The 40,429-nt window shown below is 62.3% G+C and carries 33 protein-coding genes and 2 pseudogenes; 16 read left to right on the top strand and 19 right to left on the bottom strand.

Features of this window, described 5'->3' with window-relative positions; genetic code table 11:
- A partial coding sequence (locus tag ACZYZ3_RS18130) for a hypothetical protein (protein WP_463965191.1) occupies nt 1-335 on the top strand: 335 nt, incomplete at its 5' end.
- A gap of 264 nt (nt 336-599) precedes the next feature.
- On the opposite strand, the gene ACZYZ3_RS18125 is transcribed toward ACZYZ3_RS18130, so the two are convergent.
- From ACZYZ3_RS18125 to ACZYZ3_RS18100, 6 genes are all read right to left on the bottom strand, one after another.
- On the bottom strand, nt 600-2,216 hold the full coding sequence (locus ACZYZ3_RS18125) for a 4-hydroxyphenylacetate 3-hydroxylase family protein (RefSeq protein ID WP_463965190.1): 1,617 nt from the start codon (nt 2,214-2,216) through the stop codon (nt 600-602).
- 69 nt (nt 2,217-2,285) lie between these two features.
- Complete coding sequence (locus ACZYZ3_RS18120; RefSeq protein ID WP_463965189.1) at nt 2,286-2,870, bottom strand: flavin reductase family protein; 585 nt, start codon at nt 2,868-2,870, stop codon at nt 2,286-2,288.
- Between the two features lie 135 nt (nt 2,871-3,005).
- Nucleotides 3,006-3,854: a catechol 1,2-dioxygenase gene (gene catA / locus ACZYZ3_RS18115; RefSeq protein WP_463965188.1), complete on the bottom strand. Its 849-nt coding sequence runs from the start codon at nt 3,852-3,854 to the stop codon at nt 3,006-3,008.
- Between the two features lie 191 nt (nt 3,855-4,045).
- Nucleotides 4,046-4,324, bottom strand: coding sequence for a muconolactone Delta-isomerase (gene catC, locus ACZYZ3_RS18110; protein WP_463965187.1), 279 nt, complete (start codon nt 4,322-4,324; stop codon nt 4,046-4,048).
- 60 nt (nt 4,325-4,384) lie between these two features.
- The gene (locus ACZYZ3_RS18105) at nt 4,385-5,485 is read right to left on the bottom strand and encodes a mandelate racemase/muconate lactonizing enzyme family protein (protein ID WP_463965186.1); all 1,101 of its coding nucleotides are present in this window, start codon (nt 5,483-5,485) and stop codon (nt 4,385-4,387) included.
- Nucleotides 5,482-6,405: a LysR substrate-binding domain-containing protein gene (locus ACZYZ3_RS18100; RefSeq protein WP_463965185.1), complete on the bottom strand. Its 924-nt coding sequence runs from the start codon at nt 6,403-6,405 to the stop codon at nt 5,482-5,484. The genes ACZYZ3_RS18105 and ACZYZ3_RS18100 overlap by 4 nt, the downstream gene beginning before the upstream one ends.
- 1,270 nt (nt 6,406-7,675) lie before the next feature.
- Between ACZYZ3_RS18100 and ACZYZ3_RS18095 the strand changes: the two genes are divergently transcribed.
- Nucleotides 7,676-8,215, top strand: a complete 540-nt coding sequence (locus tag ACZYZ3_RS18095) for a DUF6448 family protein (RefSeq protein WP_463965184.1) — start codon at nt 7,676-7,678, stop codon at nt 8,213-8,215.
- Between the two features lie 1,015 nt (nt 8,216-9,230).
- On the opposite strand, the gene ACZYZ3_RS18090 is transcribed toward ACZYZ3_RS18095, so the two are convergent.
- Nucleotides 9,231-11,378, bottom strand: a complete 2,148-nt coding sequence (locus ACZYZ3_RS18090) for an MMPL family transporter (protein WP_463965183.1) — start codon at nt 11,376-11,378, stop codon at nt 9,231-9,233.
- A 138-nt stretch (nt 11,379-11,516) separates the two neighbouring features.
- Nucleotides 11,517-12,119, bottom strand: a complete 603-nt coding sequence (locus ACZYZ3_RS18085; RefSeq protein WP_463965182.1) for a TetR/AcrR family transcriptional regulator — start codon at nt 12,117-12,119, stop codon at nt 11,517-11,519.
- 152 nt (nt 12,120-12,271) lie between these two features.
- On the opposite strand from ACZYZ3_RS18085, the pseudogene ACZYZ3_RS18080 reads away from it, so the two are divergent.
- Both ACZYZ3_RS18080 and ACZYZ3_RS18075 read left to right on the top strand, forming a co-directional pair.
- Nucleotides 12,272-12,553, top strand: a pseudogene (locus tag ACZYZ3_RS18080) (FAD-dependent oxidoreductase); the annotation flags it as partial.
- A gap of 25 nt (nt 12,554-12,578) precedes the next feature.
- Nucleotides 12,579-13,859, top strand: a pseudogene (locus tag ACZYZ3_RS18075) (FAD-dependent monooxygenase); the annotation flags it as partial.
- 807 nt (nt 13,860-14,666) lie between these two features.
- On the opposite strand, the gene ACZYZ3_RS18070 reads toward ACZYZ3_RS18075, so the two are convergent.
- Together ACZYZ3_RS18070 and ACZYZ3_RS18065 are read right to left on the bottom strand one after the other, a co-directional pair.
- Entirely contained in the window at nt 14,667-16,193 is a 1,527-nt protein-coding gene (locus ACZYZ3_RS18070; RefSeq protein WP_463965181.1) for an APC family permease, read from the bottom strand.
- A gap of 67 nt (nt 16,194-16,260) precedes the next feature.
- Nucleotides 16,261-17,181: an alcohol dehydrogenase catalytic domain-containing protein gene (locus ACZYZ3_RS18065; protein ID WP_463965192.1), complete on the bottom strand. Its 921-nt coding sequence runs from the start codon at nt 17,179-17,181 to the stop codon at nt 16,261-16,263.
- 144 nt (nt 17,182-17,325) lie between these two features.
- On the opposite strand from ACZYZ3_RS18065, the gene ACZYZ3_RS18060 reads away from it, so the two are divergent.
- From ACZYZ3_RS18060 to ACZYZ3_RS18040, 5 genes are all read left to right on the top strand, one after another.
- Complete coding sequence (locus ACZYZ3_RS18060; protein WP_463965180.1) at nt 17,326-18,669, top strand: glutamine synthetase family protein; 1,344 nt, start codon at nt 17,326-17,328, stop codon at nt 18,667-18,669.
- 8 nt (nt 18,670-18,677) lie between these two features.
- Nucleotides 18,678-19,382 (top strand): type 1 glutamine amidotransferase, encoded by a 705-nt coding sequence (locus ACZYZ3_RS18055; RefSeq protein WP_463965179.1) that lies wholly within the window; start codon nt 18,678-18,680, stop codon nt 19,380-19,382.
- Between the two features lie 99 nt (nt 19,383-19,481).
- Nucleotides 19,482-20,207: a gamma-glutamyl-gamma-aminobutyrate hydrolase family protein gene (locus ACZYZ3_RS18050; protein ID WP_463965178.1), complete on the top strand. Its 726-nt coding sequence runs from the start codon at nt 19,482-19,484 to the stop codon at nt 20,205-20,207.
- A 114-nt stretch (nt 20,208-20,321) separates the two neighbouring features.
- Nucleotides 20,322-21,578 carry a cytochrome P450 gene (locus ACZYZ3_RS18045; protein WP_463965177.1) on the top strand — a complete coding sequence of 419 codons (1,257 nt, stop codon included), beginning with the start codon at nt 20,322-20,324 and terminating at the stop codon, nt 21,576-21,578.
- 35 nt (nt 21,579-21,613) lie between these two features.
- Nucleotides 21,614-23,119, top strand: a complete 1,506-nt coding sequence (locus tag ACZYZ3_RS18040; protein WP_463965176.1) for an aldehyde dehydrogenase family protein — start codon at nt 21,614-21,616, stop codon at nt 23,117-23,119.
- Between the two features lie 33 nt (nt 23,120-23,152).
- Here the strand turns inward: ACZYZ3_RS18040 and ACZYZ3_RS18035 are convergent, their stop codons facing one another.
- On the bottom strand, nt 23,153-23,803 hold the full coding sequence (locus ACZYZ3_RS18035; protein ID WP_463965175.1) for a GntR family transcriptional regulator: 651 nt from the start codon (nt 23,801-23,803) through the stop codon (nt 23,153-23,155).
- A 172-nt stretch (nt 23,804-23,975) separates the two neighbouring features.
- Here ACZYZ3_RS18035 and gabT point away from each other — a divergent pair, with 172 nt between their 5' ends.
- Nucleotides 23,976-25,322 carry a 4-aminobutyrate--2-oxoglutarate transaminase gene (gene gabT / locus ACZYZ3_RS18030; RefSeq protein WP_463965174.1) on the top strand — a complete coding sequence of 449 codons (1,347 nt, stop codon included), beginning with the start codon at nt 23,976-23,978 and terminating at the stop codon, nt 25,320-25,322.
- A gap of 64 nt (nt 25,323-25,386) precedes the next feature.
- A complete protein-coding gene (locus ACZYZ3_RS18025) occupies nt 25,387-26,910 on the top strand; it encodes an aldehyde dehydrogenase (protein WP_463965173.1) in 1,524 nt (507 codons plus the stop codon).
- A gap of 314 nt (nt 26,911-27,224) precedes the next feature.
- Here the strand turns inward: ACZYZ3_RS18025 and ACZYZ3_RS18020 are convergent, their stop codons facing one another.
- The 4 genes from ACZYZ3_RS18020 to ACZYZ3_RS18005 all read right to left on the bottom strand — a co-directional run bounded on the left by ACZYZ3_RS18020 (nt 27,225) and on the right by ACZYZ3_RS18005 (nt 30,570).
- Nucleotides 27,225-28,001, bottom strand: coding sequence for a transposase (locus tag ACZYZ3_RS18020; RefSeq protein WP_463965172.1), 777 nt, complete (start codon nt 27,999-28,001; stop codon nt 27,225-27,227).
- 275 nt (nt 28,002-28,276) lie between these two features.
- Entirely contained in the window at nt 28,277-28,738 is a 462-nt protein-coding gene (locus ACZYZ3_RS18015; RefSeq protein WP_463965171.1) for a flavodoxin domain-containing protein, read from the bottom strand.
- A gap of 24 nt (nt 28,739-28,762) precedes the next feature.
- Complete coding sequence (locus ACZYZ3_RS18010; protein ID WP_463965170.1) at nt 28,763-30,064, bottom strand: FAD-dependent oxidoreductase; 1,302 nt, start codon at nt 30,062-30,064, stop codon at nt 28,763-28,765.
- Nucleotides 30,064-30,570 (bottom strand): HtaA domain-containing protein, encoded by a 507-nt coding sequence (locus ACZYZ3_RS18005; RefSeq protein ID WP_463965169.1) that lies wholly within the window; start codon nt 30,568-30,570, stop codon nt 30,064-30,066. The genes ACZYZ3_RS18010 and ACZYZ3_RS18005 overlap by 1 nt, the downstream gene beginning before the upstream one ends.
- A 257-nt stretch (nt 30,571-30,827) precedes the next feature.
- On the opposite strand from ACZYZ3_RS18005, the gene ACZYZ3_RS18000 reads away from it, so the two are divergent.
- Nucleotides 30,828-31,589 (top strand): IS5 family transposase, encoded by a 762-nt coding sequence (locus tag ACZYZ3_RS18000; RefSeq protein ID WP_463965168.1) that lies wholly within the window; start codon nt 30,828-30,830, stop codon nt 31,587-31,589.
- A 512-nt stretch (nt 31,590-32,101) separates the two neighbouring features.
- Here the strand turns inward: ACZYZ3_RS18000 and ACZYZ3_RS17995 are convergent.
- The 4 genes from ACZYZ3_RS17995 to ACZYZ3_RS17980 form a co-directional block, all read right to left on the bottom strand.
- The gene (locus ACZYZ3_RS17995; protein ID WP_463965167.1) at nt 32,102-32,848 is read right to left on the bottom strand and encodes a GntR family transcriptional regulator; all 747 of its coding nucleotides are present in this window, start codon (nt 32,846-32,848) and stop codon (nt 32,102-32,104) included.
- A gap of 105 nt (nt 32,849-32,953) precedes the next feature.
- On the bottom strand, nt 32,954-34,126 hold the full coding sequence (locus ACZYZ3_RS17990) for a CaiB/BaiF CoA transferase family protein (RefSeq protein ID WP_463965166.1): 1,173 nt from the start codon (nt 34,124-34,126) through the stop codon (nt 32,954-32,956).
- Nucleotides 34,127-34,957 (bottom strand): HpcH/HpaI aldolase/citrate lyase family protein, encoded by an 831-nt coding sequence (locus ACZYZ3_RS17985; RefSeq protein ID WP_463965165.1) that lies wholly within the window; start codon nt 34,955-34,957, stop codon nt 34,127-34,129.
- Nucleotides 34,958-35,004: 47 nt separating this feature from the next.
- Nucleotides 35,005-35,571, bottom strand: a complete 567-nt coding sequence (locus ACZYZ3_RS17980) for a MaoC family dehydratase (RefSeq protein ID WP_463965164.1) — start codon at nt 35,569-35,571, stop codon at nt 35,005-35,007.
- A gap of 230 nt (nt 35,572-35,801) precedes the next feature.
- Between ACZYZ3_RS17980 and ACZYZ3_RS17975 the strand changes: the two genes are divergently transcribed.
- From ACZYZ3_RS17975 to ACZYZ3_RS17960, 4 genes are all read left to right on the top strand, one after another.
- Nucleotides 35,802-36,977: an acyl-CoA dehydrogenase family protein gene (locus ACZYZ3_RS17975; protein WP_463965163.1), complete on the top strand. Its 1,176-nt coding sequence runs from the start codon at nt 35,802-35,804 to the stop codon at nt 36,975-36,977.
- A 105-nt stretch (nt 36,978-37,082) separates the two neighbouring features.
- A complete protein-coding gene (locus ACZYZ3_RS17970) occupies nt 37,083-37,394 on the top strand; it encodes a 5-oxoprolinase subunit B family protein (protein WP_463965162.1) in 312 nt (103 codons plus the stop codon).
- A 198-nt stretch (nt 37,395-37,592) separates the two neighbouring features.
- Complete coding sequence (locus tag ACZYZ3_RS17965; protein WP_463965161.1) at nt 37,593-38,213, top strand: carboxyltransferase domain-containing protein; 621 nt, start codon at nt 37,593-37,595, stop codon at nt 38,211-38,213.
- Between the two features lie 623 nt (nt 38,214-38,836).
- A complete protein-coding gene (locus ACZYZ3_RS17960; protein ID WP_463965160.1) occupies nt 38,837-39,787 on the top strand; it encodes an IS1595 family transposase in 951 nt (316 codons plus the stop codon).
- Nucleotides 39,788-40,429: the final 642 nt, after the last annotated feature.

The raw sequence follows: 40,429 nt of genomic DNA, 5'->3' as shown, positions 1-40,429 counted from the left end.
GGTTCTCACTGACCATCGCACGATGGCTCACTACGTCACCGGAGCAACGCGCAACTGCGGAGATCTACACCACTCCACGGGACGTAACCGCAACGGGAGGAGACGACGCGGGTGACTGGCTGTTTAGAGCGGTTCCCTTTTTGATCGCCTTCGGGGTCATATCCGCCGTCTTCGGCATAGGGCGAGTCAAAGACAGAGCAAGGGCCTTCAAAGTCGCCTTGATCTCCTTCGCCTTGGCCAGCGTGACCTTCTTGTTGTCCGTGATCATCTGGTCCGCCGGCGCCATACCCGTAGTCAGCCACGCGAGTGCTCAGATCTGGGAGACGGCCCCGTAGAGGGCCCTACCGGATCGTCCGGCAAGCGGTCTGCGCGCCAGCCGACGTGCTTGTCCGGACGGACCAGTCCGCCTCAGTCTCGTCGTACCGGCCAGCCCACGCTGCGCGTATTTGAACTCCGCCCGAGGGGCTCAGCGCGGGCAGATCGAAGTCGGGATGCCGTGTGGATTGTCGGGTCTTTGTCGTCTCCGGCCAGCGATGCCTCTTTACCGGGTGAACGGCGCTCCCTACGTGGACTGGTGGCGCCGCTCATCCGGTAATAAGTCAGCTGCGCTTGAGGAAAAGGCTGACGTCGTCGTTGCTGATCAGGTCCGGGACGGTCCAGCCGTCCAGGTCGTATTCGGCCAGGCACTGGTCCGCGAAGCCCTTCATGTAGTCCGTGGTGCCCTGGGCCTGCGCGGCGAAGAGGATCTCGGCCTTCACGTTCTCGTGGTTGCCGGAGTAGTTCCGCTCGTAGAGTTCATGCCGGCCGCCAAACTCGGTGCCGATCGAGTCCCAGAGCAGCTTCATCAGCTTCACCCGGTCCACGGCCTCTACGCCGTCCGAGCCGCGGACGTACTTGTCCAGGTATGGCCGGATTTCCGGGGTCTTGAAGTCCAGGGCCGAGGAGTTCAGGTAGATCAGGCCCGACGCGACGTCCTGTTCGATGATTTCCTTGATCCGCGGGTACCCGATGGACATGAACATCCGGTAGGACAGGCCATAGTCCAGCTTGGGCAGAACGGTGCCGTTCGGGCCTGCATCCGGGTTCAGGGTCATCCCGTCGATGAGCGCGTAGAACATGTTCCGCCAGCCCAGGACCTCCCCCACCCGGGTCTGGACGCCGCGGAAGTCCTGCGTCCCGGCGACCTCCAGGGCCTTCATCAGCAGCCCGGCGATGAAGTCCAGCTTGGTGGCGAGACGGATCACGCCCTGGAAGGTGAAGCGGTTAATGAATCCGGTCTGCGGGAAGAAGTTGTTGATCTTCTCCACGTCTCCGTAGGCAAAGACGTTCTCCCACGGGATCAGGACCTTGTCGAAGACGAACACGGAGTCGTTCTCGTCCATCCGGCTCGAGAGCGGGTAGTCGAACGGGGTTCCCATCACCGCGGCCTGATGGGCGTAGGAGGCACGGCTGATCAACTTAACCCCGGGCGCGTCCATCGGCACCGTGCAGATCAGCGCGAATTCCTTGCGCTTGATCGGCAGCCCGTAGTGCGCGATGAAGTTGTAGTTGGTGATCGCCGACCCGGTCGCGACGACCTTGGCGCCCGAGACGATCAGCCCGGAGCCCGTTTCCTTCTCGACCTTCATGAACACATCCCCGACCTGGTCCGGGGGCAGGTGGCGGTCTACCGGCGGGTTGATGATCGCGTGGTTCCAGTACAGGACCTTCTCCTGGGACTCCTTGTACCAGCGCTTGGCATTCTCCTGGAACGGCTCGTAGAAGTCCGGCATGCCGCCCAGGGTGCCCAGGAACGCCGCCTTGTAATCGGGCGAGCGTCCCAGCCAGCCGTAGCTCATCCGCGCCCAGGTCTCGATCGCGACACGGTCCTGCTTCAGGTCCTCGACGCTGTGCGGGGTGCGGAAGAACGACATCGTCTTGCCGCCGGACCCGGTGTCGGTGGGCACCATCAGCTTGTCTTGCAGCTCGGGCTTGTGCATCGCGTCGTACAGCCGGGCGGCCATCCGGATCGAGTTCCGGAACGCCGGGTGGGTCGTGACGTCCTTGACACGCTCACCATAAATCCAGACCTCGCGGTCATCCTGCAGAGACTTGATGTACTCATCCCCGGTCATCGGCATCTTCGGATTCGCCGGCGTCGTTCTGTCACTCATCGACGGCGTGGAGGACGCCGAGGAATCGGCGGCGGGAACTGGCTGGTCAACAATTTCGGTCATGATCGTCCCTTTCAGGGGAGGGGTATCTGAGCGGTGAGGAAATTCCAGGCGTGCTTGGTGTGATGCGGGTTAGTGCGGCGTCGAGCCGTGAAGCGGCTTGAAGGAGCTGGAGCCGGCGAACCAGCCCGATTCGGGCGCGTCACCGGAGTGGTCCCAAGGGGCCCCCTCAACGAGCCGGCCGATCTGGCGGAATTTGCCGCCGAAGAACAGGAGTGGTTCCCGCTTGGTGATTTCCATGCCGATGACCTCGCCGACGACGATGATGTGGTCGCCGCCGTCGTAGATGTTCCACGGCCGGCATTCGAGCGTGGCGGCGTTCCGGGTCAGCACCGGGACATTGCCGTCCAGGGTCCATTCCGGCTCCTCGTCGAGGACCTTGCCGGCGAAATGCAGAGCCACATCCATCTGTTCGAGGGAGAGGATGTTGATGGCGAAGGCGGCGCCTTCGAGGTAGCGGGCCGCACGCGAGGTCCGGGTCAGGGTGACCTGGGCGAGCGGCGGGTCGAGGGATACTGCGGTGAAGGCGTTGACCGTGGCGCCGTGGGGGACGCCGTCGTCGGACCGGCAGGTCACCACCGTGACGCCGGTGGCAAACGCGCCGAAGGCGTGGCGCAGTTCGCGGGTGTCAATGGCGCCCATGACTTCTTGAGTCATCGACTTCTCCTTTCTGCAGGTGTTCATTACCGGGGCGGCCTAATTTTGGGCGAGCGGCCTGACGGCGGGTGGGGGTGGTGTTTGGGTTGGGCCCGGGGTCGAAAGTGTTCCGGCCCCGGGCCCGGGACTGGAGCTTTAGTCCTGGGGGTCGAGAACGAAGTTGTAGGTGACTTCGCGGCCCTTGCCGTCGGCGCGCTCTGCGGGGGCGAGGACGAGTTCGGGCTTCACGGCCGAGGCGATGTCGTCGGCGACGTGCTCGTCGCCTTCGAAGTAAAGCTGGGTGGTGATGAGCTGGTGCTCCGGCGCTGAAACCTTCAGGTGAAGGTGGGCGGGCCGCCATGCGTGCCAGCCGGCCGCGGCGATAAGGGCACCGCAGGCACCGTCGGTGGGGATCTGGTAAGGCGCCGGCTGCATGGTGTTGATCTGGAAGTTGCCGTGGGCATCGGCAATGATGGAGCCGCGGAGGTTCCATTCCGGCAGCCCGGGGGCGAACTGGGAGTAGAAGCCAAGGTCATCGGCATGCCAGAGTTCGATCAGCGCTCCGGCGAGCGGCTCGCCGGCGACGTTGGCGACCTGGCCTTGGAACAGCAGCGGGGTGCCGGGTTCGTCGTCGCGCATTGGCAGGGTGGCCGGGGTGTTGAGCGTGGGGGCGTCCGGGATGTAGTAGGGTCCCTCGATGGTGCCCTTGGAGCCGTGCCGGTTGGCGTTGGCGACCTCCTCAACTGAGTGTTCCACCCAGACGTCCAGGAACAGCGGCCATTCGCCGTCCTCGCCGACCTGGATGAGCCAGGCCTTGAAGGCGTTGTACTCGTCGTAGGTGACTTTCTCATCCAGGACGGTGTCGTTGATCGCCTTGATGATGCGGCCGGCGAGGGTGCTGACGCGTTCCTGGCTGGTGCCGGCGCCGATGTGCTTGTTCTCCCGGAAGCGGGCGGTGGCCCCCGCGCCCGAGGATGCCGCGGTGGCTTGGGTTTCCGTTGTCATGGTGACTCCCTTGTCAAAGAACGGTTGGTCCGGAACCATGGTCAGAAACGGGGTTCCGGTATATCGTGCCTGATGCCGCTTAGTGCTGCGCATCACATCCGGTGCTGTTTCCACGGTAGGCCCCTCATTGCGCGAGGGGAAATACCTATTTCTGGATCATTGAAAGCTTTTCGATATGAATGCGGTGCGTGCTATTCGACGGCGGACGGGTGCTTGGCCAGCGGTGTGACTTTGATGTCCATGTATGGGAAGAGCGGCAGTCCGGACAGCAGCGTGTGCAACTCGTCGTTGTCCGCGACGTCGAACACCGAGTAGTTGGAGTACTCGCCCACGACCCGCCACAAATGCGGCCAGCGGCCGTCGCGCTGGAGCTCCTGGGAGTACTCCCGTTCCTCCGCCTTGATGGCGTCGGCGCGTTCTTTGGGCATGTCCAACGGAATATCGACGTCCATGCGGACCAGGTAGAGCATGAGGTTCTCCTTAACGTAGGGGCAGGGCAGGACTAACGTCGGGGGCAGGGCAGGACTGGCCTAGTCCTGCCGGTACTTTTGCAGCTTGCCGGCGTCGATGGCCGCGCCGACGCCGGGGACCTCGCGGACCCGGATGGCGCCGTCGTTGATCGTGAGCGGCTCGGCGAGCAGATCATCCGTCATGTCCAGGTAGTTGGAGAGCTCCCCGGCCCGACGGGAGCTCGCCGCGAAGGCCGCGCCAAAGGTGACCGTGGCGAGGCTGCCGACCTGGGTGTCGATCTGGTTGCCCATGGTGACGTCCACGCCGAGGCCCTCGCAGAGCCCGAGGATCTGCTGGGCTTCGGTAAAACCGCTGCGCGCGGTCTTGATGCAGATCGCGGTGCTGCCGCCGGAGAGCAATTCACGGGAGACATCGCCGAGCGTGGGGACGCTTTCGTCACCCACGATCGGGATGCTCGAGCTCTGCACCAGCCGACGCCGGCCCATCGCCTCCCCGGCATCGCACGGCTCCTCCAGCATGGACAGGCCCAGGCCTTCGGTCCGGCGCAGGACCTCCATGGCCTCGTTCGCCGTCCACCCGCGGTTGGCGTCCAGGTAGATCTCGGTATCCGCACCGAGGCCTTCCCGCAGCACATGGCAGGCCTCGACGTCCAGGGAGAGCGGCCGTCGGCCAACCTTGAGCTTGAAGGTGTCGATGCCGTACGTTTCGCGGAACCGCAGCGCCTCCTCGAGGAGCTCGGCGGCGGGCTTGAAGCCCAGCATGTGCGAGACCCGCATGCTGTCGGTGAAACCGCCCAGCAGTTTGTGCACCGGGGTGTCCAGCGAGATCCCGATGACATCCCAGAGTGCGATGTCCAGGGCCCCCTTTGCCGTGGGGTTGTTGACCGTGCGCCGGAGCAGCTGCTGGACTTTGGAGCGGTCCAGCGGGTCCAGCCCGATGAGCTGCGGGGCGAAGACCTTGGTCACCACCGAGACGATCGAATCCTGGGTTTCGCCGTATGTGTAGGGCCGCGGAGGAGTGTCTGCCACCCCCCAGATACCGGTGTCCGTATGGATCCGGACGAGCACATGTTCCGCGGCGCGCACCTCTCCGCTGGCGAACTTCAGCGGCCGCGCATACGGGATGGCGTAGGGGATGGCCTCGATACGTTCGATCTTCACGGTGTCTGTCCTTTGGTGGCTGCCGACTTACCTGTGGGGGGCTGCTTGGCGGGGAGGGAATCGAAGAGAGCGAGGAAGGCGCGCAACAGCGGCGTTTCCTTGTCGCTGTTCCAGGCCACTGCCAGGTCCACCGGCGGGGGGTTCCGGAGCGGCCGGAAGGCAACGCCCTGGAAGGAAAACATCCGCGATGTCATGGGAACGAGTGCTATGCCCATACCGGAGGCCACGAGCGAGAGCAGCGTGGAGGTCTCCTTTGCTTCCTGGACGACCCGGGGCTGGAATCCGGCCTTGCGGCAGGCGTCAATAAAGATGCTGCTGACCGCGGAATAGCTGGGATATCCGATGAAGCCCTCCTCGGAGAGGGCGGCCAGCTCCAGCATTCCCTTCTCTGCCAGCGGCGAGTCCGCGGGCAAGGCCGCCACCAGCTGGTCCTGTTCCAGCAGCTTCAGGGCGATGGCCCCCGAATGGACAGGTGGGCGGAGGACGGCAGCATCGAGCCTGCCCTCCTCCAACGCAGCTTCCATCTGCGGCGTCAGCATTTCGCCCTGGACCGTGATGCGGAGCCCGGGCAGGGTGCGCCGTGCGGCCTGGATGATGATGGGCATTAGCCGGTATGTGGCCGTGCCGGTGAACCCTACCCGGAGCACTCCGGTGGCGCCTTCGCCAACCTGCCGCACGTCGGATTCCAGGACTTGCAGCTCCTGGAGCATCACTCGCCCCCGGTCCAGCAGGACCTGACCTGCCGGCGTCAGCTCCACTTTTCTGGTAGTCCGGACCAGCAGCGGGGTGCCCAACTGTTCCTCCAGCTGCCGGATCTGTTGGGACAGGGGCGGTTGCGCCATATGGAGTCTGGCGGCGGCCCTGCCAAAATGCCGTTCTTCAGCAACGGCTATGAAGTACTTGAGATGTCGCGTCTCCATTGATGCCCCTCAGTAGGTCTGCTGGCGCAATGCCATGCAGAAACAAGCCTAAGAGCGCATATTAGTAAAAAGAAATACCCATTTATCCACGATTAGGATCGCTTAGGTCCTAATAAGCCCCGGTAATCACCGGTACCACGTTGTCACCGTCTGCCCTTGGTCCGGCTGTCGGCGGTCGCCGCTTTGAGCCCCAGTTCGGCGGCGCCGCGGTAGCGGCTGCAATTCCTGAGTCGATCAGGGGCCTGTTCGCGCTCCTCGGACGTCCACCGGACATCGACGTTATCGTGTGTCAGAGGCACCTGCAGCAGTACCTGCCCAACTTTGGCAAACGCAACGGGCAGAAGGTCCCTCGCGGACTTCCTCAGACAGTCAGACCCGAATGGAGGCCGGCAGGCGCGGGGCCATACAGTTAGCGTTCGGTAAACGGAACGGCAAACCGCCATTCAAGCTGTGATCTAACCGCCATTTCGGCCAGGACAACCATAAGAATGCGGTTGGGCTTCCTCTGCAGTACGGCATCAAAAAGGTTGGACAGCGCAAGGGATCCGGAATAGGTATTGATGACCTGATTGAGGGCAACGTGGCCAGCTCCCACGCCAAAACAGCGAGAACAGCGACGCCGGATACGCAGAATCCGGATGCGGCAATGACAGCGAAAATGATGGCTGCGGCGGCGGGTTATCTGGTGGCCGACTCCGTATACCACACTGCCAGGCTCAGCAAGCTCGTGGTCTGCTCCGGATCAATGGCCATGTCATGCCGTTCCCCCGCATTCCTGCATGAACTGGTATCAGAGCGGAAAACCCGGACCGGCCGCAACCCAAGGAGAATAATCAGCAAGTCATGTTGTACGCGGCTCTGGCCGCAATGAATTGGTGAAAACGAAAACCCGACGGAAGGACGAACGAGGATGAACACCCAGAAGAGACCCCACAGGGCGGTACCCGGTCCCCCGTAGGCAGCCGCTCCCCTACACAACCGAATAGGCCGTTTCCGGGACCCCACACACCCGGAACATCAGATCAGGGCCGAGAGTGTGGACACTGTCCACACGAAAAAAGCACCAAAAAGCCCCTGACCTGCGGAAACACTGTGCCCGAGGTGGGACTCGAACCGGGTTCCAGCCCTTGCAAACACGGGACTCCCGCCCAGTGGATGAGTCGGGACCTTGGACCCTACTGACGGATCGTTACACCGGATCAGAGTGAGAACCGTAAGCGGACGACCACCCCACGTAACTGCAAATGGCGCTCAATAGATCGGACGAGCCATGCCCCCGCACTGCGACTCCTTAGATGGCCCCGTAGTCGCCGCTGCGCGACAGGCACTCGAGGCTGCCGACGTCGACCTCGTCCTGCCCTTCGTCCCCCCGGAGGGGGAAGCCGAGGTCCGCGCCGTGTTCGACACGGTAGTGCCTGTTCGGCGCCTGTCCCAGGCGGCTGGGGAGGTGGCGGACCGCCTCTTTTTCGAAACTATTGTACGTATTCATCGCGCCGGAGAAGGCGCTCCGTACACGGGTCTGAAACCTGCCGGGCTTTCAGTCGGACGGGTCATCCCGCTTGCCGAACGTGCCGTCGAGACCGGTTCACCAGATGAAGTCGGGACCTTCCTGAGCGCAATGTTGCGCAGCGAGCTCCAGCAGCGGCTCGAGCTTGTCAACACCCTGAAAGCCACCAAGGACCGCTCCACTGAAGATGCCCGGCAGTATGTTGAGGCAATGCTCGGCTTCGAGGTCTACAGTGACCACGTATTCCGGGCACTAAACGCTGTCGTGCACAGTAAGCCACCCGAGCTCGAGCATCACGGATAGTATGTCCGGTCGCTGGCCCGGAGCCCCGCTCCGAAGGACTTGAACGCGCTCCCCCGCATCCACCCATCGGGCGGTCGTTCGCAAACCCTATACAGGAACGCGCGCTGTACGCCGTATCGTGACGCCACCTATGGCTGCCCTTCACCAGAGAAGCTGGCCGAATCAGCATCGCCTGAACCTGGGTGCTCCGTCACCGCACCGGGACGCCATGTGCAAGGACCGCTCGTGGTTACTGCGCATCGCTGGCAGCAGTTAACTTCGTGATGGTGCCGCTGATGACGGCGATGTCGTTTGTGATGACGTCGCGCTTGGGGGTTCGGCAGTCGATACGTTGCCTGACCCGGTCACGCTGCTCGTCAAGGACGGCCAGCAGTTCGGTGGTGGCGTCCTCGGGTTGATGGTGGCGGTTTTGTCGACCTAGGCAGGATCTGCTTGATGAACTTCGTCGCGTCAACACAGAGTCTTCATGACAATCTCCCCGACCAGCGCTGACACCTATTGGGAGAACGCTGCCCGAGCGGTAACGGGAGCAGTCAAGAGTGACCCCATGGGTGAGACTCAGCAGTCGGCCCAGAGTTCCAGACCTCGATACCAGCGCATATCTGAGCATCCGCGGCGTTGAGTTCCAGCCTTCCTGCGTACGGCCGCCTCTCCTGCTGCGGGTATGCCTGTTCCCTGCTGGCCATGCTTCGGGCCTTAGCAGGCTTTCCGGGCATAACTCTTGGCAGGTCGGCAGCGTGAAGGGTCTTAGTCCGCATGCTCCCGATGGGAGGCCGCGAGAATGGCGAGCATTGACTTGCGGGCGATGCTAATTGTCCCTTCCGGCGTTGAGAAGCTCCTGTCCCTAGCCCCCGACGACGGAGCTGACGCCCCGCCGTTCGTGGGACCTCCACTTGTTCCTCCCTTCCGCAGCTGGCCTTGCGGCGCTGGATAGCGCGCACGTTTTAGGGTGGATGCCTATGTAACCGGTCGTGGACCAGACGGGTGGACGACCGAGCCTGCACCTAATTTGTGCTCAACCCCGTCCGACAGTTGCCGCGACAGGTTCCGTTTCCCGCTCGGGTTCGGCCGCGGGGTCCTCCAAGGGGTGGCGCTTGGTCCGCCCCCAGGCAGCGCGTCCCGCGATAGCGAGGAGAGCGGGCACGAGTACCAGCATGACGACGAGCACGTACACGGCGATGGCCATGGCCAGGCCAAAGCCGAACATTGTGACGGTCCGCTGATCGTTAAGCATGAAGCTCCCGAAGACGACGACCATGACTGATGCCGCGGCCAGGATGACCCTGGCGGTGGCGGCCAGGCCGTTGCGGACAGCGAGGTCGGGATCACCCGTTCGGTGAAGCTCCTCCTTCACGCGGCCTAGCAGGAACACCGTGTAGTCGGTGGACAGACCGAAGAGCACCGCGAACAGCATGACCGGCACGAACGACTCGACGGGGCCGGGGACAACCCCCAGCAGTTCAGCGGGCCACCATCCCCACTGGAACACGGCGACAACGGGTCCGTACGCGGCCCCCACCGCGAACAAGTTCATGATGACCGCCATGGCCGCGATGAACGGCGCCCGGAACTCGATCAGGAGAACGATGAAGGCCAGCACGACGACAACCATGATGAACCAGCCGATCTGGGCCAGGAGCGTATCGGCCAGGTCGATGCTGGTCGCCGTTGCGCCGCCAACGTGGGCGGCCGCGCCCGGTACCGCCGTGGGCAGGACAGTATCGCGCAGGTCATGGACCAGTGTTTCTGTGGCCGCGTCATCCGGGGAACTCGTGGGAATCACCGTGTACAGCGCGGTGGCCCCGTCTGCCCCGAGCCGCGGCGGGGTCACCGCGCTGATGCCATCCGTTGCCACCAGCTGGTCGCGCAGTTCGATGCTCGCGGCCCGATTCTCCGCCGGTGTAGCGTTGGCGCCGAAGTCGACCGTGACGAGCAGCGGGCCGGCCCAGCCGGCACCGAAACCGTCCACGATGAGGTCATAGGCTTTCCTCTGGGTGGTGTCTGGGGCCTGGGATCCGCCGTCGGCGGTACCGAGGCGCAGCGACAGCAGGGGCAGGGCAAGAATGGCCAGGACGAGCATGGCGGCGAATGCAGCGGCCCATCGGCGGCGCTGGACGCCTCCCACCCAGCCGCGCCACCCCGACGCAGGGGAAGAATCAGGCTGTCCGGCAGCATCCGACGTAGCGGGGGTCTTCCTGCCGATCTTGCGTACCCTGACCCGGTCCAGGTTCCGGCCGAAGATCGACAGCAGGGCCGGCAGCAAGGTGACCGAGGCCAGCATCGTGGCGCTGACCACAATTGCACTGGCCAGTCCCAGTGAGGAGACGAACGGGATGCCGATGGCGTAGAGGCTGAGAATGGCGATAATTACTGTGGCGCCGGCAACGAGGACTGAGCGGCCAGCGGTGGTCATGGCCGCTTCGACGGACTCGTTGGGAGCCAGTCCCCGGGACATGCCCTCCCGGTGTCTGGTCACGATCAGCAGGGCGTAATCGATGCCCACGCCCAGTCCGATCATGGCGGCAACGATGGGACCGGACGTGCCGATGGTCACCGTCGAAGCGAGCATTGAGATTGAGGCGAGCCCGACGCCGAGGGCCACGAGGGCGGTGGCCAGCGTGACCAGCATGGCGAACAACGAACCGAATACGAGCAGCAGCACCAGGGCTGCCGCGAGCAGCCCGAAGGCCTCGCTGCCGGATGGTCCGGACTCGGTCTGCGCGGCCGGACCTCCGAATTCAACCTGGCCCCCGGCATCCTGCACGCCCTGGAAGGCCGCCTGCGCCTGTGTCACCGTCTCAACCGGAATGTCTTTGGCACGGTCGGTGAACTGGATCGTCACCATCGCCGTCATGCCATCCCCGGAAACCATCGGCAGGGGCGGCCCGTAGGGCGACCGGGCAGCAGCCACGCCGTCCAGCGAGGCAACCGTAGCGACGGCGCTCTCCACCGCGGCACGCATTGACGGCGCCGTGACGGGCTCCCCGGCTTCCGCGCTGTGAACGATGACCTGCATGCCATCACCGGCAAGCTCAGGGAACTGCTCACGGAGGCTGTCGTATGCAGCCTGGGAGTCGGTGCCGGCGAGGGTCAGGTCATTGTTGAAGGTCCCGCCGGCCGCGCGGCTGCCCAGCGCCGCCCCCAGGATCAATACCAGCCACATGGCGACCACTATCCAGCGGTACCTGGTTGACGTACGAGCGAGAGCAGAGAGCACGGATATTCCCATCACAGTTCATGGAGTCGGACAGCACCAGTTAGAGCACCTGATCTGAGACTAGATGAAATGAGACAGCGATGTCTAGTTTTTGGAACCGCCCGCGCCGCCGCGTACCGCGATCCCGCCGGCCAGGGTGCGGAAGATGAGGTCGGACACCTCCGCATCGGAATGCTTTGATTTCGGCGATGCCCGCACCGCCGAAATCAGCAGGGAAGCCATGGCCGTGACGATCCATTCCGGCGACAGGTCGGCGCGGATGTCGCCCTCGCCCTGCCCCCGTCGGATCACCTCGACCAGAGGGGCGAGAACCTCGTCGCGCTGGGCGAGGAACCGCGCGTTTTGGTCAGGCGCCCTCAGCAGAATGACGCGAAAACGCATCCCGTGCTTGCCCAGGGAGTCGATCACGCGCTCAAGGACCTCCAGTGCGCTCCCCTCATCGAGGCGACACGCAATCAGCGTCTCCGATGCGCGCGCTAGGGCCTCAGCCTGGATGGCCTTGAGCAGGGACTGCCGGTTACTGAAGTGGCGGTACAGGGTGGCCCGGGTCAGGTTCGCCGCCTGCGCCACATCCGCCATGGAGGAGTCGGGGTTGCGGGAGAGTTCGTCGGCCGCGGCCGCAAGGAGTGCCCGATGATGACGTTCGACATCAATGCGCGGGGCCGCGGGCTGTTTAGGGCTGGGCATGGTGCCTTTCCGGGGAGTGCTTTGAACTCGACCATACGCGACGAAGCCATCCGGGATTGGCCGTTGCCGCCAATTCCTGGCCCAGAGGGACAGCGCACCTCTCCATAGAAAAACGAGACAGCTATGTCTCATTTTGTTGCTAGACTTATCAAATGAACCCTCAACCCTCACAGGATCCGCCTACCCGACCCGCTTCCTTCGAATCGGCTGACGTCGATGTTCTCGTTGTGGGCGCCGGCCCGACCGGGCTGACTGCGGCTTGCGAAGCCCTTCGTCATGGTTTGAGCGTGCGCGTCATCGACCACAAGCCGGAGCGCTCAACACATTCCAAAGCCCTGGTCACTCATGCACGCACACTCGAAGTTTTCCAGACCATGGGAGTGGCGGACGCGATGATCGCCCGGGGGGGTCCCATTCGCGGCCCTCACCGCGCATTCCGGCGCCCAGCGCCGGACCACACGCATAGACCTCCTTGGGCTTCCCTGGGGGGACACGGCATATCCGTTCTGGCTTTCCATCCCCCAGGATGCGACGGAGCTCGTGCTGGAGGAACACCTCAACAGCCTCGGCGGTGTCGTGGAATGGGGAACGTCACTCGAGGAGATTCACGACGGTATCGATCACGTGCAGGCGCTGGTCACGCGCGACGGCGGAATCGAAAATGTCAGCGCGCGCTGGCTTGTCGGCTGCGATGGGGGCCGCAGCAGGGTGCGAGACCAGGTCGGACTGCGGCTCACCCGCCGTGAAGCCGGCGCCACCTTCATTCTGGCGGACGTCAAGAGCCCCCTGCCGATCACCCAGAACGAGGGCTACGCCTACCTGGATCCGGACGGACTGCTGCTGATCGTCCCCATGCCGGAGCCGGACCGTTGGCGGATCATCGCACACGTTCCGACGCCAGCGAATGAGTCCAAGCTGACCGTCGACGCAGCCTTCCTCGACGAGGTGATTCGGCAGCGGTCCGGGCTGGAATTCGGCTGCCACGATGTGAAGTGGACATCCCAGTTCAATCTGAGCCATGGCTTGGCCAACCACTTCCGCGCGGGCCGGGTCTTCCTCGCCGGCGACGCCGCCCACATCCACAGCCCCGTTGGCGGGCAAGGCCTCAACACCGGGGTCCAGGACGCTTACAACCTCATCTGGAAACTGGCAGCGGTCGACCGCCTGGATTCCCCCGAGACTGCGGAGAGACTGCTCGACAGCTACGAGGCAGAGCGGCGGGACACGGCCCGAAGCATGGTCACCGGCGTGGCACGGGTAACCACAGCACTCACCACCCGCCGAAGCTCCATCCGTCGAGTGCTCGGACGCCTCGCACCCTGGATTCTAGCGCGCCCCGGCATCCAGGCGAAGCTTGGCCGCACCGCAGGAATGCTCAACCTCTCCTATTCCATGGGATCTTTGACAACCGCACCCGGCGCCGGCCAGCGCCTGCCGAATCCGGAACTGCCCGCCGGCGGACGACTCTACGACAGACTAAGCCCGGCCGGCTGGTCGTGGGTAGTGTGGGGCCGTCCCGGAGAAACCCCGCCCGACCCTGCGGCTCCACAATGGCACGGATTACCCATTGTCTTCCTCGCCGACGGACTCCCCGCATTGACCACGGCCCCCAGGCCGAACGACAAACACATAGCGCTCGTGCGCCCAGACCGATATATTGCGGCTCGCGGCGCCTCCCCAGAATCCATCGGAGAGCCCGAATATGCCGGGAAGGCCGCATCCGCGAACCCCAACGCTTAGGGGGTGAGATGAAGCTGAACAAAACTCTCACTTTAAGAAGACCCTTCGCGCAAATTCGTTCGCCGCGCCGCATTCCTGCATGAACAGGTATCAGAGTGGGAATTCCGGACCGGCCGCAACCTTCGGTCGATCTAAAGAATCGTCAGCAAGTCATACTGTAAGCGGCCCTAGCCACCATGAAATGGTGAAAGCGAAAACCCAAGGGAAGGACGAACGGTGATGAACTCCCAGAAGGAGCCCCACAGGGCGGCACCCTGTCTGACGTAGGCAGCCGCTCCCCCAGACAACCAAATAGGTCTTTCCGGGACCCCACACACCCGGAACATCAGATCAGAGGCGAGAGTGTGGACACTGTCCACACGAAAAAAGCACTAAAAAGTCCCTGACCTGCGGAAACACTGTGCCCGAGGTGGGACTCGAACCGGGTTCCAGCCCTTGCAAACACTGGACTCCCGCCCAAACATAAGGAATCCGGCCCAGTCCGGCACCAGTACGACCCAGTCCGAGACTCAAAGTGTGGACACTGTCCACACCCCCACTTCTCCCCGCCAGAGGCCTCCCCCAAACAGCCGCGCCTGCCGAGGTGCAGCCGCAGGAATCCTCACTGATGGACCAGTGCGCCGATGACTTCCTCAGTTTCGTCGAACGTGGAACCGTAGACGACCGACGGAGGAACAATCCTGATCCTGATTCTGGGTTTGGAAGGGGCTGCGATCGGTCAGGTGCAGACGACCTATAGCTGGCCGGGTGGCCACGTCTCGACGGACATGGGCGCGGGACGGGGAGGCAACCGTCCCGCGCCCAGCATCAGGAAACGAACTCTTTCAAGACCTCATCGTCGCTCTTCTTGCGCTCCAGAATGAAGCCATAGATCAGTGCGATCAGGAACGTCCCAAAGGGCAATGCGACAAGACCCCAACCGGTGGCATTCATTTCCCACGCCGGGCTGTCCGCTCCTGCCGTTCCGCTGATCAGTCCAAACCTTGCGAGCAAGAGATACTCGGCGATGATGATGGACACCAGTCCCAGAAGGGGCGCGATCAGTGTATTCCAGATGCGGGTGTCTGCCCGGGTTTGCCTGAAGAAGCGGATGACTGCGACGCAGACGAGTCCCTGAATGAACGTCAGCCCGAGAATGGCGGTGATAGCGAACCAGTAGAAGAGAGTCACGACCGGGTCCAGGCCTGCCAGGGCAAAGGCCACGATCGTAACCACGCCGATAAGTGTCTGAAGTACCGATGCACGTACGGGTGTCTTAAAGCGGCCGGTAAAACCGAGGCTGGCAGGCAGCAGCCCCGAGCGGCCCATCGCGTAAAAATACCGGGTGGCCGAATTGTGGAACGCCAGAACACCGGCGAACAGGCTTGAGATGAGAAGCCAGCTCATGACCTCGGGCAGCCAAGGTCCCACGTACTGTCCGGCCACGGTGAAGAGCAGCGCTGCAGGGTCGGCCAGAGGTGTGCCATCGAGGGCCGTTACTTCCAGCGTCTTGTTGACGATGTCCGTGGAACCGGCCCCGGAAATGATAGCGAAGGACGTCAGGGCAAAGACCAGAGTGATGATGATGACGGCTGCATATGTCGCCCGGGGAACCGTCCGTTTGGGATCGCGGCTTTCCTCGCCATAAATGGCGGTGGCTTCAAACCCAATGAAACCTGCGAAGGCAAAGGCAAATGCGATTCCTGGTGCACCTTGGAAAATGTTTACGGGGCTGAAGGATGCTGCGAAGTCCAGTCCGTCGGGTCCCCCGCCTTGGAAGACGACGGCAAGCCCGGTGAGAATCATGGACGCCATCTCCAGCGAGAGTAGAACCCCGAGGACTTTGGCCCCGAGGTCAACATTAAGGACGCCGAAGACCTGAACGATGCCGATGCACAAGAGGCACCAGAACCACCACGGCAGATCCAGCCCGACGGATGTCATCTTCTGGGCGACGGTCGCCCCAAGAAATCCGTAAATTGCCGTCTGGACCAGGCAGTAGGACAAAACGGAGACAAAAGCTGCGGCCACACCCCAGGGCGCGCCAAGACCCCGGCCCACATAGGCAAAGAATGCTCCGGTATGAGTTACGTGGTGGCTCATGGTCGCGTAGCCGACTGCAAAGAACATCAGCATGATGCCGGCGATAAGGAACGCTCCGGGGGCTGCAGCGCCGTTGCCCAGGACGATGGTGCTCGGAACGAGTCCTGTCATACCTGCAATGGGAGCGGCCGCTGCTACAACGAAGAATACGATCCCGGGAACCCCCATCGAGTTCCGGTGCAACTGGTTGTTTGACGCCTCCTCGACTGGTCTTGGGGAAACCGTCAGGACTTTTTCTGATGATGATGACATTGCTAGTCCACTTCCTTGTGTCTTTAGCGATTGATTGATTTGGGATGTACCGAAGGAGGCCGGGGGCCTATTCCATGACCAGGACGGCACGGCCCTTGATGCTGCCAGCCCGAAGAAGGTCGTGGGCATGCTGGGCCTTCTCAAGCGGGATGGGCTCGACGGTGTGCTGCAGCGGATGAGTTTTGGCGAATTCCAGAAGTTCCTTGAGCTCATCCAGGCTTCCCCAAATGCTCGTGGTGAGAACTGCTTCGCTGGGCAGGACTCCGACCCCGAAATCAATACGGCCACCCCACAGGCCCACGACGACAATGATGCCCTGCCGGTCGATGCTTGAGGCCGCAGCTGCCATCGTCGAGTCCGCTCCCACGAAGTCGATGACGGCATCGTATTTGCCGGTCAGCCCTTCGACGCCGCATGTCACGTCGGCGCCAAGGCCGCTGGCCGCCTCCAATTTTTCGGCTGACGTGTCGACGACGGTCAACTCTGTGTCAGTTAGGGCCTTGAGGAACTGAATGGCGAACTGGCCCAGTCCGCCTGCCCCAACGACGATCGCCCTGGAAGTCCTGCCCTGCAGATGGGGAAGCGCCCGCTTGACGGCGCGGAAGGCTGTGAGCCCGCCGCAGGCCAGCGGGGCAGCTGAAGCCGGATCCATATCCCCGATGGGGACGAGGTACTCCCGTTTGGGGACCCGCATGTACTCGCTGTAGCCGCCGTCTGAGACTATGCCCGCTTCGCGTCCGTTCGGGCAGATCATCTCCAAGCCTGATGAGCACTGGCGACACTCTGTCCGGCCGCACCCCCACGGGGCGTAGAGCAGAACACGGCCCAATTCATGGTGTTCGCCCACCACTTCATGTCCCAGCACCACAGGGTAAGGTCCTCCAAAATCACCATCGGCTACATGCAGGTCAGAGTGACACACCCCGCAGGCCAGAACGCGGATCACTTCTTCCCCCGGCCCGCGCGGTGCCGGGATCTCCCGGTTCACGAGTTCCAACGGGGAGTGAGGACTGTTCACGACTATTGACTTCAAGAGGATCTCCGTTCATATTCGGTATACGGGATACGCTACCTAGTGATTTAGATTACACTGATCAAAAGTCGAATATCTAGTAAGAGATCGAGGAACCTTATGAAAGCCACTGTTTGGACGCCGCCGTCCACTCTGGAGGACTGCGCGAAGATGGCGCAGGAACGCGGGATCCACACTGTTGAATGTGTCTTCACGGATACGTGGGGGATGCCGCGCGGCAAGATGCTGCCCCTTGAACAGTTCCTGACGGGCGCGGGCTTTTCCATCGCAAACGTAGCCTTCTCCTGGGATATGCGCAGCGACGTCCACCCCACGCCCTGGTCTCCCGAGAACGGTGAGTATCCCGACATGCACGCCGTGCCTGACCTCCGTTCATTCCGGGTGGCAGGCTGGACGACGGGCATGGCGACGGTCATGTGCGACATGCACGATCCCAAGACCCACGAGCGCATCCCCATGGACGGTCGGGGAATGGTAAAGGACACCCTCAACGAGTTCGAAGCGTTGGGATACCGCGTGGACATGGCCACCGAACTGGAATTTCATCTCTTCACCAGCGACTGGCGGCCCATTTCCGACAAGTCTTACTGCTACTCCTTGGACCGCGCGAACGAACTTGAGCCCGTTATCGGCGCCATCCGTACCGCACTCACAGCCTCCGGGATCACGGTAGAAGCCAGCAACGTAGAATACGGCCAGTCTCAGGTTGAGATTAACCTGAAATACTGCGATGCCCTCACCATGCTGGACAACACCATCCTCTTCCGCCACATCGTGCGCCAAGTGGCGCGGCAACACGGCTACAACGCCACGTTCATGGCCAAGCCCATCAATGGAGGCGCCGGGAGCGGACTTCACGTACACCAAAGCCTGTGGGACAGCGACGGAGTCAATGTCTTCTCGACGAAGGACAACACAGACCCGGTGCACTCGGACGTGATGCGCCGCTACCTGAGCGGGCTTGTCGCGCACCAGTTGGAGCTCCAGGCGATCGCGCTTCCTACCGTCAACGACTACAAGCGCATCGTGGACTACTCATTCTCACCCACACAGGTGTGCTGGGGCCTGGATAACCGCATGGTGGGGGTCCGGTGCATCACCAATGCCGGCCGAGGAACGCGACTGGAGGTCCGCTGGGCCGCCGCGGATGCCAACCCCTATCTGGTCGCCCAAGGCTACCTCCGCGCGGGCCTGGACGGGCTGAATAATGATTTGCCGCTGCAGTCCATCTCCGTCGGCGACCCTCACCTCGATCCCAGGCTCCAGAGAGTAGCGTCAACTCTGGATGAGGCCGTGACTATATTCTCAAGCAGCCCGTTCACCAAGGAGGCTTTCGGCGAAATCTTCGTGGACACCTTCACTGCGATGCAGAGGGTCGAGTTGGCTGCCTTCGCTGCCCACGTCACTGACTGGGAGTTCAACCGCTATCACGACATTCTCTAGTGGCGGACATGACTTCCATGCCCAAGACCGTTCTTCTCATCACGCACGAACAGACTTCCTTTGCTGACACCGGCATCATCGGCCAAGCGCTGCTCGACGCCGGGCACATTATCAAAACCCATGAAGTCTTCTCCGTCAACGGGGGCGGGACCCGGAGCATCAACGACAACTTTCCCGATCCCGGGGCTTTCGACGCGGTGGTCTCTTTCGGCTCCTTCAGCCACATTTACGAGTTGGAGGATGACTGGATCACCAGGGAGATCCAGTACATAGCAATGCTCCACCAGCAGGGAACTCCCTATTTGGGTATCTGCTTCGGCGCCCAGCTGCTTGCCGAAAGCCTCGGCGGCCGGACTGTGCGCGCCGACAGAATCGAGGCGGGCCTCATCACCTTCGACCCGGGCTACACGTGCCCGATAGCCCCCGGCCCGTGGTTCTCCTGGCACAGCGACAAGGTCGAATTGCCGGACCACATTGACGTGCTGGCCAAAACCGCCGTCGCTCCGCAGGTTTTCCAGACCGGCCGCTCCATCGGAGTGCAGTTCCATCCGGAGGCAGACAGAGAACTCATGGAGGAATGGATCAGAATCGGCGGACACGAGCTGGAAGGGGTCGTCTCCATCGATGATTTCCGGCGCGACTGGGCTGCACACGAGCCCTCCGCCGAAGGCAACACCAAACAACTGCTGGATTGGTTCCTGAACGGACGGTAACTCCTGTTTCCGAACAGGCTGCCGTCCGGACTGAATAACTGAACAGACAGCTATTAACAGGTGCATCGAGAGCACCCCTAATTTTGAATGGACGGGCAAGTGGACACACAGCGTCGCAGACCCCTGATTGCCGTACCAGGCAGATTCTCCGAGAGTGCATCGGCGCTGAGGTACAAAGCACTGGTCAATGCTCATGCGCTCATAAAGGGCGTGTACGAGGCGGGAGGCGAGCCCGTGACCATACTTCCGGTTGCGGACCCCGGAACGTCAGAAGACGCACTCTATGGGGAGGTGGCGCAGCGGCTGGCTTTCGCCGATGCCGTGCTGCTTCCCGGAGGGGGCGACATATCCGCGTGGCGCTACGGGCAGGAAGCCCACGGCGAATCCGACGCGGGAGATGACCTGCAGGACGTGTTTGATCTTGCTGTTGCCCGGTACGTGGTGGAAAACAAGATACCCACTCTTGCTGTTTGTCGCGGCATGCAGATTCTGAACGTATCCCTGGGCGGGGATTTGGAACAGCACCTTCCCACCCCTCACATGAACCAGATCCACACTATTACGCTGGACGCGGCGAGTTCCCTGACGTCATCGATCGCCCGAAACCCGCAGGTCTCCTGCTATCACCACCAGGCAGTCGGGAATCTTGGGAAGGGTCTTCTAGCCACCGCCTGGGCCGATGACGGCACTGTAGAGGCCCTGGAACTTCAGGGAGCTGAGTTCTGGATCCATGCGGTGCAGTGGCACCCGGAGGACACCGTAGCTTCGGACCTCGCCCAACAGGCGCTGCTCAAGGAATTCATAGCTAACATCCCGCTCGGCTGAGCCCGGAGAACAACTCAACCAATGGCAATAAGGCAGCCGGACGATAACTAGGATACCGAATACGGTATGCACTAAATGGAGTCGGACAGGCCGGCACCCCCAAGGAGACGCATCATGAGCCAAACCCACGTGCACAACCACGACGCACTTTCTGACCAAGCATTCGAGGATGGGGTCCCATACGAGTACTTCGACGCGGCCAGAAGGGAAGACCCTGTCCGCTGGATTGAGGAGGAGGAAGGCCCGGGCTACTGGTCCGTGACCCGTTATACCGACGTCGTCGCCGTCACGCGCAATTTCCAGCAATTCTCGTCGGAGACGGGGGGAACCACCCGCGAGGACATCGGGCACGAGGACCTGATGGCGAGGCAGACCCTAATCGACACCGATCCGCCCCTGCACACGGCGATGAGGCGGGTCCTTTCTCCCCGATTCACTCCCGGCAACGTCCACAAGGAATGGGTTGGTTTTGTCGAAGAGCTGGTCGAGAAGACGCTTGACCAGGCGTTTTCGCAGCCGGGTTTCGACTGGGTGGCCGATGTGGCCGCAGTCATCCCAATGATTGTGCTTGGCGAGCTGCTCGGGGTTCCGACCGAGGACAGGGCCTACCTCAAGGCACTCGGCGACGAAATGATTGCAGGCGCGGACCCGGACCACGCTCCGCGCACGGCCGACTCCCCTGAGAACGTTAAGGAGAACAGCGGCTATCCGTTCTCCAGCCCCGCGGGCAGGGACATCTGGAAGTACGCGGATGCCCTGCGCGACCGTAGGGACGGCAATCTGGGCCATGACGTGTTTTCGTTACTCATGACCGGGAACATCAACGGGCGAAAGCTCACGACACGCGAGCTGGACAATTTCTTCTCCCTCCTGGTGGTAGCCGGTAATGAGACCACCCGTATGGCGCTTTCCCACGGCCTTCTTGCTTTTGCACAAAATCCAGACCAGTTCCGCCGCCTCAAGGAAGACCCTTCCCTTATAAACACGGCTGTTGAGGAAGTGCTCAGGTGGGCTACCCCGATCCATCATTTCCGCAGGACGGCGCTGGTTGACACCACGATCGGTGAAACGTCGATCAAGGCCGGGGACAAAGTCCTTATCTGGTATGCGTCGGCGAACCGGGACGAGACTGTGTTCGACGCACCGTACACGTTCGATATTTCACGCAAGCCCAACCCTCATGTGGCGTTCGGCGGTGGAGGTCCCCACATCTGCCTGGGCAATGGCCTGGCGCGCCTGGAACTGCAGATTGTTTTCCGCGAGCTTGCCAAACGGGTGAAGACCATTGAAATTGACGGCCCAGTGCACCGGCTTCGCTCCAACCTCACACACGGCATCAAGGAACTGCCGGTCCGTCTGACGTACGCCTGATTCATCAACACCTACCTGCCAAGAAAGGGAAAGCCATGACAAACGACGCAGTACTTCCGGCGGCCTCACACAGGGTTTCCGCAACAACACAAGCCTTCATCGAACGGGCACAGGGGCTTCGAATCGGCGCCGACACGGATCGCGAAGCCAAGTCAGGGGCCACTTTCCAGTCCATTAACCCCGCGACGGAGGAAGCGCTCGGGTCCATCGCTTCGGGCACGGCAGATGATGTTGACTCCGCCGTTGACGCGGCTAGCGCAGCCCTCTCCTCAAGGGAATGGGGTGGCGCGAGCCCGGCCGCCCGAGCCCAGTACCTGTTCGATCTGGCTGACGCCGTGGACGCCAACCGCGAGCAGCTGGCAGAACTGGAAACACTGGACATGGGCAAACCCATCTCCCAGGCACTGGACGACGTGGGTGGTGTGGCGGCCGTCTTCCGATACTACGGCGGCTGGCCCACAAAGCTCGAGGGTTCGATTAACCCCGTACGCCAACCCTATTTCGGCATGACGCAGATAGAGCCTCTTGGTGTCTGCGGCGCCATCACGCCTTGGAATTTCCCACTGGTGATGGCTTCGCACAAGATCGGACCTGCCCTCGCAGCCGGCAACACGGTGGTCATCAAGCCTGCCGAGGTCAGCAGCTACTCAACACTCTTTTTGGCTGACCTTGCTCGCCAGGTGGGGCTGCCCCCGGGAGTCCTGAACGTGGTTACCGGGCCAGGGCGCACCGTGGGACAGGCGATCGTGGATCATCCCGACGTTGTAAAGATCTCCTTCACGGGGTCCACCCCTGTTGGTCGCCGGATCCTCGAGGCAGGCAGCCGGCAGATGAAGAAGGTCAGCGTCGAACTGGGTGGAAAGAGTGCGAACATCGTCTTTCCTGATGCTGATATCCAAGCAGCCGCCCGGGGTTCGGCTGAAGCCATGTGGGAGAATGCCGGACAAGTGTGCGTGGCGCCCACCAGAATGTTTGTCCATGAGGACGTCTACGACGAGCTCGTGGAGGCGCTGGCCCGGGAAACCAGGGCCCTGCGGGTCGGCGACCCGCTTCTCACCGACACTGAGGTGGGCCCGCTTGTCTCCAAAGACCAGTACATATCAGTCCAGGAGTACATCAACATCGCACGTTCTGAAGGAGCGCACCTCAGCGTTGGCGGGCGGGCTTTGGACCAGTTGGGATACTTCGTCGAACCGACCATCTTCACCGAGGTCCGGAACGATATGAGGATTGCCCAGGAAGAGGTTTTCGGGCCAGTTCTTTCCGTGCTTCGTTTCCGCACCGAAGAAGATGCCATCCGGCTCGCGAACGATTCACCGTATGACCTTGCGGCTGCCGTGTGGACCCGGGACGTCGCCAGAGCCCTTCGTATGAGCAAGGCTCTCAAGGCCGGTACCGTATGGGTGAACACTCACGGGCGGCTGGATCCCGCACAAAGCTTCGGAGGCTACAGCAAGTCCGGAAACAGCCGTGAGCTCGGGCGTGAAAGTGTACTTTCCTACACGCGATCCAAAGCCGTGATGATCGATATGTCTGCTTAAACCCGGGGGTGTAGCCCGGCCCTGGGGGGCGGGCTACACGCCGTGGACTGAGTGCAGCCCGCGACCGGCGAGAATGTGCTCATGGGCGACTTTGCTCGCCAATTCCGGATCGCCGGATTCGGCGGCCTCCACAATTGGCCGGTGCAGCTCAGGGAAATCACCGGATGTGCGGCTCTCCAGGATGTCGGCCCATACATGCGCGGCCATAGCCGTCTGCCAAATCACGTCGAACATACTAAGGAGGTACTCATTATCCAGTGCCTCCACAGTGCAGCGGTGGATGGCTTTGTTGACCAGGAAGACTTCCATGGCGGTGGTCTGAGGGGCTGATACCAGCTCCTCAAACGTTGCCCGCACATACTTTGCGGCTGCACCGCCGCGCCGTGCAACTTCCGCAAGGGCGAACGGCTCGATCGCACCACGGGCAGCGTACTGCTTGTCCAGCTCGGCATCCGTCAGTTTGCGCACGATGTAGCCACGGCGACCGCCGGGCTCGATCACGCCTTCCATCTCCAGCCGATGTAAAGCCTCACGCACCGGCGTCCGGCTGATGCCCAAACGGGCTGCCAAGTCGTCCATCAGCAGCCTTGTGCCCGGACCCAGATCCTGAGTCAGGATGCCTTCGGCGATCTGCGCGTAGGCAGCGTCAGCGAGCGTCTCACGAGCAAACTCAATTTTCTTCACGGTGTCCGCCACTTTCCTGTTTTTCCCAGCCTACCGGCTATTGGCTTACATGGGATTTCCGTATACCGTATACCTTGTTCGAGGACTACCCGTGCTCTTTCCGTCCTCACCAGCTGACCCGTGAGCGTCACGAACCACCAGTGAAAGATCCAATTACGAAGGAGGCGGCCCAATGACCGCACACATCACCGTCGGCGGCCCCGAGCTTATTCAGGAGCGGAGGCTCGTCACCGAGATCCCCGGCCCCCGCTCGCGCCAGATTCTTGCGCGCAAGGAGTCGGCAGTGGCTCGGTCCGTCGGCCATACTCTGCCGATCGTCGCCGACGCTGCAGGCGGCGGAACGCTCCTGGACGTGGACGGCAACTCGTTCATTGATCTGGGCTCGGGTATCGCCGTTACCAGCGTGGGCAACTCGAACCCTCGCGTGGTTCGTGCAGTTCGTGATCAGCTGGATCGCTTCACGCACACGGCATTCACTGTGGTGCCATACGAGAGCTACATTGCGGTGGCAGAGAAGTTGAACCAGCTCACTCCCGGCAACTTCACCAAGCGCACCGCGCTGTTCAATTCAGGCTCAGAGGCGGTGGAGAACGCCGTCAAGATAGCTCGGCGTGCCACGGGCCGTCAAGCCATCGTGGCCTTCGAACACTCCTTCCACGGGCGCACCAACCTTGCGATGGCCCTGACCGCAAAGAGCGCGCCCTACAAGCAGGGATTCGGCCCGTTCGCCCCGGAAATCTACCGTGTTCCGGCCTCCTACCCATACCGTGACGGCGGTCTCACCGGGCCCGAAGCCGCCCGCCAGACGATCGAGCAGATCGAAAACGAGCTCGGGGCCGAATCGGTGGCCGGCATCATTATCGAGCCCATACAAGGCGAGGGCGGCTTCATCGTTCCCGCAGAAGGTTTCCTGCCAACCCTTCGGGAATGGACGGAGCGCAACGGCATCGTGTTCATCGCAGATGAGATTCAGTCTGGCTTCGCCCGGACAGGTGAATGGTTTGCTGTTGACCATGAAGGGGTTGTCCCTGACCTCATCGCGATGGCCAAAGGCATAGCCGGCGGATTGCCGCTTTCGGCAGTCACGGGGCGTGCTGAGCTGATGGATGCTGCCCAGGTGGGCGGCCTCGGAGGTACCTACAGCGGGAATCCCATTGCCTGCGCAGCAGCGCTTGCGACGATCGAAGCCTATGAGGAGGACGGATTGCTCGATCGCGCACGGAAGATCGGGGAAATCCTGACCGGTCGCTTCACCGAACTGCAGCGAACAGATCCCCGCATCGGCCAAGTGCGCGGACGCGGAGCCATGTTCGCCATCGAACTCGTCGACCCGGATACCCTGAACCCGGATCCGACGCTGACCGCCCGGGTGGTGAAGTACGCCCACGAAAACGGGGTCATTCTCCTCGCCTGCGGCACCTTCGGAAATGTCATTCGGTTCCTTCCCCCCCTGACCATCGAGGATCAGCTGCTTGAGGAAGGCATCGGAATCGTCGCGGAGGGATTGGCCCGTTCATGAATCACACCCAAGACCAGCGGGGATCACAGGCTGGTTACACCGTTCAGCAAAGGATGAGACAGCGATGACAGCACAGAGCAGTGATTTGGTCAGCCGAGTCGAGGACCGTGATGGCCTGACGCACTACAACCACTACATCGGAGGCACCTTCACCGGGCCTGAGGAGGGCCAGTACTTCGATACCGTCAATCCGTATACAGGGGAAGTCTGGGCCAGGATTGCCAGAGGCGGCCCCGCGGACGTATCCCGGGCAGTCGGTTCTGCTTTGGAGGCGTTCAAGAGCTGGGGCAGGACCAAGCCCCAGTACCGTGGCAAGCTGCTGATGGATCTGGCAGATCTCATCGAGGCCAACAGCGAACACCTTGCCGAGATTGAGGTGCGCGACAACGGCAAGCTATATGCAGAGATGTCCGCCCAGACCCGTTACATGGCGGGGTGGTACCGCTACTACGGCGGCCTGGCCGACAAGATTGAGGGCTCGGTCATCCCGAGCGACAAGCCGAACATCCTCAATTACACCCGTTTGGAGCCTCTCGGGCCGATCGCAATGATCACGCCCTGGAACTCTCCTTTGCTTCTTCTGGCGTGGAAGCTGCCAGCGGCTCTAGCGGCAGGCAACACTGTCGTCATCAAGCCCTCGGAGTTCACCTCCGCTTCAACGCTGGAGTTCATGAAGCTTTTCGAAAAGGCGGGATTCCCGCCCGGCGTGGTCAACACGGTCACTGGCTTCGGTCAGGAGGTGGGGGCCCCGCTCGTCGGTCACACGGACATTGTGAAGGTGGCTTTCACGGGTTCCGAGGCAGCCGGGCAAAAGATCTACGAGAACGCGGCTAGCCAGTTCAAGCACGTTTCACTTGAATTGGGCGGCAAGTCCCCAAATATCGTCTTTGAGGATGCGGATCTGGATGCCGCGGCTGCCGGTGTTATTTCCGGTATCTTCGCGGCTACCGGTCAGACGTGCATTGCCGGCTCGAGGCTGCTGGTTCAGCGCTCCATTCACGACGAGTTCGTCCAGCGGGTTGTGGCATTGGCCGAACAGGCCAAGATCGGCGATCCCATGCTGCCTGACACGCACGTGGGACCAGTGACGACCCGCCTGCAGTTTGAGAAGGTGCTCGCCTACATCGATATTGCTCAGCTCGAGGGGGCAAAGTGCGTCTTGGGGGGCGCCGCTTACACCGGGGAAGGCTCGTCCGGGGGACAGTTCGTCCAGCCAACGATCTTTACCGAGGTTCGCAATGAGATGCGCATCGCCCAGGAAGAAGTCTTTGGCCCTGTCCTTGCAGTGATCCCGTTCGACGACGAAGAGGACGCACTATCCATCGCGAATGACATTAACTATGGACTGGCCGCCGGAGTCTGGACACAGGACATTGGCAGGGCCATCCGACTTTCCGAGAATCTGCAGGCTGGCACGGTATGGGTCAACACCTATCGCGCGGTGAGCTTCACGTCCCCCTTTGGAGGATACAAGCGCAGCGGCCTGGGCAGGGAAAGCGGGATTGACGCCATCAAGGAGTACCTCCAGGTCAAGTCGGTCTGGATCTCCACAGCTCCGGACGCTTCAAACCCGTTTGTCATTAAGTAGGTGACAGCAGAAAGGTCCGGGGGTCCTCCCCCGGACCTTTCTGCTGTCAAGGTGAGTGGGACCCCTTCCTATCAGCGTTGACCAGACAAAAATGTCAAGGACGGGGCCCGTTTGACGAGTGGGAGTGGGGCGTGGTCAGCCTGAAGCCAGGGTGGGGCTTCAGCAGAGAGCCGGACGTGTCATCTCGGTCCGATGCCTGCTAAGGCGTACTGGCGCCTGGGGATTGCCGCACGAACGACTGTTCACGGTCTGTGGCGGCGGGTGTACAGCAGGCTTTTGGGCTCCCGTGTACCACTAGCCTGAGCCTGTAGTGCTCATGATTCCGGTATCCGCGGGCGGCTCGTTTGAGGATCCTGGCACTTGAGGGTAGCTGCTTCGCTGCGCGCGTTCGTGAACCTGGCCCGGCAGAACGTGAGCAGTTCTTTGCGCCTCATTTTCAGGGTCACGAACAGTGATTTCGCCTCGCGCATTCTGGTCGCTTTCACGGCGTTTTCGACCTCGGCCCAGGCCCGGTGGGAGCCGTCGATGTGTTCGGTCTTCAGCAGCTGGCAGACGTGTTCCTTGAAGCCCCGGACGACACCGAGTTCAAGGTCAGAGCCAATGATTTCCTGCATCCGTCCGCACTGGGCGGAGGACATGTGTTCCTGGTTGCAGGTCAGCAATTTCCGATACTCCCCCATCGAAACCAATTCCACCTTGTTACGCCACCAGCGCGGCCGGGCCCCGATCCGGTCACGCACCTCCTGACCGCGGCGGCCGTCCACGATGTCCAGGATCGCCCCGGTGTCCAGATCCGTGAAAACGATCGACCAGGGCTCCACCCGGGTGACTGTGCCGGCATCGTTTTTCAGGTAGCGGACCCGCCGGAAGCGATGCTCGTCCACGCCCAGCCAGCGGACCTGGCGCCGGTCCACGCCGCCGTCCAGGACGGCTGTGTCCTCCATGACACGCATGGCGGTCGCCCACGACACACCCGAGGCGGCGGCAACCCGCGAGACGGCACGAAGCTCCGTGGACAGGTCAGCGACAATGCCGGTCACCAGCCTGCTGGTCAGCCTCGAACGCAGCGGAACCCCGTCGGTGGTCTGCACGAACGACCGCCGCGGACACTGCGGTTCCGGACACGCCAACCGCCGCCCGACGCGGCATCGCACGTCTGCGTAATCTGTAACCAGGCTCGTAGTCCTCAGCAACAGATGTCTCGACAACACCTATGCTCGCAGGGCTACGAGCCCTTTCATTAGAAGGACACCACGCCAAATGTTAATAAGCCGGAATGGCCTGGACGCCGCAAACGTCGGGCTGAATGGGCAGTGACCTGACGGACCGGACACCGTTTTGACCGGTCGTCCATTGCGAAGCTTCGTTAGCGGGCCGCGGACACTTCCTCGAGTACGCCAACGAACCAGGCGACCGCGCACTCGCCGACCGGCTCCCAGGACGAGGCGTCGTAGCGGCCGATTTCCCCAATACGGTGCGCCCCCAGCTCCGCGAGTTTGTCGTCGAGCTTGGTGGCACCCTGGCCGTAGGTTTCCGTGTAGAACGTATCGCCAAGGCCGAACATTGCGTAACGCACGCCCGAGAGGTCGGGGCGGACGACGGAAAGGTCTGCATAGAAGGGCAGGGCCGTGTTTGGCAGGTCACCCTCACCGTAGGTGGAGCACAGAAAAACGTACATCGAGTCATGCTGCAGTTCAGCAATTGAGAACGCCGACAGGTCGTGCACTTCGACTTCCTGGCTGTCGCTCCTGATCGACTCAGCGAGATCTTCAGCCGCTATCTCTGCGTTGCCGGATTCCGTGCCGAAAAGAACTTGGATTTTCATCATTTTCTCCTGTTTGAAATGCCTGAGTTAGTCGGCGCCGGCGGCGGCGGCGGAGGTTTGAACGAGCTTATTGTGTGCGATGGCGACCATGTGTTCATGGTTGGGGAACTTTCGGCGGGACCGCTCCTCTGATGCGGCTTGCGTCTCAGCGGAGTCCACGCGCTTCCATGCGGAATAATCGACAGCCCGCGCGCGGACTTCTTCCGGCAGGCCACCGTATCCCGGCTTCGTCTGTTGCTTAATAGAATCCACACCTTCGAGGATCTCTTCTGCTACCGCCTTTGCGCACGATCTGTTTTCGGCGATCGTTCCACGAGAACCCCGCTTAATCCAGCCCGTCCGGTACAGCCCGTGGTCCAGTGCCCCGGTTTCCAGATTTGCCTTGAGTGCGCCGAGTCCGTGCCAGTCACCGGCGTCGTAATCAAAACCGATGGCTGTTACCACGGAATCAGCATTCAGACGCAGATTCGGCCGGTCGTCATGGACGGATCGCAGCTCCACGTTCTGGACGCGCCCGTCCCCGTTGATACTCTCCGGCGCCCAACCAAAGTGCAATGCCACCTCGACACGTGTTTCGGTGCCAGGGTCGACCTCAAGCAGCCCCTTGATGGCCTTGGCACGAGCCAGGGCGGTACGGGGGGCGTCCTCCGCTACTTCAATGGGGTCCGAGCATGAGAACCTCACGCCGCGTACGCGTCCGAGTTCGGCGAGCATTACGGGATCAGAGGGTGCGTTCGTGATTGCCGACCGGCAAATGAAGTCGATGTGGCTCGAAGGTGCTTGGACGTATTCAGCAAGCGCGGCGTCGTCGATGTCGCTGTTGGCGAAATCTCCCGGCTGTTTGATGAGCAGGCGCAAGACGTCGATGGACACGTTGCCGCCGCCGATAATCGCCACGGATTTTCCGAACTTCGGGACGCCGGTCTGCTCAAGCGGGTGCGCGTTGAAGAGCCTTGTCAGGCGGCCGGCGCGATATACCTCGGGCAGGTCTTCACCCGGCACCCCTACGGCGCGATCAGCTGACAGACCCGCAGCCAGCACGACGACGTGATGGGTGCTTCGGAGCTGATCCAGGGAAATGTCCCTGCCGACCTCGATGTTCCCCGCGAAGCGGACATTTTCGCGTTCAAACAACCGGGCAAACTGCGCCTGAATCGATTTGGTGCTTTGATGATCCGGCGCAACGCCGTAGCGAACCAGCCCGAAGGGAGACGCAAGTCGGTCGTAAATTGTGATCTCCGACTGAGGAAGTGACCGGCGAAGGCTTTGGGCAATGTAGCAGCCGGCGGGCCCGCTTCCTATCACGGCAATCGAGAGAGGCGCGTCCATCAGTATGCTCCTTCGGTTGAGGCCATGCTGGCCGGGACGGGCAGGAGAACGGTGACGGGCGCCAATGGAGCGCCCGCAGGGTATTTTCCAAAGAACAGTTCGGAGCCCCGTTCCGTTAGCCGAAGGTCAAGCATCGCGCTGCCAACCTGCCCGGACTCAATGGTTGCCGTTGCTAGCTCGAGCCGCGTTCCCGCTGGGGCGGCGTCGTCCACGATGCACATGCGGACCACGTCCTGGGATACGTGGAAGCTTGGTTCAGCGATACGAAGCGAAAGAACGCCCATGTAGGCAAGAAATTCGACGGAGCCGCCGAAGTTCAGGCTTTCGGTGTCCAACGATGTATCGATTCTGGGGAAGAGGTAGCAGCCGTCGTCATCGCGTGAGGCTCCGGCAGAAACCATGACCGTTCCGTCACCGGTCTGATTCCGGACGTATTTATCAAAGGCCGCATCAATGCGCCATTGCAATGAGTCCGCACCCTCAGGGGCCCGTCCGAGTTTGATCACGTCAGCTCCTTCAAGATCAATTCTTCAGAAAGCGTATACCGGATACGAAATACCCACAAGGGGGCGTCGACTTGAATCGGTCCGCCTGCGACTGCAATGCCGGCCCGGTGCGACGGCTGGGTGGAGCCGCATCGATGGCTCATTGTGATCGACTAGGGCGTGTCTCCCAAATTGGTTCTTGTCGGCTTTGGCATGCTGGAATCATGTCGCGTACCGCCGTTCTGACCGATGCCTAATGGGAGCGGATTGAACCGTTGATGCCCAGTTCCGACGGGAGCCGTGGGAGGCCGTTTCAGGACCACCGTCTTATCGTCGAAGGCATCATCTACCGTTTCCGGGCGGGAATTCCTTGGCGGGACCTGCCGGAGACCTTCGGCCCGTGGCAGACAGTCTGGAAACGCCACCGCCGCTTCAGCGGCGACGGCACCTGGGACAAGATCCACTCCCGGATCCTGGCGGAGGCCGACGCGGCCGGGAAGTCTCCGTGGACTCCACGGTCAACCGCGCACACCAGCACGCCACGAACCTCACCCGCCACACAGGGGGACCTGTCGAATTACATGAATCTTTTAGAGGAACCGCCTGACCACGGAATCGGGAGATCCCGCGGCGGGCTGACAACGAAGATCCATCACCTCTGCGACGGCAAGATGCGCCCGCTGGTCATGTTGCTTGGCCCCGGTCAGGGCGGGGACTCCCCGATGTTCCCGCACCTGCTGGACTCCCTCAGCGTTCCCCGGCTGGGTCCGGGCAGGGCCCGTCCCCGCCCGGACCGGGCTTTGGCGGACAAGGCGTACTCCTCAAGGTCCAACAGAGAGCTTCTGCGCCGGCGCGGCATCCAGGCGGTGATCCCGGAACGCTCCGATCAGGAAGCGAACCGCAAACGCCGCGGCAGCAAGGGCGGCAGACCAGTGGGGCTGGACAGGGAAGCCTATAAGCGACGAAACGTCGTCGAACGGTCCTTCAACGTTTTCAAGCAGTGGCGAGGCCTGCCACCCGCTACGACAAGCTCGCCCTGACCTACCGCGGCGGAGTCGTCCTCCGCGCCATCACCATCTGGCTCAAGGAATTAGGAGACATGCCCTAATGCATCCCGAGGCTCGGGCGCCGGTAGGTGGAGCAGAGACCTGGGACTCTGCGGCAGGAGCGCAGGCGGATCGCAGGCGCTCTCACCTCTGAGGCAGGGCGGTGTCGGAGCCTTGGCCGACGTCATTGGATTGGTCTCGCACGACGGCAGATCGCTGCTCGATTGAATTCACTGGTCCCGGCAGATCCAGGCCTGGGGCGGATCGGTCACACGAAATGTGGGGCCTTCCCCGGAACCTGGGCTCCACTGGATGGGCGGCGGATCCCAATGGAGCGCGGCCATGGGCCTAGCTGACGTCCTGCAGGCGCCTTCTACTGACGTTCGCAGCCGCCAGTCTCATGTTCGCTGGCGTTCGAGCACGCACGAGAGAGCTGGTTCTAGGAGGCTTTCGGAGTGGTCGAACTTATACCCGAGCAAGGCGTCGACCGACACCGGGACGTGATGTCATGCGCTGACTTGGGGCGTCCAAGGACGCCCCAAGTCAGCTGGTCCAGGTCTTTCCGTGGCTGGTTCGGCATCGGTTGCCAGAAGTTTTGCGGCCAGTCGTTCGTCGAAGTTGGCTGCGAGCAGTTCCCCTGAATGGATGATGTGCGCCACCATGGCTGAGCGCGTCTTTTCCAGGTCCCCGGAGCGGATTCCCTCTAGCAGTTCCTCATGGTCGGTCACTGTTGCCTGGGGCCAGCCCGGGATGGAGGAGTAGAACTGCCTCGGGACATACCGGGCAACCAGACCCAGCATCCAGATGATCTTCCGGGAACCGGCCATCAGGTTGATCTCGCGGTGGAAGGCGTGGTTCTTCTCCTCGAGGCGGTCGTGATCATTCCGGGCCGCGGCCGCGATCAACTCATGGTGCAGGGCCTCGAGTTCGGCCACATCCTGCTGGCTCGCATTGGCGGCGGCGCGGGCGGCGAGTTCCCCGCCGATGAGGGCCTGGACCTGGAAAAGGTCCCGGATGTCCTGTCCGGTAAGTGGGGCCACAACGAACCCGCGCCGTGGCACGAGTTCCAGGAAGCCCTCGACCCGAAGGGCCTGCAACGCCTCGCGGGCCGGCGTGGTGGAGATGCCCAGGTCCTCGCCGATGGTCTCGGGTCGGACCAAGGTCCCGGGCCGCAGTTCACCGGACATGATCAGGCCCCGGATATGGGCGGTTGCTTTCTCGCTCAGTTGCGGGCGGGGGCTGCGGCTGGTCATGGTCTGCGGACCCTTTCTGATTAATTTCCCTGCCCAACATACGCCATCAGCCACGGCAGGCCTGGAGTACAGGCCTGCCGTGGCTTATGGACAACTCAGGGAGATTCAGTTGGTGGTTTCGCGCCGGGCCAGGGCGGGTGAGTCCAGCCCCAGTTCGGCCAGGATTTTGTCGGTGTGCTGGCCGACCTCCGGCACTGGACCCATCCTCACGTCCACCTCCCGGGACGTGACCGGGGGAAGCAAGCTGCGCAGCGGTCCGACGGGGGATTCAACGTCCCGCCAGCGGTTGCGCTCGGCCAGCTGCGGATGGGCGGCGAACTCGTGCATGTCCCGCAGCTGGGCGTTGGCGATGCCCGCGGCGTCGAGCCGGGACAGGACTTCGGCTGCCGGCAGATCGCCCAGAACTGCGTTGATGGCATCGTGCAGCGCCGGACGGTTGTCAGCGCGCAGCGCGTTGCCGGCGAATCGGCCGTCCTGCGCGAGCCCGGGCTGCTGCAGCACGTCCGTGCAGAACTTGGCCCATTCGCGCTCGTTCTGGATGCCGAAAAACACGGTGCCATCGGCGGCGTCGAACGGCCCGTAGGGTGCGATGCTGGCGTGCTGGGCGCCGCTACGGGCCGGCGGCGCACCCCCGTATTGCGCGTAGAAGTAAGGCTGGGCCATCCATTCGCCCAGTGCCTCAAGCATGGAGATTTCCAGGACGTCGCCGCGGCCTGTGGTGGCGCGCTGCAGCAATGAAGTCAGGATGCCCGAGTAGGTGTACATGCCGGCCGAGATGTCAGCGATGGACACTCCCACCTTGGCGGGGGATTCCGGGGTGCCGGTGACGCTCAGCAGGCCGGCCTCACACTGAACTAGGAGATCGTAGGCCTTCTTCTGTTCGTAGGAACCGCCGCGGCCGTAGCCGGAGATCGAGGCATGGATCAGCCGCGGGTTCAGCGCCAGTGCCTCGTCCGGCCCCAGGCCCAGGCGTTCGATGGCGCCGGGAGCGAGGTTCTGGACCAGTACGTCGGCCCGGGACACGAGCTTGCGCAGGACCGCCATTCCCTCTGCCGATTTCAGGTCCAGGACAATGCTTTCCTTGGATCGGTTTAGCCAGACGAAGTAGCTGGCCATTCCGTGGACCTTGGTGTCGTAGCCGCGGGCGAAGTCTCCGGTGTCCCGTTCGACCTTGATCACCCGGGCTCCCAGATCGGCAAGCTGGCGTGTGGCGAACGGAGCCGCAACGGCCTGTTCCAGGGAGACGACGGTGATGCCCTCAAGCGGTAACGTGCCCATTTACTGCTCCTTCCCTGCGCGCTGCAGGATCCGTTTGGCCCGCTCGGTGACGGGCCGGTCGATCATCTGGCCATCCACTTGTTCGGCGCCGCCTTCGGCGCCGATCACGGACAGCGCCCACTCTACGTCGGCCTGTGTGGGCGCGAAGGCCCCGTGCACGGTGGCCAGCTGGGCGGGGTGGATGCAGAGCTTCCCGCCGAAACCGAAGTTCCTTGCGAGCCGGGCGGAGTCGGCAACCTGGCCGGTGTCTTTGATGTCGGTGGACGGCGAATCGAGCGGCGCGGCGATGCCGGCTGCACGGGAGGCGAGGACCAGCTGCGCACGGGCGTGGTCCAGGAACCTGTCGCCGCTGTCGGCATCGATGTCTAGTGCGAAGTCAATGGCGCCGAAGGCCAGGCGGGTCACGCCGGGCTGCCGGGCCAGCTCTACCGCATTCACCACGCCGAGAGCCGATTCGATCAGTGGAACCAGGGCCAGGTGTTTTGGCATGTCCGCGCGCAGCTGCCGCAGTGGGCCGGCGTTTTCGGCCTTCGGCACCATGATGCCGAGAAGGCCCGACCCCGGCCTGCGGGCGGCGGAGAGCAGCAAGGTGATGTCGGCGTCGTAGTGACCGGAACCCTGCGGGTTCACCCGGACCAGCGCACGCATGGGGTCGCGTCCGCCGTCGGGGGCAACGGCCTCCAAAGCCGCGGTCAGCGCCGCCGACTTGGCTTCCGGCGCGACGGCGTCCTCCAGGTCAATGATCACGACTCCGGCACCCGCGGCAGCTGCCTTGGCGAACCGTTCGGGCCGGTCGCCGGGGACGAACAGGGCGGTGACGGCGCGTGCCACGGATTCCAAGCCAGTGCCCGCCGCGTCAACTGTCTGGGCGGGGGCTGTCACTGGAAGTCCCCGATCGCGGGCAGGGTGGATTCGTCCGGACGGGCAGACTCGAGGCTGGGAAGGTGGCCCTGCCGGTAAACCATAAAGGTGCGGCGGTAGGTGATGACGATCTTACTGTCCTGGTTGAAGCCTTCTGTGGCGACGGTGACCAGGCCGAGGTTGGGGCGGGACTTCGACTCGCGGACGGTCAGGACCTTGGAGCGGGAATAGATTGTGTCGCCCTCATAGACCGCGTTGGGCATGCGGACCTCGTCCCAGCCCATGTTCGCGAAGACATTCATGGACAGGTCGATTGTGGACTGGCCGGTGACGAGCGCGAGCGTGAAGGTGGAATTGACCAGTGGCAGGCCGAATTCGGTTCCCTTGGCGAAGTTGCTGTCCACATGGATCTTGGCGACGTTCTGCGTCATCAGCGTGAAGGTCTGGTTGTCCGCTTGGGTCACCGTCTTGCCAAACGGATGGTAAAAGATATCCCCCGGGGCGAAGTCCTCAAACAATCGACCGGTCCAGCCCGCTACTACGCGACTTTCGGACGTCCCTGCCTGTGCTACTTCTTCGGTCATCGATGATCTCCTTGGCTTCCGCTGCATCCTCCGCGCCAATCTCTGCTGACTGCCGAAAGTCTAATATATTGTTGTTCCCATGTGATTATGGCCAAGAAATACCGGCAGCGTCAAGGTCTGGAGGGTTAGCAGAGCCACCGAAGCGCCTCTTGCCAGTTCCCAATATATTGGAGTATGGTCAGCTGCCAGAGGTGAGGAAGGCTCGCCCGGATCGATTTCAAGGAGCAACTATGCAAACCCTGACCACCGGACTGGAACAGCTGCGCGAGCAGACCCGCCTCTTCTGTGCAGGTTTTCCCGATGAATACTGGCGCGAAACGGACCGCAACCGCCGTTACCCGCAGGAGTTCGTTGACACTCTGACGGAGTCCGGCCTCCTCGGCGCCCTTATTCCCACCGAGTACGGCGGCCTGGGCCTGGGACTGACCGAGGCAAGTGTCATCATGGAGGAAATCAACAAGTCCGGCGGTCACTCGGCTGCCTGCCACGCGCAGATGTACACGATGGGCGCCCTGCTTCGCCACGGCAATGACGCACAGAAACAGGGGTACCTGCCGCAGATCGCCGCCGGCAAGCTGCGGCTGCAGGCCTTCTCCATCACCGAAGACAAGGCCGGATCGGACACTACCAGCATCGAGACAGCGGCCGTGCGCGACGGCGACGACTTTGTCATCACCGGGCACAAGAGCTGGACCAGTCGGATTGAGGAATCCGACCTTCTCTTTGTCCTGGCACGCACCTCCGAGAAGCCTGAGGGCAAGGACGCCGACAAGACCCATGGCCTGACCCTGTTTCTGGTGGACCTGCGCCAGGTCCGTGCCGACCAGCCCGACACACTCAAGGTGACGAAGGTCCGCACCATGTTCAACTACGCCACCAACCAGGTCCACTACCAGGGCATGCGCGTGCCGGCCTCCGCGGTCATCGGCGAAGTGGGCCAGGGCTTCCGCTACGTCATCGACGGATGGAACGCCGAACGCATCCTGCTCGCTTCCGAAGCCATCGGCGATGGCTACTGGTTCACCCGACGCGGTGTGGACTACGCCAACAGCCGTGAAGTCTTCGGCCGGAAGATCGGCACCAACCAGGGCGTGCAGTTCCCCATCACCGACGCCTACATGAAGGTCCGGGCCGCGGACATGATGCGGTACGAGGCGGCGCGGCTCTTCGACGCCGGCGAACCTTGCGGCGCCGAGGCCAACATGGCCAAGCACCTGGCGTCGGAGGCAAGCTGGGCGGCCGCCAACGCCTGCCTGGACACCCACGGCGGCTACGGCTTCGTTGACGAATACGACGTCGAACGCAAGTTCCGCGAGACCCGCATGTTCCAGGTGGCTCCGGTCAACAACAACATGATCAAGAGCTTCGTAGCCACCAAGGTCCTTGGACTCCCCCGCTCGTACTAAGGATTCCGAGGGAATCGTCCCGACTAACGCTCAATGCAACCAAAACCTGAGGTTCGGGGTTGACGTCGTAAGTCCGCTGTCACCAACCTGAATAAGGAGATTCGAATGGCGCGCAGCTTAAGCTCGCTTCTTCTGGACGGCAATATGGTTCTGTTTTCGCCGACGTTTACCGTGATGAATGTAGATTCGACGGCGGTGCGCGCCATTGTCAGCGGCGCGGACAAGATGGCGGTTCGAAAGCGTGTAGACGCTCTCGCGAAAATGCTCAGCACCTACGACGTACCGGGCCTCGGCCGATTGGTCCCGACGAACGATTCGCTTCTCGTGGAGTTCGATCCGTCCCTTATGGAAGCTCCCACTCTGAAACGGTTGGTCAGATTAGTCGATGCTTCAGCTTCGGGGACTGAAGATGGCTAGCCTCAGGCCAGAGCAACTTGTGAGCCGAATGCAAGCCATGGGATGCCCGCCTGAACCTCCCAGACTGCGGACCGTGTCGGTTACACAAGGCACTGAGTACCAACCGATACGGTCCGCTCCCCCTTACGGAATGTGAGAGACACCCCCGATGACTAGTGCGGCCGACATAGCGTTTCTTCCCGCTCTCCCGGGAGCCTTGTGGTCAGCGCGGGTGACCACCCAGGATCCGAGAGCTATGTTTCTGCTCTCAAAGAAACAATTGAGTCGCTAAGCCTTCCCGGAGTTGTTAGCATCCAATCGCTGAAGAGTGAACTTGTTATTGCGTTTCACCCGTGCTTCGTCGACGCCCAGGATCTGGCGGACATGCTGAAAGCTGCGGACTCAGCTGTCCGCTTCGCATATGGAGACCATTCCCCGTCCTCCCACTTACTGCCCGCGATGTTTGGGGGCCCCTACGGTCCAGACCTTTCCCTGGCAAGCCTGCTGCTGGGAACGACCGAAGCAGCACTGATCCGCAGTTTTTGCAGGAAGGCACATGCTGTGTCGGGGCTCGCGGCACCGGCAGCATCCCCGATGCTTGATGTCAGTGCCCGTCATGGATTGTCGCCCTTGCTTGGAACATTCCGCACAAGACAGGCAGTAATGCCAGGAACACTTATGCTCTCCGCCTCCGGAATCACAATTGCGGCATGCGAATGGTTTAGCGATGAACTCCTTATTGGGCGGGTGTCCACAGGGGAAGCCTCTTCAAGACGCCTCTTCGTTGGCGATTTGGTCCGGCTGTGCGCAACCGTCCCGGAACTGCCAGTCGAGGAGTAGAAATCACGACGGTGAGGAACCACGACGCAAAGAAGAGATCCCTGGCGTGAAGTCGTTATTGTTGACTCCGAGGCCGGTGACAGCGCAGCATGGTGGACAGCGACCAGGGTGCCGCCGGCAAGCTTCACGACGTGCTGCTACCAGCCGGCGGCACCGGCTGAAGCCGCCATGTGCTGCAACTCGGCGCCGATCGTGTGGTCGTGTCGACTTCCATTCCCCCCGTGATCCCGCACAGCCCGGCCACAGTGGTGAAGACCACCTCGCTCTTCATTCGGCCGGCCTACACCGACCTCTGAGCAGATGACCCTGACGCGGACGCCCGGCAGAATTGGATCTGTTTGAACTTCCGGCAATGCCCAACTCGCATTCATCCGGTCGTATCATCCGTTCGCGCTGCGGTCATGCACACGGACAAAGTATGCGGATTGGATCCATCTCTTGTGAGGCACGTTGGTGAGGGAGCCAAGGGCTGAACGTCGCCGCGGCGGACCGTCTCGCCTGAAGCCTCACAACCTCATGCTGAAATGCCTGTGTGCAAATGCGGCCACCACTCCCCTGCGGGCCCTTGAGACCAGCAAAGCCGACAAGTGGGTATCCGGTTTGCTCAGGTGTAGCTTGGCGGTATGGCACGACCGGATTTTCCGCAGTCGATTCTGGAGTTCCAGGCAAGGTTCGGAGATGAGCAGGCCTGCCTGGATTATTTGTTTGCGTGCCGGTGGCCCGAGGGCTTTGTTTGTCCGCGTTGCCAGGGACGGCTCGCGTGGCCGATTGCGACGCGTGGCGTGTGGGAATGTGCCGGGTGTCATCTCCAAACATCCCTGACGTCCGGGACCGTGCTGCACAAGACGCACCTGCCGTTGCAGTACTGGTTTTGGGCGGCGTACTTGATGACGACGAACACGCCGGGGATCTCGGCGGTGCAGTTGCAGCGCCAACTCGGGCTGAGCCGCTACGAGAGTACGTGGACGATGCTGCACAAGCTGCGCCGTGCCATGGTCAACCCTGAACGCACCCTGTTGACCAGGGAGGTCGAGGTCGATGAATGCGAGGTCGGCGGCGTGGAAAAGGGCCGGCGCAGTGGGCGGAGTCTGACGGCCAGGGCCGCCGAGGTTGTTGTCGCCGTTGAGGTCCGTGGCGAGGGTCCTGGCAGGATCCGCATGCGCGTCATTCCTGACGCGTCAGGGGCGACGCTGTACAGCTTTGTTCACGACACCGTGGCGCCCGGGGCAATCGTCCACACCGACGGCTGGGGCCCGCACCTCCAGCTCGCGAAAAACGGGTACGACCACCGGCCGCGCTCCCAGCGGGCAGCCAAACGTAACGGCGACACAGAACCGGTAATGCCGCGCGTTCACAGGGCCATCAGCAACTTCAAGTCCTGGCTGCGCGGCACCCACCGCGCCGTCAGCAACGAACACCTCCAGGTCTACCTGGATGAATTCGTCTTCCGCTACAACCGGCGCCGCTCGCCCATGTCAGCCTTTCAAAGCCTTCTCGGCCTCGAATCACACCAGCAACCCACGACTTACCGCCAAATCGTCGACCAAGGACCCGGCACCACACGAAGAACCTGAGCAAACCGGATACGCACTAGCCGACATATGGTCCAGTATCGGTGCCTATACACCACCCGGAGGGGTCAGTCTTATGCCTCGCTGAGAAGTTCATTTCTTTCCGTGATCAAGGTGGGCAGCCCGCCAGTGCCGGCCCGAACGCCTTCTGACGAGAGTCCTCCCTCCGATGTTCCATGAACCAGTGGGCACATTGGACATGGCAGGGCTGATGGTGCTGATTACGACAACTACGCTGACGCCTGATCCGGGGGACGGGCGGCTCCGTGACCGGACTGAGAGCTTTGCCGGTCCCGCCAGCCGTCCGAAGCATCAGGACGTTAGCGTTGGCCCCGGCTCGCGAATTCGTCGTCCAGCTTGTACCCACTGAACTCGGCCTCCAGGTTCGGCTCGACTTTGGCCCGCCTACCGACTGGCCAGGCTCAGCGAAGTGATCTGCTCCGGATCAGCTGCCATGTCATGCCGTTCCACCCGCATTCCTGCATGAACAGGGATCAGAGCCGAAATTCCGGGACCGGCAGCAACCCTGGCCCACCTAAAGAATAATCAGCAAATCATGTTGTACGCGGGGCAAAGTCATATGGTCGTAGCAACGCTCTGATTGATGGAGCGTTTTATGGTCAAGTTATTTCCTCCGAATGCCCG

The organism is Pseudarthrobacter linnaei (assembly GCF_055412825.1).
This window is presented reverse-complemented; position numbering and strand designations above follow the sequence as displayed.

Bases quoted from the DNA above. Each gene is read 5' to 3' on its own strand.
- ACZYZ3_RS18040 (WP_463965176.1), top strand. From the start codon at position 21,614: ATGACAAACGACGCAGTACTTCCGGCGGCCTCACACAGGGTTTCCGCA.
- ACZYZ3_RS17970 (WP_463965162.1), top strand. From the start codon at position 37,083: ATGGCGCGCAGCTTAAGCTCGCTTCTTCTGGACGGCAATATGGTTCTG.
- ACZYZ3_RS18095 (WP_463965184.1), top strand. From the start codon at position 7,676: ATGCCCCCGCACTGCGACTCCTTAGATGGCCCCGTAGTCGCCGCTGCG.
- ACZYZ3_RS18055 (WP_463965179.1), top strand. From the start codon at position 18,678: ATGACTTCCATGCCCAAGACCGTTCTTCTCATCACGCACGAACAGACT.
- ACZYZ3_RS18060 (WP_463965180.1), top strand. From the start codon at position 17,326: ATGAAAGCCACTGTTTGGACGCCGCCGTCCACTCTGGAGGACTGCGCG.
- ACZYZ3_RS18045 (WP_463965177.1), top strand. From the start codon at position 20,322: ATGAGCCAAACCCACGTGCACAACCACGACGCACTTTCTGACCAAGCA.
- catA (WP_463965188.1), bottom strand. From the start codon at position 3,854: ATGACAACGGAAACCCAAGCCACCGCGGCATCCTCGGGCGCGGGGGCC.
- ACZYZ3_RS18010 (WP_463965170.1), bottom strand. From the start codon at position 30,064: ATGGACGCGCCTCTCTCGATTGCCGTGATAGGAAGCGGGCCCGCCGGC.
- ACZYZ3_RS17995 (WP_463965167.1), bottom strand. From the start codon at position 32,848: ATGACCAGCCGCAGCCCCCGCCCGCAACTGAGCGAGAAAGCAACCGCC.
- ACZYZ3_RS17990 (WP_463965166.1), bottom strand. From the start codon at position 34,126: ATGGGCACGTTACCGCTTGAGGGCATCACCGTCGTCTCCCTGGAACAG.
- ACZYZ3_RS18120 (WP_463965189.1), bottom strand. From the start codon at position 2,870: ATGACTCAAGAAGTCATGGGCGCCATTGACACCCGCGAACTGCGCCAC.
- ACZYZ3_RS18070 (WP_463965181.1), bottom strand. From the start codon at position 16,193: ATGTCATCATCATCAGAAAAAGTCCTGACGGTTTCCCCAAGACCAGTC.
- ACZYZ3_RS18025 (WP_463965173.1), top strand. From the start codon at position 25,387: ATGACAGCACAGAGCAGTGATTTGGTCAGCCGAGTCGAGGACCGTGAT.
- ACZYZ3_RS18100 (WP_463965185.1), bottom strand. From the start codon at position 6,405: ATGGAGACGCGACATCTCAAGTACTTCATAGCCGTTGCTGAAGAACGG.
- ACZYZ3_RS18085 (WP_463965182.1), bottom strand. From the start codon at position 12,119: ATGCCCAGCCCTAAACAGCCCGCGGCCCCGCGCATTGATGTCGAACGT.
- gabT (WP_463965174.1), top strand. From the start codon at position 23,976: ATGACCGCACACATCACCGTCGGCGGCCCCGAGCTTATTCAGGAGCGG.
- ACZYZ3_RS18000 (WP_463965168.1), top strand. From the start codon at position 30,828: ATGCCCAGTTCCGACGGGAGCCGTGGGAGGCCGTTTCAGGACCACCGT.
- catC (WP_463965187.1), bottom strand. From the start codon at position 4,324: ATGCTCTACCTGGTCCGCATGGACGTCGATATTCCGTTGGACATGCCC.
- ACZYZ3_RS17960 (WP_463965160.1), top strand. From the start codon at position 38,837: ATGGCACGACCGGATTTTCCGCAGTCGATTCTGGAGTTCCAGGCAAGG.
- ACZYZ3_RS17975 (WP_463965163.1), top strand. From the start codon at position 35,802: ATGCAAACCCTGACCACCGGACTGGAACAGCTGCGCGAGCAGACCCGC.
- ACZYZ3_RS18015 (WP_463965171.1), bottom strand. From the start codon at position 28,738: ATGATGAAAATCCAAGTTCTTTTCGGCACGGAATCCGGCAACGCAGAG.
- ACZYZ3_RS18125 (WP_463965190.1), bottom strand. From the start codon at position 2,216: ATGACCGAAATTGTTGACCAGCCAGTTCCCGCCGCCGATTCCTCGGCG.
- ACZYZ3_RS17980 (WP_463965164.1), bottom strand. From the start codon at position 35,571: ATGACCGAAGAAGTAGCACAGGCAGGGACGTCCGAAAGTCGCGTAGTA.
- ACZYZ3_RS18090 (WP_463965183.1), bottom strand. From the start codon at position 11,378: ATGTGGCTGGTATTGATCCTGGGGGCGGCGCTGGGCAGCCGCGCGGCC.